This window comes from Psychroserpens sp. BH13MA-6 (assembly GCF_052983595.1).
The window spans coordinates 346,029-403,699 of the sequence record NZ_JBRJGE010000001.1 but is presented as its reverse complement, the minus strand read 5'-3'; the positions used below and the strand labels follow the sequence as shown (position 1 = coordinate 403,699).

At 36.1% G+C, this 57,671-nt stretch carries 46 protein-coding genes (2 of these 46 cut by a window edge); 23 read left to right on the top strand and 23 right to left on the bottom strand.

Annotation, left to right across the window (positions count from 1 at the left end):
- Window positions 1-184, bottom strand: partial view of an NAD(P)/FAD-dependent oxidoreductase gene (locus ACU8DI_RS01775; protein ID WP_447111015.1) — the 5' portion only. The gene continues 1,121 nt to the left of window position 1, outside the view; only the first 184 of its 1,305 coding nucleotides appear in the window; it begins with the start codon at window positions 182-184; its stop codon lies off the left edge, out of view.
- Window positions 185-279: 95 nt separating this feature from the next.
- On the opposite strand from ACU8DI_RS01775, the gene ACU8DI_RS01770 reads away from it, so the two are divergent.
- Both ACU8DI_RS01770 and ACU8DI_RS01765 read left to right on the top strand, forming a co-directional pair.
- Window positions 280-1,284 (top strand): glycoside hydrolase family 113, encoded by a 1,005-nt coding sequence (locus ACU8DI_RS01770; protein WP_447111014.1) that lies wholly within the window; start codon window positions 280-282, stop codon window positions 1,282-1,284.
- Window positions 1,285-1,300: 16 nt separating this feature from the next.
- Entirely contained in the window at window positions 1,301-2,029 is a 729-nt protein-coding gene (locus tag ACU8DI_RS01765; RefSeq protein ID WP_447111013.1) for a metallophosphoesterase family protein, read from the top strand.
- A 15-nt stretch (window positions 2,030-2,044) separates the two neighbouring features.
- Here ACU8DI_RS01765 and ACU8DI_RS01760 read toward each other — a convergent pair whose 3' ends face one another.
- From ACU8DI_RS01760 to ACU8DI_RS01685, 16 genes are all read right to left on the bottom strand, one after another.
- Window positions 2,045-2,734, bottom strand: coding sequence for a TIGR04283 family arsenosugar biosynthesis glycosyltransferase (locus tag ACU8DI_RS01760; RefSeq protein ID WP_447111012.1), 690 nt, complete (start codon window positions 2,732-2,734; stop codon window positions 2,045-2,047).
- 24 nt (window positions 2,735-2,758) lie between these two features.
- The gene (locus ACU8DI_RS01755; protein WP_447111011.1) at window positions 2,759-3,613 is read right to left on the bottom strand and encodes a DUF547 domain-containing protein; all 855 of its coding nucleotides are present in this window, start codon (window positions 3,611-3,613) and stop codon (window positions 2,759-2,761) included.
- A 208-nt stretch (window positions 3,614-3,821) separates the two neighbouring features.
- A complete protein-coding gene (gene arsM, locus ACU8DI_RS01750) occupies window positions 3,822-4,790 on the bottom strand; it encodes an arsenosugar biosynthesis arsenite methyltransferase ArsM (protein WP_447111010.1) in 969 nt (322 codons plus the stop codon).
- A gap of 2 nt (window positions 4,791-4,792) precedes the next feature.
- Entirely contained in the window at window positions 4,793-5,605 is an 813-nt protein-coding gene (locus tag ACU8DI_RS01745; RefSeq protein WP_447111009.1) for a purine-nucleoside phosphorylase, read from the bottom strand.
- On the bottom strand, window positions 5,598-6,227 hold the full coding sequence (locus tag ACU8DI_RS01740) for a TIGR04282 family arsenosugar biosynthesis glycosyltransferase (RefSeq protein ID WP_447111008.1): 630 nt from the start codon (window positions 6,225-6,227) through the stop codon (window positions 5,598-5,600). Before ACU8DI_RS01740 ends, ACU8DI_RS01745 begins: the two co-directional genes overlap by 8 nt.
- On the bottom strand, window positions 6,220-6,714 hold the full coding sequence (locus tag ACU8DI_RS01735) for a rhodanese-like domain-containing protein (RefSeq protein WP_447111007.1): 495 nt from the start codon (window positions 6,712-6,714) through the stop codon (window positions 6,220-6,222). The genes ACU8DI_RS01740 and ACU8DI_RS01735 overlap by 8 nt, the downstream gene beginning before the upstream one ends.
- Window positions 6,715-6,718: 4 nt before the next feature.
- Window positions 6,719-7,546: a metallophosphoesterase family protein gene (locus ACU8DI_RS01730; RefSeq protein WP_447111006.1), complete on the bottom strand. Its 828-nt coding sequence runs from the start codon at window positions 7,544-7,546 to the stop codon at window positions 6,719-6,721.
- On the bottom strand, window positions 7,531-8,865 hold the full coding sequence (locus tag ACU8DI_RS01725; RefSeq protein WP_447111005.1) for a sodium:solute symporter family transporter: 1,335 nt from the start codon (window positions 8,863-8,865) through the stop codon (window positions 7,531-7,533). Before ACU8DI_RS01725 ends, ACU8DI_RS01730 begins: the two co-directional genes overlap by 16 nt.
- Window positions 8,866-8,870: 5 nt before the next feature.
- Window positions 8,871-10,313 carry a SusD/RagB family nutrient-binding outer membrane lipoprotein gene (locus ACU8DI_RS01720; RefSeq protein WP_447111004.1) on the bottom strand — a complete coding sequence of 481 codons (1,443 nt, stop codon included), beginning with the start codon at window positions 10,311-10,313 and terminating at the stop codon, window positions 8,871-8,873.
- A 10-nt stretch (window positions 10,314-10,323) separates the two neighbouring features.
- A complete protein-coding gene (locus ACU8DI_RS01715; RefSeq protein ID WP_447111003.1) occupies window positions 10,324-13,518 on the bottom strand; it encodes a SusC/RagA family TonB-linked outer membrane protein in 3,195 nt (1,064 codons plus the stop codon).
- Window positions 13,519-13,576: 58 nt separating this feature from the next.
- A complete protein-coding gene (locus ACU8DI_RS01710; RefSeq protein ID WP_447111002.1) occupies window positions 13,577-14,290 on the bottom strand; it encodes a TIGR04282 family arsenosugar biosynthesis glycosyltransferase in 714 nt (237 codons plus the stop codon).
- 2 nt (window positions 14,291-14,292) lie between these two features.
- The gene (gene arsS, locus ACU8DI_RS01705) at window positions 14,293-15,357 is read right to left on the bottom strand and encodes an arsenosugar biosynthesis radical SAM (seleno)protein ArsS (protein WP_447111001.1); all 1,065 of its coding nucleotides are present in this window, start codon (window positions 15,355-15,357) and stop codon (window positions 14,293-14,295) included.
- Between the two features lie 6 nt (window positions 15,358-15,363).
- Window positions 15,364-15,699 carry an arsenosugar biosynthesis-associated peroxidase-like protein gene (locus tag ACU8DI_RS01700; RefSeq protein WP_447111000.1) on the bottom strand — a complete coding sequence of 112 codons (336 nt, stop codon included), beginning with the start codon at window positions 15,697-15,699 and terminating at the stop codon, window positions 15,364-15,366.
- A gap of 220 nt (window positions 15,700-15,919) precedes the next feature.
- The gene (locus tag ACU8DI_RS01695; protein ID WP_447110999.1) at window positions 15,920-16,489 is read right to left on the bottom strand and encodes a GNAT family N-acetyltransferase; all 570 of its coding nucleotides are present in this window, start codon (window positions 16,487-16,489) and stop codon (window positions 15,920-15,922) included.
- A 36-nt stretch (window positions 16,490-16,525) separates the two neighbouring features.
- Complete coding sequence (locus tag ACU8DI_RS01690; protein WP_447110998.1) at window positions 16,526-16,999, bottom strand: nucleoside deaminase; 474 nt, start codon at window positions 16,997-16,999, stop codon at window positions 16,526-16,528.
- A 33-nt stretch (window positions 17,000-17,032) separates the two neighbouring features.
- Window positions 17,033-18,487, bottom strand: a complete 1,455-nt coding sequence (locus tag ACU8DI_RS01685; RefSeq protein WP_447110997.1) for a membrane dipeptidase — start codon at window positions 18,485-18,487, stop codon at window positions 17,033-17,035.
- Window positions 18,488-18,587: 100 nt separating this feature from the next.
- On the opposite strand from ACU8DI_RS01685, the gene ACU8DI_RS01680 reads away from it, so the two are divergent.
- The 19 genes from ACU8DI_RS01680 (at window position 18,588) to ACU8DI_RS01590 (ending at window position 48,942) form a co-directional block, all read left to right on the top strand.
- On the top strand, window positions 18,588-19,355 hold the full coding sequence (locus tag ACU8DI_RS01680; protein WP_447110996.1) for a M90 family metallopeptidase: 768 nt from the start codon (window positions 18,588-18,590) through the stop codon (window positions 19,353-19,355).
- A gap of 115 nt (window positions 19,356-19,470) precedes the next feature.
- Window positions 19,471-22,272 (top strand): LuxR C-terminal-related transcriptional regulator, encoded by a 2,802-nt coding sequence (locus ACU8DI_RS01675; protein ID WP_447110995.1) that lies wholly within the window; start codon window positions 19,471-19,473, stop codon window positions 22,270-22,272.
- Window positions 22,273-22,503: 231 nt separating this feature from the next.
- Window positions 22,504-25,539: a SusC/RagA family TonB-linked outer membrane protein gene (locus ACU8DI_RS01670; RefSeq protein ID WP_447110994.1), complete on the top strand. Its 3,036-nt coding sequence runs from the start codon at window positions 22,504-22,506 to the stop codon at window positions 25,537-25,539.
- Window positions 25,540-25,551: 12 nt separating this feature from the next.
- On the top strand, window positions 25,552-27,087 hold the full coding sequence (locus ACU8DI_RS01665; RefSeq protein ID WP_447110993.1) for a RagB/SusD family nutrient uptake outer membrane protein: 1,536 nt from the start codon (window positions 25,552-25,554) through the stop codon (window positions 27,085-27,087).
- Between the two features lie 16 nt (window positions 27,088-27,103).
- Entirely contained in the window at window positions 27,104-28,813 is a 1,710-nt protein-coding gene (locus ACU8DI_RS01660) for a LamG-like jellyroll fold domain-containing protein (RefSeq protein ID WP_447110992.1), read from the top strand.
- Window positions 28,814-28,926: 113 nt separating this feature from the next.
- Complete coding sequence (locus tag ACU8DI_RS01655; RefSeq protein ID WP_447111559.1) at window positions 28,927-30,279, top strand: glucoamylase family protein; 1,353 nt, start codon at window positions 28,927-28,929, stop codon at window positions 30,277-30,279.
- A 7-nt stretch (window positions 30,280-30,286) separates the two neighbouring features.
- Window positions 30,287-31,654, top strand: a complete 1,368-nt coding sequence (locus ACU8DI_RS01650; RefSeq protein ID WP_447110991.1) for a glucoamylase family protein — start codon at window positions 30,287-30,289, stop codon at window positions 31,652-31,654.
- 11 nt (window positions 31,655-31,665) lie between these two features.
- Window positions 31,666-32,445, top strand: coding sequence for a carboxylesterase family protein (locus tag ACU8DI_RS01645; RefSeq protein WP_447110990.1), 780 nt, complete (start codon window positions 31,666-31,668; stop codon window positions 32,443-32,445).
- An 8-nt stretch (window positions 32,446-32,453) separates the two neighbouring features.
- A complete protein-coding gene (gene bglX, locus ACU8DI_RS01640; protein ID WP_447110989.1) occupies window positions 32,454-34,790 on the top strand; it encodes a beta-glucosidase BglX in 2,337 nt (778 codons plus the stop codon).
- An 11-nt stretch (window positions 34,791-34,801) separates the two neighbouring features.
- Window positions 34,802-37,027: a glycoside hydrolase family 3 N-terminal domain-containing protein gene (locus tag ACU8DI_RS01635; protein WP_447110988.1), complete on the top strand. Its 2,226-nt coding sequence runs from the start codon at window positions 34,802-34,804 to the stop codon at window positions 37,025-37,027.
- 9 nt (window positions 37,028-37,036) lie between these two features.
- Entirely contained in the window at window positions 37,037-39,643 is a 2,607-nt protein-coding gene (locus ACU8DI_RS01630) for a glycoside hydrolase family 2 TIM barrel-domain containing protein (RefSeq protein ID WP_447110987.1), read from the top strand.
- Window positions 39,644-40,531, top strand: a complete 888-nt coding sequence (locus ACU8DI_RS01625) for an alpha/beta hydrolase (RefSeq protein WP_447110986.1) — start codon at window positions 39,644-39,646, stop codon at window positions 40,529-40,531.
- Window positions 40,531-42,225, top strand: a complete 1,695-nt coding sequence (locus tag ACU8DI_RS01620; protein ID WP_447110985.1) for a sulfatase family protein — start codon at window positions 40,531-40,533, stop codon at window positions 42,223-42,225. Before ACU8DI_RS01625 ends, ACU8DI_RS01620 begins: the two co-directional genes overlap by 1 nt.
- A 34-nt stretch (window positions 42,226-42,259) precedes the next feature.
- Complete coding sequence (locus ACU8DI_RS01615; protein WP_447110984.1) at window positions 42,260-44,107, top strand: family 43 glycosylhydrolase; 1,848 nt, start codon at window positions 42,260-42,262, stop codon at window positions 44,105-44,107.
- 12 nt (window positions 44,108-44,119) lie between these two features.
- Window positions 44,120-44,941 (top strand): endonuclease/exonuclease/phosphatase family protein, encoded by an 822-nt coding sequence (locus tag ACU8DI_RS01610; RefSeq protein ID WP_447110983.1) that lies wholly within the window; start codon window positions 44,120-44,122, stop codon window positions 44,939-44,941.
- 110 nt (window positions 44,942-45,051) lie between these two features.
- Window positions 45,052-45,777 (top strand): LytR/AlgR family response regulator transcription factor, encoded by a 726-nt coding sequence (locus tag ACU8DI_RS01605; protein WP_447110982.1) that lies wholly within the window; start codon window positions 45,052-45,054, stop codon window positions 45,775-45,777.
- Between the two features lie 217 nt (window positions 45,778-45,994).
- Window positions 45,995-46,156 carry a hypothetical protein gene (locus ACU8DI_RS01600; RefSeq protein WP_447110981.1) on the top strand — a complete coding sequence of 54 codons (162 nt, stop codon included), beginning with the start codon at window positions 45,995-45,997 and terminating at the stop codon, window positions 46,154-46,156.
- 70 nt (window positions 46,157-46,226) lie between these two features.
- Window positions 46,227-48,257, top strand: a complete 2,031-nt coding sequence (locus tag ACU8DI_RS01595) for an ATP-binding protein (protein WP_447110980.1) — start codon at window positions 46,227-46,229, stop codon at window positions 48,255-48,257.
- Window position 48,258: 1 nt separating this feature from the next.
- A complete protein-coding gene (locus ACU8DI_RS01590) occupies window positions 48,259-48,942 on the top strand; it encodes a response regulator (protein ID WP_447110979.1) in 684 nt (227 codons plus the stop codon).
- Window positions 48,943-48,948: 6 nt separating this feature from the next.
- Here the strand turns inward: ACU8DI_RS01590 and ACU8DI_RS01585 are convergent, their stop codons facing one another.
- From ACU8DI_RS01585 to ACU8DI_RS01560, 6 genes are all read right to left on the bottom strand, one after another.
- On the bottom strand, window positions 48,949-51,327 hold the full coding sequence (locus ACU8DI_RS01585) for an outer membrane beta-barrel protein (RefSeq protein WP_447110978.1): 2,379 nt from the start codon (window positions 51,325-51,327) through the stop codon (window positions 48,949-48,951).
- The gene (locus ACU8DI_RS01580) at window positions 51,328-52,836 is read right to left on the bottom strand and encodes a S41 family peptidase (RefSeq protein ID WP_447110977.1); all 1,509 of its coding nucleotides are present in this window, start codon (window positions 52,834-52,836) and stop codon (window positions 51,328-51,330) included.
- Between the two features lie 11 nt (window positions 52,837-52,847).
- Window positions 52,848-53,723, bottom strand: a complete 876-nt coding sequence (locus tag ACU8DI_RS01575) for a hypothetical protein (RefSeq protein WP_447110976.1) — start codon at window positions 53,721-53,723, stop codon at window positions 52,848-52,850.
- A gap of 8 nt (window positions 53,724-53,731) precedes the next feature.
- Complete coding sequence (locus tag ACU8DI_RS01570; RefSeq protein ID WP_447110975.1) at window positions 53,732-54,298, bottom strand: hypothetical protein; 567 nt, start codon at window positions 54,296-54,298, stop codon at window positions 53,732-53,734.
- 70 nt (window positions 54,299-54,368) lie between these two features.
- Entirely contained in the window at window positions 54,369-54,560 is a 192-nt protein-coding gene (locus ACU8DI_RS01565; RefSeq protein WP_447110974.1) for a hypothetical protein, read from the bottom strand.
- Window positions 54,561-54,822: 262 nt separating this feature from the next.
- Entirely contained in the window at window positions 54,823-54,975 is a 153-nt protein-coding gene (locus tag ACU8DI_RS01560; protein WP_447110973.1) for a hypothetical protein, read from the bottom strand.
- 657 nt (window positions 54,976-55,632) lie between these two features.
- On the opposite strand from ACU8DI_RS01560, the gene ACU8DI_RS01555 reads away from it, so the two are divergent.
- On the top strand, window positions 55,633-56,925 hold the full coding sequence (locus ACU8DI_RS01555) for a tyrosine-type recombinase/integrase (RefSeq protein WP_447110972.1): 1,293 nt from the start codon (window positions 55,633-55,635) through the stop codon (window positions 56,923-56,925).
- A 16-nt stretch (window positions 56,926-56,941) separates the two neighbouring features.
- On the top strand, window positions 56,942-57,671 hold the 5' portion of the coding sequence (locus ACU8DI_RS01550) for a hypothetical protein (RefSeq protein ID WP_447110971.1). Its footprint extends 44 nt past the window's final position; 730 of the gene's 774 nt are visible here — the first part of the coding sequence; its start codon is at window positions 56,942-56,944; its stop codon lies off the right edge, out of view.

Sequence of the window (57,671 nt, the reverse complement as noted above, 5' to 3'; positions counted from 1 at the left end):
TCTCGTAAGGTTGTGTGTGCTCAAACTTCATATGACCCATATAAACATACATCAAGGCTGTTCGTGAGAAAAAATAATCCGTTTCGGAGGAAATGATTGTAATTTTTTTATCTGATAATTTTCTGATATGTCTCGATAAGGTGACACCGGAAATGCCATTTCCAATGATAACGATATGTTCCATAGGTGTTGGTTTAGTTAATCTCTAAGTCGAAGGTTTTGTTAAAACCTTAATACAATTGTTCGCTATTGTTTAAATTTAGATATTAATTGACACTTATGAGACGAATATTACAATTTTGTTTTCTCAGTTTATGCTTGTCTTGTGCCATGACCTCGGTGAAAGATGAAAAAATTGATGGTGTTAGCTTTGTGGCTTCTCGAGTAGCTATTGATAGTTCTCATGTACAACCAGTTGTAAGTGTAGGTGCTAACTATGCCGCAATCATGCCTTTCGGTTTTATTAGAGATTTAGAGCATCCCGAAATCATACATAATACGGATAGGCAATGGTTTGGTGAGACAAGCGCAGGAGCAAAGGCTTACATTGAAGAACTCCGGAAATCACAAATAAACATTATGATCAAACCGCAAATTTGGGTGCGGCACGGACAATTTACTGGAGACATCCAAATGCCTGATGAAGCCCATTGGAAAGCGTTGGAGGTGTCTTACAAGCGCTTTATTATGGAGTATGCAAAACTAGCTGAAGATACCAAAGCTGAAATATTCTGTATTGGTACAGAGTTGGAAAAATTTGTTCAGGCGCGTCCAGAGTACTGGAGTGACTTGATCTTGGAAATCAAAGATGTTTACAAAGGAAAGTTGACTTACGCAGCTAATTGGGACGAGTTTAAACGAACACCATTTTGGGGGACTTTGGATTATATTGGTGTTGATGCCTATTTTCCTGTGAGCGATAGTCAAACACCCAGTGTTGAATCCTGTAGATCTGGATGGCAATCCCACAAGGCCATCATAAAATCGATGGCAGACACATATGATAAACCTATTTTATTTACAGAATATGGATACAGAAGTATGGATTATACTGGGAAGGAGCCTTGGGAGAGCGATCATCGCTTGAGTACTTTGAATTTCCAAGGGCAAGCAAATGCTACAAAAGCGCTTTTTGAAGAATTCTGGCATGAAGAGTGGTTTGCTGGTGGTTTTGTTTGGAAGTGGTTTCATAATTACGACAAAGCTGGAGGCATGGACGATAACCAGTTCACACCTCAAAACAAACCTGTAGAAGCCGTTATCAGATCGTATTACACAAAATAAAGATTAACAACTATTTATGAGAACATTTGCTGTTGGAGATATTCATGGAGGACTCAAAGGATTGGAACAATTACTTCATAGAATCCAAGTGTATGATACCGACTGTTTTATTTTTTTAGGCGATTATGTGGATGGCTGGAGCGAATCGGCTCAGGTTATCGAATACCTTATAGAATTTTCCAAGCGATGTGATTGTGTGTTCATTAAAGGAAATCATGATGTTTGGTGTGAATCTTGGTTGCGTAACGGTGAAGGTAACTCCGTGTGGTTGCACCACGGCGGAAAAGAAACCATAGACAGTTATCAAGGATATACTGAAGCTGAAAAAAAAGCGCATCTTCATTTTTTCGAAGACATGCAGTATTATCACATTGATCCTAAAAATCGGCTTTTCCTTCATGCAGGTTTTACGTCCATGCATGGTGTAGAGCGAGAAGTTCATAAAGAGAATTTTTATTTTGATAGAACCCTTTGGGAAATGGCTTTAGCTATGAGCCATCTTTTAAAAAAAGAGGATATTATTTATCCTCAAAGATTGAAGCATTATCAGGAAATCTATATTGGACATACACCCACAATCAATTACAAACAGACCGAACCAATGAACGCTATCAATGTGTGGAATGTGGATACGGGTGCTGCTTTTACAGGTAAATTATCTGCAATAGATATTGATTCCAAAGTCATTATACAAAGTGAGCCACTCATTGAATTATATCCCAATGAAAAAGGACGAAATAGATAACTTTTGAAGACGCTTTCAGCAAAGATGCCGTTTATAATAAGCGAAAAGCTCTTCGGGAGAAGCACCAAACCATTTTTTGACATAAATCGTCCAGTAATGATACTGTAATTTCCAGATACCATGTTTGCGATACATGCGTGCTGAGGTTTGTAATTTTTTATTAATCACCACAAATTCTTGTCGTTTATACAATTGGTTGATAAGGATATTATCTTCATAAATAATATAGTTTTCATCATAACCACCAATGTCTTCAAAGAGCGCTTTTGTGATAAATAAACTTTGATCACCACCTCTACAAGCTCTCCATGAAAATTGTGTCAACCAACCAGCCAGTCTCAGCCACCAATGGTTACTGTCGAATGTTATTCTAAAACAACCAGCATCATGGCCTTTTTCTACTTGATTTATAATACTTTGATCATAACGATTGGGTGGAAAGGAATCTGCGTGTAAAAAATAGAGAATATTTCCGGAGGCATTTTTAGCGCCAACATTCATTTGTTTCGCTCGACCTTTAGGAGCTGATAATACTTTGATTTTTAAACCGGACTGTTCAATAATATCTCTGGTACCATCTGTGCTTCCTCCATCTACCACTATAATTTCTGAAATATGCTTCAGTGAGGCGTTGTCAATTAAATGAAAAAGCAGCTTTTCTATGTTTTCTGCTTCGTTGAGAACTGGAATTATAATGCTTATCATGTCATTATCTACGAAAAATGTGTCTTATTGGTTTTGTTCATTCAGTGCCCAATTGTATTCGATATAGTCAATTTTAGCATCTTTTGATATGTCGATATTCGCATATTTATTGATGTAATCAACAAGGGAACCCTGTGACGTAAAATCGCTTTCGTACCATTTGAAAATTTTTGAAAGTTGAAGCTGGTTTTGCGCAAGCTGGTTTTTATCGTTGTTATTAATAAAATCAACGGTAGCTTTTTCCATGAGCGCTTCAACATTGTTTGCCGTGTAAGCAGTATTTAAAAGTTTCGGACAGGAAACAGAGGCGCAGTTAATCGCAAAATGAATTCTTGGCTCGTTCATTTTTCGTAAAATACCATTTTCAATATCCGCCAGTGAGTAATCTTCATCACCAATTTTTAGACGATTTTTCAACCATGGACTACTAATATCCTTGATACTCTTAGTTGGATAATTATCAATAATTAATTGGATGGTATTGGCGTTATAGACATTGATGAAGTAGGCCAATTGCTCTTGTACACTCCAGTCTTTTGCTGGTACCTTTGTTGCTAAATAGTTAATGTAATCATCAAGTGCTTCACGGTCATTTTTAAAACCTTGATAATCCACATCACCATTTTCAGCGACGTATTTTTTTAATAGCTTATCCCATTCTGAATGATCCACCAGTGGAGTCATGGTCACATAATCTGTTTGTATATTATCTTTTATTTCCGAGGATAGCTTGGTGCTGTCTGCAGTCATGTTATCTACATCAGACACCTGTTGAGAATTATCTTTCGCCACCTCTTTTATGGGAAGTCCCTTCGCGGAAAAGCAACTATATGTGATTAAACTGATGAGGATGACTAATACGACTTTAATATACTGCATGTTTTTGATGTTAATGGTTACCAATATTTACGTTGAATTGCATCTTAAGGTTTTAATCTTTTAAACTTGGGTGTTTTAGTCTCATTCTGAAGGATAAACTAACAAACCACCTACAATCTTCTTAATGCAATAACTTGAAATGTTGCTTTAATCAAAAAAAGACCATTTTTTTACAAAGGCCTTTTTTTGAATTCTTTCGGTATTGAGATTAGCAACAACCGCCTCCATCGTAATGAAAGGTCGATTCACTGATAAAAATATCATCACGACCGAGGCTTTTTAAAGCACCAGCAGTTTTGTCACATACAGCTAAAGGTTGGTTTTTAAGCAACACATGGCCAGCGTTATCATCAAAATAATCTTGTTCGCCATAATAGATTGCGGCTTTACCAGTAAAGACACAAGGGCCGTCGGATGGCATAGGATCTTTAATCGCTGCAACTTCAATAGATTCTATGTAAATGAGCTCGTCTGTTGGATAGTGTTTAGGATCTAAAATACGGTAGGGCTTTCTGGCTCTGATCTCGATAGTACCAAAACCAGCATCGGTGAGCGCTTTCACATATTCTGAAATTGGTAAACTCCCGCTTAAACATAAAGCTCTTAATCGGTCATCATTACGAAGCGTATCATTCATGGGTTGCTCGCAGGTAGGATCACTCATCACCAATCGGCCATGAGGTTTTAAAACACGATACATTTCTGCGATAGCTTTTTTCAAATCTTCTGCTTTGAAAATATTGAACAAACAATTTTGAGCAGCCACATCTATAGTATTGTCCTCCACAGGAAGATTGAGGGCATCCCCTTTTTTCAGTTCTACGAAATCACTTTTAAACCAATCGTTTTGAGCTTCTGCTTCTTTGAAATTTTTACGAGAGGCTTCTAACATTTCGTCTACAACATCTACACCTATCACACCACCTTTCTGACGGTTGAAATATGCAAATTGTAGTAACTCCATACCACCACCAACACCAACATAAAGCATTTTTGGGTTGTTAGTTAAATCTCTGGCATGAACCGTTGACCCACAACCATAATTCATTTCTTGCATGATTCTTGGAATTTTCAATCCTGGCAATTCCCATATAGGATTTGTCGTACAACAGAGACCAACGTCTGGCGTTAAGGCAGCTTCTTTGTATAAGTCGTTGGTAGCATTTAAATAACTCATGGTTATAATGTTTTAATTAATTCTTTAAATAAGGTAATCATATGCGGTTCTGCTTTTGAAGCCATGGCAATAATGTCATCAATATTTACCGGCTTTAAGTTGTCGGGATCACATTCATCGGTTAGCACTGAAATGGCCGCTGCTTTTAAATTTAAATGATTTGCTACGATGATTTCAGGAACGGTACTCATTCCAACAGCATCAGCGCCAATAATTTTGAGCATTCGGTATTCGGCTCTTGTTTCTAATTGCGGACCAACAACACTGGCATAAACGCCTTCATGCAATGTGATATTATTGTTTTTTGCGATTGCTCGGAAGGTATCATTAATAGCGGCATTATAAGGAGCGCTCATATCGGCAAATCGTTCACCAAGTTTAGAGACACCTTTAAATGCCAAAGGAGAACTGCCTTGCAGATTAATATGGTCTTCAATAAGCATCAATTCGCCTTTTTTGAAATTGAGGTTGATAGCTCCAGACGCATTTGATACTAAAAGTGTTGAAATTCCCAAAGCGTGCATCACACGAACAGGATAGGTAACATCTTGCAACGTATAGCCTTCATAAATATGGAATCGCCCTTGCATCACCATGACTTTTTTACCACTTAAAATACCGTACAGGAGTTTACCTTTATGAAATTCAACGGTGGCTGTCGGAAAGTTGGGGATGTGATTATAACTGACTTCTTGAAGGATTTCCATATGCTCGGGTAATTGTCCGAGTCCGGTGCCTAAGATAATCCCTATTTCTGGGTTCTCGAACCCTTTGGATTGCAAATACTCTGCAGTTTCGTTGATAAATTTAAGCATTTAATAGTTTGATTTTTTGTTGTAAATTTTTGTTAGTTCGATAAAAATTTGAAGCTTCTAAATCTTCAAATGTGTCGATGTCGTTCAATGTCTCTAAGGTAGTGAATGATATGTTTTTTTGTTGTAATTCTGATAAGGTTTCTTTCAGTAAATGAGAGGTGCTCCAGGGTTTATTTTCAAACACAGAAGGCGTCATTTTTGAGAGGCCAATAAGGTAATAGCCACCATCTTCTGCAGGACCAAAAACCGTATCATTTGCATTTAGGGCGTCAAGGCCTGATTGTATGTGTTTATCAGTGATATCTGGCAAATCCGAACCAATTAACACAATCTTTTCATAGCCGTCCTTAAATCCTTGAGAAAATGCTTGTTTCATTCGTGCTCCCAAATCAGGACCCTCTTGCACTGTTTTATAATCTCCTGGCCATTTCGTATCCACAATAGCATCGGAAAAATAAATACGCTTGTCGACGGGTAATTTTGAAACTGCAGATTCGGTCATATGAACAAGTTCTTTATATACTGCCAAGGCCGCTTCATTTCCTATGGTTTTGGCAAGACGCGTCTTGACCTTTCCTAATTTCATATTCTTTACGAAGACAATTACTAATGCTTTACTCATAAACTTTTATACCTTTTAATAACCATTTACTCCAAGTGTCAGAAAAAACATGAACACTATCCGTCTTTGTGTTATTGGAATTATAAATATCGAAGCCTTTGTTTTTCCATTGAAATATACCACCATAGAGATTTCTTACATTTGAATAACCAGCTTTTATTAGTTTTTCGGCAATGGTTTCTGAACGAATACCTAGAGAGCAGTATACAACAATAGGTTGATCTCTCTGAGGTATTTTTGATTGTAATCTTTGAATTTCGAAAGTATCATAACCAACATAAATAGCATCTTTTAAATGGCTAACAGCATATTCTTCTGGCGACCTAGCATCTAATAGCACAACCTCAGTTTTAGGCATGGCGAGTTCTTCTACTGAAATATATGGAACGGCGTGAGAATTATGTCGTTTTAATAAGTTGTCAAGGGATTCTTGAGCTTGCAGAGCAAAAGAAACACATGATATTAAAAAAAATAATAAGGTTTTCATACGGTTATAATTTAATTCCAAAGCCTTGTAAACCACTTTCTAAATCCGGTAATATTTCGGTGTTATCCCAGATTCCAGTAAGTATCGTTCGTGCATATTCCTGAGGCAAGTACCCATTATCCATTAGTTTGCTTGTTAATTTATAGTTGTAATCTAAGGTATGATGCTGAAACGTTAAATTTTTAAAAGTGTCGTCTAAAACCGCATACCATACGCTCGTGTTACCGTCATTTGCTGGCATTCCAATCACCCCTGGATTTAACCATAATTTATCTTCGTATTCATGATGAAATGGTAAGCCGCAATGTCCGCCAATAATCACGTTGCTCTTAGTCGCTTCAAAGTTGGGTAACTTTCTATTCCAAGGCGTTGATTTGAAAATATACTCTGAGGTATTAAAATAAGAGCCGTGCAGAATCGTCACACGTTTACCAGCAAATTCGAAAGTAATATAATCTGGTAGAGTGGCCATAAAATCCAACGAATTTTGTGATAATTTACTTTGGGCAAACGGATACCATTGTTGAGAAAATCCGTCACAACGAGAACCTTTTCTAAAATCGCAACCACAATCTTCAGCACCTTCACGCAATTGGATTTCAACATTTCCAGCGATACTTCTTGCCTTCCACAATTGAAACAATTGCACGGTTTCTTCAGGTTGTGCGCAGTAACCTACAATATCTCCTGTGCAGATGCAATTTTCAGGAGGGATATTTTGATGTTCAGCCACTTGTTTCAGTGCTTCTAAAGCTTGTAAATTGCTGTAGACACCACCAAAAATCAGTAACTTTCCTTCCATAGATCCTATGTCTTTTATAATCTTATCCATTTTGGTATGCTATATAATATGATGCAACAAAAAATTCCCCAAACATTCACCCAAAGCAAATCGGCATATTTACCTTCGGTGAAAACTAAAGCCTTCGGGAACATATCAAATACTAAAATAAAGCCGAAAATTAATCCACATATGACACTTAAATAAAAACTGATTTTAGGTACCTTCATATTCCAGAATAGAAAAACAGGTGTCAGGCCAATGACCATAGTGCCAGAAATGGTAGTTGCTGATAAAATTTCAGCATTTAAAAATACTGGGATGGTTCCTAGAATAGCAATAATGGCCATACTACTTCTTCCTAAAGTTAGGGTTTTTCCTAATTTTAAATCGATTGCAATTAATTTTGAAAACGACGAAAAGGTAGAGTCCAATGTTGACGCTGCAGAAGTAATCATGATAAAATTAATGACTAACAATATTATCATACCAAAGGCTTTACCAACTTCAACCGCAGCTTGTCCTTTCATTCCTTGGGTTTGTGCATATACGCCTATGACACTAAAGAGAATGATACATATAGCACCCAAAAGGCTGGCAAGAATAAAACTTTTGCGAGTAATTTTTGGAGAAGAAATAAAGGCTCTGTCCGTTAATACAGGATCGTGAAACGGATAGCTAAACGATTGTATGATCGCCGCAAAAAACAAGTTGAGACCTAACTCAAAACTCCATGTTCCTGAAGCGACAATGTCTTCCGTTGAAAAGTCCTCCATTGAAAACACCTTCCACAAGATCACCAAGAGTAGTATGGCAAATAAGACCATTTGAATAACATCGGTAAATATCGAGCTACTTAAACCGCCTTTTATGGCATAGGCTAAAGTAAGTAGGGTAAAAACAAGAATAGCGAGGTAATAAGTTTGGCTTCCAGTTTCACCAAAATAACTTCCAATAACCATGGTATTACTCCACACTTCATTAAAGAGTCTAATGGCTATCAAAATCGAAAAGATAGCCATGGCACCTTTTCCAAATTTAGAGGTTAAAAACTCGTGAATACTTTTAAAACCACCTTTGGTCCGCATGTAATAAATGAGAATTCCAGCAACAGCAAAGGACACATAATAACCAGCATAGGCCACACCGCCAACAATCCCAAAGTCGAGTCCGAGATTAGCAGCATTGGTAATGCTTTTAGCAAAGATCCACGAGATGATTAAGCTCCCAGTTAGCACTAATGTATTTGGTGCCTTACGGTTGCTTACAGCTTTAAAAAACTGATCTGTTGTTGTTGCTAAAGGCGACAAGAAAAACAGTATCAAACTCGATACGATAATTAATGTCCATTGCCAGTCAATTGTTTCCATACGAATTATTCATTCCACCAAACGGGAACATTAATACTATTGTCATTAGTAGCTGCTGCCGCTTCGCTATAATGCTCTGCATTTAAAGCTTCCTCTTCAGCAGGATAAGGCATTCTCACAGGAATTAGGTCGTTGTTAAAACTTGCTGAAATAGTTCTTAATTCCGGAAATCCGGTTCGGCGATATTCTATCCAACCTTCATAGCCGTTAATGACATTAGCAATCCATTTTTGTGTGACAATCTGTTGAAGAGGTGTCGTTCCGGGCGCATTAAAAGCAGCGTTTCCAGTTAAATAATCTGTTGGTAATTCTGTATTCCAATACTCAAAAGCAAGTGTTACACCAGTTTCGTAAAGGGATTGTGCATTGGCCGTTATTAAATTTCGCGATGCAGCTTCGGCAAGTGCTAATTGAACTTCCCAGGCTGTCATAAAGTTTGCATCTAGTGTGGAAGTATCTTCTCTAAACGATGTCCCAGCTAGCGAGTAGTCGGCCAAAGCCACGGAAGTTTCAGAAGGATCAATACCATTAAGGAGGCCATTGAATTCTCCAGATACTGCATTGGAAAAGGGTCTAAACAATGTTCCAATTCGCGGGTCGTTTAAATCGGTTAAGATATCCTCCATGGTTTCAGATAGCACAAAATTGTTAAAATCCCCAACTCGTAATTGTGCCAAACGAAAACTATTAGGATCGGTATTGGTGAAATTGAAAATCGCATTTTCAGCATTAGAGGTGATGTAATTACCTTCATTAAAAATGGTTTGAAGTTCTGCGGAAACATCAACTTGATTTGAAATGCGGAGTAAGTGTTTAATCTTTAGTGAATTTGCAAAACGAATCCAAGCCTCCAAATCGCCATTAAATAAAATATCGCCTTCTAACGGAATAACATCAGTGTAGGCTTCAATAGCTGCGATACCTTTATTTAAATTATCGAGAATGCCATTCTCATTGAGGTAGATGTCCTCTTGTAAATCATAGGCAGGTGTTACAGTTCCGTTGACGCCATTAAACGCTTCGAAATAGGGCACGTCACCAAACAAGTCGGTCAATCCAGCAGCCATATAGGCTTTTAGTATAAGTGCTGGGCCTTCGTATACGGCAAAGGTCTCAATGGTTCTGGATTGGTTGATGATGATCTCGTTGTCACGAAGATTGGTGTAAAAAATCGGCCATGGATTTCCTCCCAATTGTGGTGATTTGAGTGCATGCCTATCAAATAGATTAAAATCTAAAGCTGTTCTGTGCTGTGACAACAAATCGCCAGCAACAAAGCCTTCATAGCTCATGTTTTCTCCAAAATCATAGATCACTTGGCGCAGTAACAAACTGGGTTGTACAGTGCTTGGCGCGTTGGGGTTGGTATTGATGTATTCAAAATCCTTTGTACAACTCGATGTTGCGAAAAGGCTAAAAATTACAAATAAGGATAGTATGTTTTTCATTTTAATACGTTTAGAAATTAAATCCGGCTTTAAATCCGATACTTCTTGTGGTAGCATAACTCATATCTTCAACACCACTTACAAAACCATTGCCTTGAACAGCAAGTTGCTCTGGATCAAAATGTGGGTTTTCTGTAATCACGAACAAGTTATTGCCAATGAGTGACAAACTTAAATCAGCTCCTTCCTGTAAACCTAAAAATCCTTCTTTAAGCTTAAAATCATATCCAATAGACAACTGGCGAAGCTTTAAGAACGATGCATCATAAATATTGTTTTCTTCATGGTTTCTGTCATAAAACTGTCGGTAATAGCTTTCGGCAGATACGGAAACCGTATTTGGTAGGCCTGTGGTTTGGTTGACCCCTTCAGCAATAATACCATCTTCGGGTCTAAAAGCGGTTTCTGCCAATTGCCCACCAACATTGCCCAGTGCACGAGTCCTGGATACAATTTCTCCTCCTTGTCTCCAGTCGAATAAAAAGCTCAAATTCCAGTTTTTATAGCTAAAGTTATTGTTCCATCCCAGAGTGAAATCTGGATTGTAGTTTCCTAATTTTTGTAGGTTATTATCTGCAATAAATTGTCCGTTATCATCAATCACAAAATCACCATTGTCATTTCTAAGGTACCCTGTTCCGTAAATATCACCAATGCGTCCACCTTCTTCAACTTGAAACCAAACGGTTTGGTTGGCACTATCGTAAATTCTGCTATAGGCCAAGGTTAAACGGCCATCGGCCTGTGGTAAGTCTTTAATTGTAGAACGACTTGTAGCAAAGTTGAACAAGGTATTCCATCTAAAATTCTGATTTCGAACTGGCGTCACACCGAATATGATCTCAACACCTTGTGTATTTACCTTTCCACCGTTTACAACTTGTTGTTCATATCCCGATGAAATAGCTATTGGCAGTGAAATAATTTGATCTTTGGTAGTCGCATTGTAATAGGTGAGATCAAGATTTATACGGTCTTTAAAAAAGCGTAAATCGGTACCAATTTCATACGAAGTGGTTTGTTCTGGTTTTAGATTGGCATTCGGGATAAAGTTCTGGTCGCTAAAAGTTGGCTGACCATTAAATGGTGTTTGCGAAACAAAAGCTCCGGAGGTTTGATAAGCACCGGTATCATTCCCAACTTGAGCAATACTTGCTCTCAATTTGGCAAAAGAAAAGACCTTAGGGAGTTCCGTTGCATTTGATACGATAAAACTAGTGGACACCGATGGATAGAAAAACGAGGTGCCTTCAACCGAAAAGGGTGTGGCTAAAGCGCTCGACCAGTCGTTGCGTCCAGTGAGGTCTAGAAAGAGATAATCTTTATAGCCAAATTTTGCAATTCCGTATAACGAGTTGATACGTTTTCGACTTTCATATTGAAATAATTCAATTGGTGATGCCGCATTGTTGAGGTTAAAAATTCCTGGCTGCGCCAAATTAACTGTTTGTGATTGTTTTGTAGCGGCGTTTTGATCGAGACGATTTCCGCCTAAAGACACATCAAATGAAACGTCCCCGAATGTATTATTGTAATTGATTAAAAAATCGGTATTCACTTCTCTAAATTTCACATCGTGCTCCGCATAAGCGCCATTCTGAAATCGGTTACTACTAAAGTTTCGACGCAGTTGTCTGGTTTCGCTGCTATAATCCATTCCCGAACGAAGTGACACACTTAAATGATCGGTGATATGATGCTGAACCCTGATATTTCCGAAGATACGATCACGTTCAAAGGCATTGCGGTTTTCTAAGAGAATAAAATAGGGATTATCAAAAAATGTATAGTTAAACGAATACTGCTGAAGTCCTTCTAAACCAGGTTGCCAGTAGTCTCTCAAACTGTTGATGTTTAAGGAACGTGGTCCCCATGCCACTAATGAATAATTAACATTTTCGCTTCCATAACCATTTGAAGGTCTGTTGTCGCTACTAGAATTGATATAACTAATTGACGTTTCGATTCGTGTTTTACGAGTAGGTTCAAAATTTAGTTTAGCAGCCACTGTCTGACGGTCTAAATTAACTCCAGGAATAATGGATTCACTTCTTAAATCGGTAAATGATAATCGGTAGTTACCCGTATCAAAGCCGTTGGAAATCGCAATATTATTAATGGTAGTTACACCAGTATTATAAAAGTCTCTTAAGTTATCAGGGTTGGAATTAAAGGGTGTTGCAGTAATTGGCAAACCGGAATACAGTGAGGTATCACCACCACGAACAAAGCTGCCATCGGCTAGTTGCACCGGACTATCAAATTGCGGAATTAAAATTCCAGAGTCTAAGCGTGGTCCCCAAGAGTAAGTGATGTTATCGCTAATACCACCACCTAGTCCATCAACATAGGCAAATTGTCCACCTTGACCTTGACCATATTGATTCTGAAAATCTGGTAATCTAAAAGCAGAATCGACAAAAAGTGAAGTATTAAAGCTAATGCCTAATCCTTTTTGATTGGTGCCATCTTTGGTTTTAATGACGATAACGCCATTGGAAGCACGTGTGCCGTATAAAGCGGCAGCATTGGCTCCCTTTAAGACGGTCACCGATTCTATGTCGTCTGGATTGACTTCCATAGCACCATTTCCAAAATCAATTTCTTGAAAGCCTGCTGCGGCTTCATTGGTAAAATTGAAAACGGTTTCATTATTAATAGGAGTACCATCTACTATAAACAACGGATTGTTATTAGAGAAAGACGACTCACCTCTAATGGTGATTTTTGAAGATGATCCTACGCCTGTTGCGCCCTGAGAAACGGTAACTCCAGCTAGCTTTCCTGCCATATTATCAAGAAAATTAACGGTTTTAACTTCGGTTAAACTTTCAGAATTTAACTCTTGAACAACATAGCCCAATTCTTTCGTTTTTCGTTCAAGGCCTAAAGCGGTAATCACGACTTCATCCAAAGAAGAAGTGTCTTCGGTCATCACGATATCTATTACCGTCTGATCACCTACAACAGCAATTTTTAAATTGTAGCCTAAATAGGAATATCGGATTTGATCTTCTGGCGAAGAGACCTCAATTTCATATTTGCCAAATTCATCAGAAATGGTCCCAGATCCAGAGGTAGATGTAATATTGACATAGGCTAGTGGTTTCCCGTCAATCTCACTAGTTACAGTTCCTGTTACGGTAATTTGTGCATAGCTATAACTTGTAAAAAATAGCAACATGCAAACATACAAATGCTTCATTTAGTGGTTTTAAAATGTTGTTGATTGTATTACAGTTGGGATCTCTAAAGTGGAGAATTTAGTGATCTCTAAACTGTATTCGAGGTGTTGTTAAAGGGACGAATACGGGAGAACCTTTATTAAATAGAAGCTTTTGTAGCGGCGTTTCAAAAATGCTGTTACGTACATTAATGATCTTTTTTTCTACTGAAATATACTGTTGCAGTATGCGTTTTATGTGTTTTGAAAGCTTTTGAAAACTGTCTGAGATGGTCTTCGCATCTGAGACAGTATCAATGTCTGCAAGTAATTCTAAATATGATAAGGCAATAGGTTGCGCTGCCACTAACTTAGACAGGCTTTTTTGCAATCTTGAGGTTTGCCAAGGCAATTTTAAGAAAGTATTGGGATTAAAATAGGTCTTCTGTAAGCCCATCAAATAAAAGCCTCCATCCTTAGATGGTCCTAGAACAATAGCGTTGTTTTCTAATTGGCCTGCAGCCTTTAGAATATGCTGTGACTGTAAATGCGGAGTATCATTTCCAATGGTTATAACATTGTCAAACCCTTTATGATACACTGATTGAATGGCATTTGTAAAACGTTCGCCAAAGGTTGATCCAATTTGATTTTTTTCCGAAAATAAAAAATAAGGTAAGCCAGAACGTTGTGCAATATCAATGGTCCTTGTATTAAGGGCATCGAACAAAACTTCAGCGGCTTTAAACGGTTTTTGGATCGCTTCAAACTCAGCAGAGTGTGCAAAAATTAATATGGCTGTTTTTTTATTCATAGTTATGCAACCACACCTTGACAACTACTTCCAGCTCCTGCGGTACAACCATAACAATGTTGGGAGATCACAATGTTGCGTCCTTCCAAAAGCTCTTGTTTGAACTCTGATATATGTTTGGCCTTGCTATTCACAGGCAGTTCCAGCATCTGGTTAAAATCACAATCGTATAAATAACCATCCCAGCTTACAGACAAAGTGTTAGTACACATGACATTAGCAACGGCTGCTGGGTTATACGCTTCGACTAATTGATACATGTAATCTTCGTAGTTTTCAGAAGCAATTAAATAATCCAAAAAACGTGAAATGGGTAAATTAGTAATGGCAAAAAGATTATGAAACTGAATATCGAAATCTTCCTTCAAAGCTTTCTTGAAGTCTTTTTCCATAGAGGATTGATCACCTGGTAAAAAAGCACCAGATGGATTATAAACCAAGTCTAATTTCAAATGACTATCTGGCATTCCATACCCAACCGCATTTAATTCTTGTAATGCTTTTATAGATTTATCAAAAACGCCATCACCACGCTGCTTATCTGTTTTTCCTCTTGTCCAATGAGGCATCGAACTAACCACATGTACGTTGTGTTTTTTAAAGAAATCAGGTAAGTCATAATATTTTTTATTCGCTCTTATGATGGTAAGGTTAGAACGCACAATAAAATCTTGAATGCCCGCTTTAGCTGCTTCTTCAACAAACCATCTAAAATTAGGATTCATTTCAGGGGCTCCACCTGTTAAATCAAGTGTGTGCGCACCAGACTGTTTAATAACGTCCAAACATTGTTGCATGGTTTCGCGTGTCATGATTTCCTTTCTATCAGGACCAGCGTCTACATGGCAATGTTCACACACCTGATTGCACATATAGCCCACATTAATTTGAAGAATTTCTAGTGTTTTGGCTTTTAAAGGAAACTGATTGGATTCTGAAATTTTATCTTTAAAGGTTGGTAATTCGCCATTTTTGAAGATACCATTCGATAAAATTTCCAGTTGTCTGTTACTTTGAGCTAAATCGCTTTCACGTTTATGTAAAGATTGGGTCTTTAATTTTGTCATGTATTTCTATCCGTCTAATTTATTCACTTTGTTCATCATCTGTACGCCATGTACGAGCGTTGCACCACTTTTTATAGCAGCACCAACATGAATTGCTTCCATCATTTCTTCTTTGGTAACGCCACGTTGTAAGCCATCTTGTGAATAGGCATCAATACAATACGGACATTGCTCAGTGTGTGCTACAGCTAAAGCGATGAGCGATTTTTCTCGTGCTGTAAGAGCGCCTTCTTCGAACACTTTTCCGTAGTATTCAAAAAATTTATTTCCTAATTCCTCACTCCAATCACTGATTTTTGCGAATTTTCTTAAATCGGCTGGGTCGTAATATGTTTTCGACATGTCTTAATTATTCATTGGTTATATATGTACGATAAAATGGGATGTCGAGTTTTTAAGTCGACATTTATTATCAAACTTAACAGAAAAATTATCAGTGAACTAATTTATTTTTAGGAAAGACCTTAAAGATGTCATAGGACCATGATTTGAACAAAAAAATAGCGTTGTTTATGCTTTGTTGAAAGAACTTAATTTTTAGTAGCGTTCGATTTTCGAAACTTTAGTGGAAATCAGACTTTAACAAACAATAGATTTCGCTATCAAGAAATTGGCCATTATAGTAATAGTTCTCTCGAAAATGCGCTTCTAGTCGAAACCCAAACTTTAATAACATCGCTTTGGAGTTTGAATTCATTGGGTTAACATTGGCTTCAAAGCTATGCAATTTCATGTGGTTAAACCCAAAAGATATAATTGTATGAGTAGCCTCAGACATGTAACCCTTGCCCCAATAATCGGGATGTAAAACATATCCGATTTCACCTCTGGCATTTGCTTTATCTATTCGCCATATACCGAAATCACCAATTAATTTACCGGAGTCTTTATCAATAATGGCCCAAGTAATCCCTTTCTTATTTTGGAAATCTGATTGCATTTTTTGAATTCGTTGTTTCGTATCTTGATCAGATTTTGGAATCTCCGAATCCATGTATTTGGCAACACTTTTATGACCTCTTATGTCATACAGTGCTGAAGCGTCTTGCAGCCTATAAGCTCTGTAGCTGAGACGCTTACTTTCCAACTCTGGAAAAGCATCAAATATATCGTCATTAATGATAATGTTCACCGATTTTGGTAATATTTATATTGAAATATGGGTTTATTAGTATTCAATTTTATCTTGCTTTTTAGTCCACTCTTGAAAGGGTTTTAACGCCATTTCTCGCGCCAATTGTTCAAAAGGAATACTTCTTTCTTTATGCGGTAAGGGAATTTCTTTATAGATAAAAGCGTCATCAAAACCAATATTGGCAGCATCCGTTTGATTACTACCATAAAACACTTTGTCTGGTCGTGCCCAATAAATAGCACCTAAACACATTGGGCAAGGCTCACAAGATGTGTATATTTCACAGCCTTCTAGTTGAAACGAATTGAGATTTTTACAGGCATCTCTAATAGCAGTAACTTCAGCATGAGCTGTTGGGTCATTGGTAGAAGTCACCTTGTTATTGCCGCGACCAACTATTTTTCCATCTTTTACAACGACACAGCCAAATGGGCCTCCTTCATTATTGTTCATTCCTCTAAGAGCCGCATTCACAGCTTCTTTCATGAATTGTTTTTTAGTTTCCATGTATAATTCTACTAGATTTTGTTAAACGAAGTTTTAAATAAAATACTGCTTCAAAAATTCATTGGCATTAATATAGAGCAAACGGTCTATTATTTCGTTTGCCGAAATTTGATTTTTTTCTTCTAACTCAGACTTATGCTCTTTGAGATAGTCATTTGCACACTCCACGAGATACGGCGCAATGTCTTTGATGTTTTCGGCAGTCCAAAGGCCTTTGATTGGGTTAACGATACCGTCGAAATCTGACCCAATAGCCACAGTTTCCCAACAAAATAGACCATGCTTATCTAAGAGCTCAGCTACATGTTGAATTTGTCTCCAAATAAGTTCCGATTTATTTTTGTAGCGTCGTTTTTTACTTGGAAAATAAATTCTTGAGCGTCTGATGGCTTTTTTACTAGCAATACGACGCTCATCTAATTGCAGGCCAAAAATACCTTTTGATTTTGCAATACGCAAAATTTCAGAATCGTAAAAATTAATATCGTCTTCCCTGAAAAGATCTGAGAATGGCGTGTCAGATTTGTCGTTTTCAGTAATAGATCGTCTTCCGTTGACGGCACCATGACTTACAATGATTGGAATTTGATCTTGTTGGTACGTTGTTTCTAGAAGTCGATAATAGGAAGCTCTAGAAGCTGTACTCATATGTTTGACATCAATGAGAATGCGTTTATTTGATGTGTTGTCTAAAAGCTTGTCAATAACTTTTAATCCTAGCGTCGTAATACCAGTATCCAAACCTCGGTTTTGATTTTTTTTGATTAACCCAATGCTAATACTTCGAGCATGACCGCAAATTTCATTGTAGAAATGATGAGCCAGTGTGATAAAAAATGGTGGGTGTTCCCAATTTTTTACCGCTTCAATATTGCTCATTACTGTCATTTCATCTGCCGTGTTTCGGTCTTTATGTAGTCCGGTTTCAAAGGCATGAGCACCCTCAATTGTAGGGACTAAGCTTATAATTTTTCTATTAGAAGTTGCGGTGTTCTTATGAGTTGAGATTTCAGAATAACTGCTCACTAAGCGATATGTGTAGGTCATCCCATCCACTACTTGAGCATAATTATGCAACTGCATATAATAATGATACTCATCTTTTAAATCTTGAAAATAACTGTTGTGATTTCTAAGGTTGTCAATGCGTTTTTGACTCACGCCAGCTGCTAAGTTGACGAGTAAATCTGGAATAAACTTCACGCCTAGAATCTTATCTTTAAGAAAATGCTTCTCAAATGGATATAAGGATATAACCACAATATCACAGTTGCTTTTAGCCAAAGCAGTGAGGTCGGTTTGAGTAAATTTTGTCAATGTTAGTAAGCGATTAACTTGCCTTTCAAGAAAATTTGGTGGGCTATAATGCCAAATGGAATTTTTTCTGCCACTATTTAAGTTGTTTTGTTTAGGTGGCTGGTATTTAAAGCTTTTTCCATAGGGCTTTAACGACGGATGACAATGTAGGTCTATGTGTGAATTGCTCATTGATAGTTGGTTATGCTTTTGAAAAGATATTCAATTTTTGTCAGATTTAAAATCTATTCTTTTCAAATTGCTTAGTTTCGTTTTTTCAACTGTTAGCATCATGATCTATTTTATTGTTTTTATACTACTTGCCGTATTTGTAGGCTATGTTTTCTATAAAATGAATTTTAAAACGGTACAAGTATTTCCAGAGCATTGGCATGACATTCTCCAGAAAGAAGTGGTGTTTTATAAAAAACTAGATAAGAAAGAGCAAAAACGATTTCAACAGCGATTGATGAAGTTTTTGAGTGAAGTTTATATTGATAGTGTTGGTTTTGAACTCGAAGAGACAGATAAGATATTAATAGCTTCTAGTGCCGTCATACCTGTATTTGCATTTAAGGAATGGCATTACCCGACGCTGAGCGGTATTTTACTGTATCCCGATAATTTTAACGCTGACTTCGAATTTTCAGACAAGGCGGATTCAAGACAAATATCAGGCGTAGTTGGAAGTGGACGATTGGAACGGCAAATGATACTCTCGAAAAAGGCCCTTTATCATGGCTTTAAGAACAATAATGATGCACGCCACACGGCCATTCATGAATTTGTACATTTGATAGATAAAATGGATGAATCTATTGATGGCATTCCTGAGGTTTTAATGACTAACGCAAATACAATTCCTTGGTTAAAACTGATACATGAAGAAATGGAAGCCATAAATAATGATGCTTCCGATTTGAGAGCTTATGGTGGTACTAAGCAAGCTGAATTTTTTGCAGTCGCTGCAGAATATTTTTTTGAAAAACCAAAACAAATGAAACGAAAGCATCCAGAATTGTATCAAATGTTAGCAGACTGTTTTCGAATTAAAATTTAATTCTACTCCCTAAGTCATAACTTTATTTTTTTATGGTTTGTAATTCTCATTCTTATCATTACTTTTAGAATTCAATAGCGTAGTAGTTGACTTATTGCATGGTTCAATAAACGATATGAACACAATCAAACAATCTTTTCTTATATGTTTTATGATGCTTTTTGCTTCCTTAAATTCATATGGACAATACTCACCTTATTTTAAGAATTTTCAGCTTTCAGAATATAATGCAGGTAATCAGAATTGGGACGTATCCCGAGCGGATGACGGAAAGGTTTATGTCGCCAATGATAAAGGCTTACTAGAATATGATGGTCTTAAGTGGCGTTTTTATGATCTGCCGAATAAAACGACATTAAGATCTGTATTGGCATTAAAGGATAAAGTATATACTGGATCTTATGAGGAATTTGGTTTTTGGAAAACGGGTGAAAAAGGCCAATTGATCTATCATTCTTTAAGTGATAGCATTCAAGATAGCATATCGAAAGATGAAGAAATCTGGCAAATTTTACCATTTAAAGATCAGATTGTTTTTCGATCGTTTCTTAATATCTATATTTTAAAAAGTGATGGTAACATCGTTAAAAAGCGACCAGAATCTGTTATCATTTCCTGTAATGTGGTAAACGACAAGTTGTATGTCTCAACACTGAAAAAGGGCACTTTTGTTTTGGAAGATGATACCTTGCGTCCATTTTTGAATGTTCCAGAGCTATTTGATACAAAAATTGTTTCAATAGCCTCATACCAAGGGAAACTGTTAGTGCTCACCTCATTGAAGGGTAGTTATCTTTATGAGAACAATATTCTGAAGCCTACTGATTTTCAAATAAATGACATTATCAAACAACATCAACTCAATTCGTTTTCTATACTGCCGGATGGTCAAATGGTTTTTGGAACAATTAAGGATGGTGTGTATTTAACCAATGCGGATGGTGATTTGGTATTTCATGTTAATAAAGAAAATGGCTTAGCCAATAATACGGTGTTGAGTCAGTATTTGGACAAAAATAATAAGTTGTGGTTAGGTTTAGATAATGGTTTAGCCTCTGTAGATTTGAGCAGTCACAATTACTTTTTTAATGATGTGTCTGGTAAGTTAGGAGCGGTTTATGACGTGATAAATTTTGAAGATACGATTTATATAGGAAGCAATACAGGACTTTTCTATTTGGACGACAACAATAGACTGCAATTCATAGATGGAACTCAAGGTCAGGTTTGGGATTTAAAGGAAGTCAATGGTGAATTATTTTGTGGACATAATGATGGGACCTTTGTAGTGAGAAATAATAAAGTCACACTCTTGTCTGATAACACAGGTGGATGGGTGCTTAAAAAAGTACCTGAGAAATCAAATATCTATATACAAGGAACCTATGCTGGTTTAGTTCGTTTTAAAAAAGAAAACCAAAGCTGGTCTGTGAAGCATTTAGGTGAAACGACTATGCCGTTACGATTCTTAGTTTTTGAAGATCAATTTACAGCTTGGGCTGCCCATGCTTATAAAGGGCTTTATAAAATAAAATTCGATGACAACTATGATACCATAACCTCCATAAAGAACTATGCGGATAAGGGGATATGGTCTAATTACAATATTAGGGTACGAAAAATTAAGAATGATATCTGTTTTAAAACCAATAGTGGCTGGCAAAAGTATGAGCCATTATTAGATAGTATTGTGCCTTTTGATCTTTTGAATCATAGTATGGGTAAAGACTCATATGTGATTTCTGAAGCTGATGTCAACAAACTGGTTTTAAAAAATGACAATGATATCATCACATTCAAATCGTTTTTAAATGAGACGGATGAATTTTCTTTATCTAATGAAGTCTTTGATAATAGACTGATTGTTGGTTATGAAAATGTCTCTAAAATAAGTGACTCGACCTATGCTTTAAATCTGAACGACGGGTTCATGCTCATCGATCAAAGAGCACCGAGTGAAAAAGGAGTCTACAAACCAATTATTGAACGGTTAGAAGTTAATGGTGATCTTGTCACATACAACGATGGTGAAAATTCAATTGATCTGGATTTTAAAAAGGAAATAACCATGTATGTGTCATCACCTAAATCTGAAAATCACTTTTTTGAATATGCCATTCTGAATTACGATGATAAAAAATGGTATCGATTAGAAAATTACAAGTTGGTGCTTTCAAATCTTAATCATGGTGAATACAACATAGGAATAAGAACAAGAAATAATTTTGGTGAAGTTTCTCCCATCACTGAAATAAACGTCAACAGTTTACCACCATGGTATAAGAATACTATCGGATTTGCATTATACACAGCCTTAGCTTTTATTGCCATGCTTGTTTTCTATAGATTGCACAAGCGCAAAATTAATAAGGAACAAAAGTTACTTCAAATAGCATTTGATAAAGAACAAGAAAAATTGATTAGAGAGAAGACCATTGAAAATGAGAAAAATTTGATTCAACTCAGAAATGAGTCTCTGAGAAATGAGGTGAAATTAAAGAGCAAGCAATTGGCAAATACCGCTATGGCTTTAGTGAAGAAAAATGAAACCTTAATGGAGATTAAGGGTGAACTCACAAATAACAAGAATAACTTCGATAATTATTATTCCTATAAGAAACTTCTTAAGAAGATTAACAATTCTATCGCTCACAAAGATGAATGGGAGATTTTTGAGCATAACTTCAATCAAGTACACGACGAGTTTTTTAAAGGATTGATAGAAAAATATCCAGATCTCACGCCTAAAGACCTAAAAATTTGTGCGTACATCAAAATGAATTTATCCACAAAAGAAATTGCACCCTTAATGAACATTTCTGTAAGAAGTGTAGAAACACATCGTTATAGGTTAAAAAAGAAATTACAGTTAGAAAATGATATTTCTTTGACTACTTATTTGCTAAACTTCAAATAAAAGTATTAATAAATTACGTTTTTTACATTTTTAACTACGTCATTACTACGTCATTTAGGGTTTTGATTAGGGATTTTACTAGGTTATTTGTAGTTTTAGTATACGTCAATTGCTGTTTTTCTATAACGTTTTCGTAAATGACGTATTTAAAATGTAAAAGGATATTTATATAAACTCCAAAAGCATTTTATATTGTAACCAAACTAATCAATTATAAATTTTGAATGCAATATGAAAGCAAAAATTAATGTTTTAGTCTTTTTCCTTTGTTCATTGTTTGCCATGTCACAAGAAGTGACTGTAAGTGGTACTGTCACAGGTGCTGAGGATGGAATTCCATTGCCTGGAGTGAATATTTTAGTGAAGGGGACAACCAAAGGAACAAGCACAGATTTTGATGGTAATTATTCAATTAAAGTGACTCAAGGTAGTGTTTTAGAGTTCTTCTATGTTGGACTAAAAACTCAAACGGTCACAGTAGGGAGTCAAACAACAATTAATGTAGCGATGGAAGAAGATGTTGCCGCATTAGATGAAATTGTGGTGATTGGTTACGGCTCGCAGAAAAAAGCGGATTTAACAGGATCCATATCTACCGTGAAGGCAGAGGAAATTCAAAAAACACCTAATAGTAATGTGATGCAATCTTTACAAGGTAAAGTAGCTGGTGTGCAAATCGTAAGTAATGGATCTCCTGGTGATTCACCAACCGTTCGATTACGTGGTGTTAATTCTTATGCTGGAGGTAACAATCCTTTGTTTGTGGTTGATGGCATGTTTTATGATAACATCGACTTTTTAGATAGTAGCCAAATTGAAACGATTTCAGTCCTCAAGGACGCGTCGTCAATTGCTATTTTTGGACAAAGAGGTGTGAATGGTGTTATCATTATTGAAACTAAGGGCGGAAAGCTTGAAATGAAACCAGTGTTTACTTATAATGGTTATTCAGGATATCAGAATGCTCAAAATGTTGTGAAAATGGCCAATGCTGAGCAATTTGTAACTATGGCTTATGAGTCTGGGTCTGAAGCTGACATAGAATTTGTTGAAAATGCCATTCAACGTTATGGAAGAAGTCGCTTAAACCCTAATATCCCAAATGTGAATACAGACTGGTTTAAGGAAATACTCAGAGTAGCACCTATTTCTAATCATAATATAGGTGTGACTGGTGGTAGTGAGTCTACGAATTATGGTGTTAACGCTAGTTTCTTTACACAAGATGGCTTACTAGACATGAAAAATGAATACGAGCGATTTAATATTCAGTCCAATTTCGAAGTGGAGGTGTCTGATAGATTTAAAATCGGGACGAATGCCATCTTCAGTAATGCTACAAAATACAACCCAGAGAATGGTGCTTGGTTTCAAGCCTACTTTGCGGTTCCAATATTACCGAAGTTTGATACTTTAAATACGGAAGCAACACCGATTCCTTTTTCTGATGCTACTGTTTTAGGTTATAGAGGTCCACAAAACCCATTTCCAGTGATGACCTTTAATGAGAATCAGTTGAAGATTAGAAAAATATTAGCGACGATCTATGCAGAGTATGAGCTGATTTCAGATAAATTACGATTTAAAACCATGTATAGTCATGATTACTCAACCATCGCAGAACGAAATGTGAGATTGCCATATTTTATATCGGAAAATTCTCAAAGAGAAACCTCTTCTATTCGTAGAGCCGATCAGACGTATTCAACCCAGATATGGGATAATACATTTACTTATGATGATCAATTTGGAGATCATAGTGTGACACTTATAGCTGGTTCTTCTTATAGAGACGAGCAAGTCAATCAGTTTTCGGCAACTGGTAATGACATACAAGGTATTGGTTTGGAATCTTCCTGGTATTTGAACTTTGCCGATCCGACGACGTTTGAAAACCAAGTCAATGAAATTGGTGATCGCTTATATTCTTTGGCATTTTTCGGAAGATTAGAGTATAGTTATAAAAGCACTTATTTATTAAATGCTACCTTACGTCATGAAGGCGATGGTCGTTTCCCAAAGAAAATCTGGGAAACATTTCCAGCTGTTGGATTAGGATGGGTTATTTCGAATGAAGGTTTCATGGAAGACAATAATACCTTCGATTTTCTGAAATTACGTGCAAGTTGGGGACAATTAGGTAATGGGTCGTTAACAGGAAGTACTGGTGCCAGAACCGCCTCACAAACCGTAACAGATATTGGTGATGTGCCAACTAATGGTATCTTAACTACGAATTCATTTTTAGATCTAAAGCGAGAGGTTCTTGAAGAAACTAACATTGGAATAAGTTCACGTTTTTTTGATAATCGATTAACTTTAGAAGCGGATTATTACATTCGTGATACTAAAAATTTAGTCCTTCCTAGAGAAGTTCCTATTACTGCGGAAGTGATATTGGATAATATTGGCGAAATGAGAAACCAAGGAATAGAGATTGCTGCTAACTGGAGCCAAACTATTAATGAAGACTGGAGTTTTTCAGTAGGTGGTAATATCGCTACTCTGAAAAATGAAGTAACTCAAATTGATAGTGAACAAGGTTATTTTGATACTGGAAGTGCAGAATTTCGTCAACGACTCATTGTTGGAGAACCCGTAAATGCCTTTTTCGGTTGGGAAGTTGCTGGTGTTTACCAAAATGAAGAACAAGTACTTGCAGACCCTACAGCGCAGTATGAATTAGCAGAGAATAATAATCAGCTGGTGCCAGGTGATTTTATTTATAAAGATCAAAATGGTGATGGTAGAATCGATGCCGATGATAGAGTGGTGATTGGGTCATATTTACCAAATATTACCTACGGAGGAAACTTCAATGTATCTTACAAGAACTTTGATTTGTCGGTAGCAGTGGCTGGTCAGACAGGTAATGAGATATTAAATAGAAAAAGAGGTGAAGTTATTTTTACCAATGATACTAATATAGATGCTGATTTTGCTATCAATAGATGGCATGGTGAAGGAACGACGAATTCTTACCCATCTTCTGCAGGTAGAAGAAGAGCTTGGAACCAAAAAATGAGTACCTTCTTTGTCGAGGATGGTTCTTATTTCCGAATTCAAAATGTACAATTGGCATATACCATACCGGCAAGTTCCTTACTAGGTAAGAATATGCCTGAAACCAGATTAACATTTACTGCTGAAAGACCTTTAACATTATTCAGTTATAATGGCTTTAACCCTGAAGTAGCCAATGGTGTTGATCGTCAAACGTATCCAGTACCAGCTATTTATACGGTTGGAGTGAATATTAAAATTTAAAAAATGCTAAATATGAAAAATTTAAATCAAATGACTAAAAAACTAGCTTTACTGCTGCTCGCCATGACGGTTGTTTTTTCTTGTACAGATAAGTTAGAGGAGAATGATGGCCAGTTGGCAGCAGGTGATCTTGATTTTACCATTTCAGAAGATATGGTACTACCTCTTATTGGCGCTTATTCTGCCGTGTATTCGAGAGGATGGGAAGACCCGTTACTTATCGGTGTACGAGGGGATGATGTTAATGCAGGTGGATTAGGAGATCAACCGCAATTTGCAGATACAGATTTGTTCATTTACGATAATGGCTTTTGGATGTATAATCAAATTTGGGAGAATTTTTATGGTGATGCTGTAAGAATTGTGAGCTCACGCGAAACCATTCAAAATTATAAGGATTTTGCTGCGGATGAATATCTGGATCTTGCCGATCAATATATGGCCGAATGTAAGGTGTTGAATGCGTTTACACATTTTCAAATGTCTAGACTTTGGGGAGATATTTACATTATAAATTCCTCAGATATTTCTTCAGAATTGGAAAACGGCGTTGCTACCAAAATGGAAGTAATGCAATATATCTCAGATTTAATGGATGAAGCTATTCCTGATTTAGCGGATGCAAGACCTAACGAGAGAACAGACGTGCCTGGTGGTGTTACCAAGTATACGGCGTTAGCTCTTAAAGCTTTAGCCAATCTGGAAATGGAAAATTACCAAGGGGTTGCCGATGCCACTGGAGAAATTATTAACAGCAATAAATTTACACTTTATCCAGATTATTACGAACTTTTCAAAAAGCCTGGTGAACGAAGTGACGAGAATTTATTTGAGTTACAATTTTCAGACTACAATACAGAGTCTGGTGCTGTAAATAACCATTTGTACGCACCTTTCGGACCAACAGATTGGACACCAGCCGTATCTACTGCATCTGGAGGATGGGGTTTTTATGAGCCAAGTATGAAATATATTAAGTTTATGTTGGATCGTGGAGAAGAAACACGATTAGTAACTAGTGTGTGTTTTACGCCTAGAGGAATCGATGAAATTATGATGGATCCAGCGTATGCGACATTGCCAAGTTATATATCCAATGAAACTCCTGATGGTGATATTTTTAACGATTATCCAAGAGCGATGTTTGCTAGTGGGAAACATTACTTGCCTTCCAACCAATTAACACCAGGAAGAAATAGCTATGGCTCTAGTAAGAACTTTATCGTTATCCGATATGCTGAAATGTTATTGACTTATGCTGAAGCCCTTACACGAGGAGCTAGCGGAAATGGTATGACTGCAGATCAAGCTGTTAATATGGTGAGAACTAGAGTTGGTATGGCGCCATTATCGGGTGTAACGACCCAAGATGTCATGGATGAGAAATTTGCAGAGCTTGCCATGGAATGGGGTATTCGCTATTTCGACATGATTCGATTAAATGAGTATGATGAGTTGAGTTATGACGGACGAACGTTTACTTCCGAAGACGAACTTCTACCTTATCCACAGGCTCAAGTTGATTTGTTAGGATTAGAAAACAATTAAAAAAAAGACTAAGAATATGAAAACTATAAATACATACTTAATAGCGTTATTGGCATTGATATCAGTGTCCTCTTGTTACGAGGGCATTGATCCAATAACAGAGGTGGATCCTGGAGAAGATGCTGGAGCGCCTATTGTAAATATTATTTATCCAACAGAAGGTACTGAAATTACAGGCTTAGAACTTGTAGTACCAGTGACTTTTGAATTTGAAGTGGAGGATGATATCGAAATTCAATCCATTACCGTTAAATTAGATGGAACACAATTAATTACTTACAATGAATTTTTAGATTATCGTGTCTTTATTGAAGAATATACATATGATAGCTTGATGAGTGGTCAACATGTGTTAGAAATTTCTGCGACCGATATTGCTGGTAATACGACAGCATCAACCGTAAACTTTGAAAAAGCACCTCCATATGAGGCGTTATTCGCTGGAGAAATGTTTTACATGCCTTTTGATGGTACCTATACAGAATTGTTGAGTATTACGGATGCTGATGAAGTAGGATCTCCTGAATTTGCTGGAGAAGCCTTTTTAGGATCAAACGCGTTTAAAGCATCTGAAGACTCGTATCTCACATTCCCTTTTGATCCATCTATGGGAAGTAACTTTACAGGTGCCTTTTGGTACAAAGTTGATGCGTCGCCAGACCGATCTGGTATTTTAACAGTTGGAGACAATGCCGATGATAGATTTCAAGGATTTAGATTATTCAGAGAAGGAAATGCATCGGAGCAAAGAATTAAGCTAAACGTGGGAACTGGTTCTGGCGAAAGCTGGAATGATGGTGGTGTGATTGATGTAGCAGCAGGTGAATGGGTTCATGTGGCCTTTACAATCTCACCTTCTGAAACCGTAATTTATTTTAATGGATTACCAGTAAATACAGCAACACCATCCGGACCTGTTGATTGGACAGGTTGTAATGAGATTGTGATAGGAGCAGGTGGTCCAACATTTGATTATTGGGGACACAACTCAGATAACAGCTCAATGGATGAATTACGTTTATTTAACATCGCAATGTCACAATCTGAAATACAAAACATGATTAATGTGACAAATCCTTATGAGCCAATGTACGATGGAGAAACATTGTACATGCCTTTTGATGGGTCTAATGTTGATTTGTTAAGTCTATCTGAACCAACAGAGATTGGTACACCAGGATTTGCTGGTGAAAGTTATTTAGGTGGTAACGCTTATATGGCAACCGCAGATTCTTATTTAACCTATCCAATTGATGGTTTATTCGGTGATGACCAGTTTAGCGCAACATTTTGGTATAAAGTCAATGCAACTCCTGATAGATCTGGAATTTTAACAGTTGGTGATGATGCTGATGATCGTTTCCAAGGCTTCCGATTGTTTAGAGAAGGAAGCGCTACAGAACAACGTATCAAAGTGAATGTAGGTACAGGTGCTGGAGAAAGCTGGAATGATGGCGGTGTCATAGATGTTACGGCTGGCGAATGGATACATATCGCCTTGACAGTTTCGCCTACCGAAAGCAAAATATACTTTAACGGTGTTGAACAATTAACATCCTCGATGTCTTCCAGTGTAGATTGGACAGGCTGTAATGAAATTGTTATCGGAGCAGGTGGACCTACATTTGATTATTGGGGACATAACTCTGATAGTAGTGCGATGGATGAGCTTCGTTTATTCAATATAGCACTGTCAGAAGCCCAAATACAAGATATGCTTGATTAACAGTTATTCATATATTTATTAGAATTAGTCTCTTGCTTTAGCTGTGTTTATATTTTAAATGCAGCTAAAGTTTTTAAACCCATTACAAAATGAGTAATCCGCTTCAACAAAGGATGCAACTATTCATACTATTACTATGTTTGTTTCTGAGCATATCATCTTGTAAAAATAAATCTGAACCATTGGTTTTGGAAAACAATACTGATCGTAAAGTAAAGCTTACTGATAGTCAGTTACTAGATACCATTCAAAAGCAAACCTTCAATTATTTTTGGGAAGGCGCTGAACCAAACTCTGGATTAGCTCGAGAACGACTCCATATGGATGACGTGTATCCTACCTCTCCAAAAAACACCGTTACTACAGGAGGTAGTGGATTCGGGTTGATGGCAATCCTTGTTGGTGTTGAACGTGGGTTTATTACAAGAGAACAAGCCTTGGATCGCTATTTAAAAATTGTTAATTTTTTAGATAAGGCAGATCGTTTTCATGGTGCTTGGTCTCATTGGATTGATGGAGAGACAGGTAAAGTCTATCCTTTCGGTAAAAAAGATAATGGCGGTGATTTGGTGGAAACTGCTTTTCTTGTTCAAGGACTCCTAACCGTTTCAGAATATTTCAAAAATGGAAATGAGAAGGAACAAGAGCTTGTCGAAAAAATTGATAAACTTTGGAGAGAGGTAGAGTGGAGTTGGTATACAAAAAACAATGAGGACGTTTTATATTGGCATTGGTCTCCTGAATACGAATGGGAGATGGATTTTCCTGTTGGAGGCTATAACGAATGTTTGATAATGTACGTGCTGGCAGCAGCATCACCAACATATCCAATAGATAAAGACGTTTACGAAAAAGGTTGGGCTGGAGATGGCGATATTGTTTCAAAGGAGTCGTTTTATGATCTGCCGTTAGTACTAAATTATTACGAACATAGTGACGCTCCAATCGGACCACTGTTCTGGGCACATTATTCTTACCTTGGACTAAATCCGAATGGTCTCACCGATCAATATGCAGATTATTGGACTTTGACACAGAATCATGCACGGATTCATCATCGATATGCCGTTGATAATCCGAAAAATTTTAAAGGTTATGGCGATAGTCTCTGGGGACTTACCTCTAGTTATTCTATAAAGGGTTATGCTGGTCATAGACCTGGTGCAGATTTAGGTGTGATATCACCCACCGCAGCCTTGTCTTCTTTCCCTTATACACCAAAAGAAAGTATGAAGATGTTGCAATACCTTTATACGAAACAAGATTCGCTAATTGGTAAATATGGACCTTATGATGCTTTTAGCTTAGAGGATAATTGGTATGTATCAAGATATTTGGCTATTGATCAAGGACCAATTCCCGTGATGATTGAAAATTACAGAACAGGACTGCTATGGGATTTGTTTATGAAAAATGAACATGTGAAAACCGGATTGGATAAATTAGGTTTTGACGTAAAAAAATAAAATTACTATGAAAAATATATGTTTAGGATTAATCCTTTGTCTCCTTATAGTGAACTGTGGTTCGGATAATGGGCCAGGCTATCAAGAACCCTATAATCCCAATGGTGATGATGACCCTGTAGTTGTTGATCCTTTAACGGATACAGAAATTATGGATTTGACTCAAGAACGTACCTTTCGGTATTTTTGGGATTACGCTGAAACTAATTCTGGAGCGGCTAAAGAACGTTATCACCCTAACAATCCGTCATTAAATTCAAATGTGGTAACTACGGGAGGTAGTGGGTTTGGTCTAATGGCCATACTCGTTGGTATCGAAAGAAGTTATATCACTAGAGCTGAAGGCGTGCAAAGACTACAAACCATACTTGATTTTTTTGAGAATGCTGATCGCTTTCATGGTGCATGGTCTCATTGGATAGATGGTGGAACTGGTAATGTGATACCTTTCAGTCCTCAAGATAATGGTGGTGATCTTGTTGAAACTGCTTTTTTTGCACAAGGCCTTATTTGTGTGAAGGAATATTTTGAAAATGGCTCACAAGAAGAAATGGATTTAGCCGAACAAGCAGACCTTCTTTGGAAAGGTGTAGAGTGGGATTGGTATACACAAAATCAAAATAAACTATTCTGGCATTGGAGTCCTAACAATGGGTTTGCGATTAATTTGGAACTGAAAGGTTATAATGAAACCTTGATTGCATTTATTTTAGGGGCAGCATCGCCTGATCATGCCATTCCAACTGACGCCTATCATCAAGGATGGGCAAGTAATGGAAATATTGTAACGGCTGAAACCCAATATAATACACCTTTAGTTTTGGATCATGCAGGTTCAGGTACAGGACCTTTGTTTTGGGCACACTATTCGTATTTGGGTTTAGATCCTACTAATCTCAGTGATCAGTATGCCAATTATTGGACCTTGAATAAAAACCACACAGAAATCAATTATGACTATTGTGTTGATAATCCTTTAAATCATTTCCGATATGATACTGACTGTTGGGGATTAACAGCAAGCTATTCTCGAAATGAAGATGGCTCCATTGGATATATGGCGCATAAGCCAGGAGAGGATATTGGGGTTATTTCGCCTACAGCAGCCATTAGTTCGATACCATATACACCACAGAAGTCGTTAGCAGCGATGCACTTTTTCTATAGTAAGAATGATATTTTATTGGGTCCTGCCGGATTTTATGATGCGTTTAGTCCTAAGTACGATTATTGGGTGGCAGAAGCCTATTTAGCTATCGATCAAGGACCACAAATTATCATGATTGAAAATTATAGAAGCGGTCTATTGTGGAATCTATTTATGCAAAATGAGGATGTTCAAAATGGATTGAATGCTCTCGGATTTAATTATTAAAATTATTGGATATGAAATGTAACGTATGGATGCTACTGTTAGTTTTTGGTTTTACCTTAGGTTCAAAAGCGCAGTCTGATTCTTTTTCCAAAGAACAATTGATTGTACAATCAGATACATTAAACTATCGTCTTCTACTTCCGAAGAATTTTGACAAATCAAAAACGTATCCACTGGTCTTGTTTTTGCACGGTGCCGGAGAACGAGGTAGTGATAATCAATCACAGTTAGTACATGGAAGCAAGCTATTTTTAGATGATATGAATAGGGGAGCTTTCCCAGCAATCGTTGTTTTTCCGCAATGTCCTAAAAATGATTATTGGTCGAATGCCACCGTCGATAGAAGTTCCTATCCCATTTCTTTGAAATTTCCACTAAATGATCCTCCAACAACCGCTTTGAATTTAGTAATGCAACTTGTTGATGATTATTTGAACCAGCCATATGTGGATACTAATAAGGTGTTTGTAGGTGGGCTTTCCATGGGTGGTATGGGAACTTTTGAAATATTATACAGGAAGCCAACCACCTTTGCGGCAGCATTTGCCATTTGTGGAGGAGGCAATCCTGAGACTGTTAAAAGTTATGCTACCAACACAGACTTATGGGTGTTCCACGGTGCCAAGGATAATGTTGTAGATCCTCAATTATCAGTTGATATGATCAGTGCATATTTAAAGGCAGGTGGTAAACCAAATTTCACGATATACGCAGATGATAACCACAATAGTTGGGATTCAACATTCGCTGAACCTGAATTACTAACTTGGCTATTTTCAAAATCAAAATAACATTTAAAATGAGAAAACTAACCATACCAATATTACTAGTTGTTGCGCTAATCGTGATGTCTTGCAATTCTGACCAAAAAGACGAGATGTCTGTTTCAGAAACTAAAAAAACGTCTAAAGCATCAACTTCAAATTCCTATGCGAAACAAGTAGATTCCATTTTAGACTTAATGACATTGGAGGAAAAATTAGGGCAACTCAATTTACCTTCATCAGGAGATATTACGACAGGACAAGCACAAAGTTCTGATATTGCAAAAAAGATTGAAGAAGGGAAAGTTGGAGGGCTTTTCAATATTAAAACAGTAGCTAAAATAAAAGCTGTTCAAAAGATAGCCGTTGAAAAAAGTCGGTTAGGAATTCCATTGATTTTTGGTATGGATGTGATTCATGGTTATAAATCCACCTTTCCGATTCCCTTAGGATTGTCGTCTTCATGGGATATGGAGATGATTGAAAAAACAGCGCGCATAGCTGCAATTGAAGCTAGTGCTGATGGGATTAACTGGACCTTTTCTCCAATGGTCGATATTTCAAGAGATCCACGTTGGGGTCGTGTCTCTGAAGGCAATGGTGAAGATCCTTATCTCGGAAGTCAAATATCAAGAGCCATGGTAAGAGGTTATCAGCAAGATGACTTATCAGCAAATAACACTTTGATGTCATGTGTAAAGCATTTTGCACTTTATGGAGCTCCAGAAGCAGGTAGAGACTACAATACGGTAGATATGAGTCGTATCCGAATGTATAACGAATATTTAGCGCCTTATAAAGCAGCCGTGAATGAAGGCGTCGGATCAGTTATGGCATCGTTCAATGAAATTGATGGTATTCCAGCTACTGGAAATAAATGGTTGCTAACAGATCTTCTGAGAGAAGATTGGGGCTTTGATGGCTTTGTTGTTACCGATTATACGGGCATTAATGAAATGATGGCTCATGGTATGGGTGATCTTCAACAAGTATCTGCCATGGCATTAAATGCTGGTGTGGATATGGATATGGTAGGTGAAGGACTGTTAACCACATTGAAAAAATCTCTGGAGGATGGTACCATTACTATGGATGCTGTTGATACCGCTGTGAAACGCATTTTAACTGCGAAATATCAATTGGGTCTTTTTGAAGATCCTTATCGATATTGTGATGAAAATAGAGCAGAATCTGAGGTGTTTACACCAGAACATAAAGCATTCGCTCGAAAAGTAGCTGCTGAATCTATGGTTTTGTTAAAAAATGAAGAACAGTTGTTACCACTAAAAAAATCAGGAACTATTGCTTTAGTAGGTCCGTTAGCGAACACAAGTGTGAATATGGCTGGTACTTGGAGTGTGGCGACAGATCAAGAAAAGTCGAATTCCTTTTTGGATGGCTTAAAGCAAATAGTTGGAGAAAAAGCTAATATATTATATGCCAAAGGGAGTAATTTGGATTATGATTTAGCATTGGAAAAGCGTGCGACCATGTTTGGTAAAGATATTCCACGCGATGGTAGAAGCGACCAACAACTATTGGATGAGGCTTTAGCGATTGCTAAAAAGTCCGATGTCATTTTAGCGGCTATTGGAGAGTCTGCAGAATTCAGTGGAGAAAGTAGTAGTCGTACAGACCTTGGCATTCCTCAAGTTCAAAAGGATTTATTAAATGCCTTGCTCAAAACAGGCAAGCCTGTAGTTTTAGTGTTATTTACGGGTAGACCCTTAGTGTTGGTTGAAGAAAACGAGAACGTACCAGCTATTTTGAATGTTTGGTTCCCAGGGAGTGAAGCAGGTTTAGCCATTTCAGATGTCCTGTTTGGAGATGTCAACCCGTCAGGAAAATTAACGGCCACATTTCCTAGAAATGTCGGACAAGTTCCAATCTTCTATAATCATAAAAATACAGGGCGACCCATTGGTAATTCTGAAGGGAAATTTGAAAAATTTAAAAGTAACTATTTAGATGTCAGGAACGAGCCTCTATACCCATTTGGCTATGGCTTGAGCTACACGACTTTTGACTATAGTAATCTTACATTGAGCACTACTAATATGAACATGGATGGTGAAATTAAGGTGTCTGTGGATGTCACGAACTCTGGAAACTATGATGGGAAAGAAGTCGTGCAATTATATATAAGAGACCTAGTGGGCTCGGTTACGAGACCTGTGCGTGAACTTAAGGGATTTCAAAAAGTTGACATCAAAAAAGGAGAAACAAAAACCATTGATTTCAAATTGACAACTGAAGATTTAAAGTTTTATAATTCAAGCCTAGATTTTGTTGCAGAACCAGGAACATTTCAAGTGTTTGTAGGATCAGATTCTAATGCGCCATTGACTAAGGAGTTTAAATTTAGCAAATAATAATTAGTGACGTGAAAACTAGATCAGTATTTTTTTATATCAGTTTTGCTTTAGTCACAGTATTTGGCTTTGCACAAAACTATGAAGCCAAGGTAGATTCTCTAATGAACCTTATGACCCTTCAAGAAAAAATAGGGCAAACGGTGATGTATAGTGGTCATTGGGATCAAACAGGTCCTATTATTGGTACAGATAACGGTAAATATATCCGTGAAGGCCATATGGGTGCTATGTTAAATGCGATGTCGGTTAAAGGCACTCGCGATTTACAAAAACTAGCTATGGAAGAGTCACGTTTAGGAATTCCATTATTGTTTGGTTATGATGTGATTCACGGCCACCGAACCATTTTCCCCATTAACTTAGGGTTATCGGCTAGTTGGGATTTGAGAATGATTGAGGAAAGTGCTCGGATTGCTGCTGAAGAAGCCTCCGCAGAAGGCATTCATTGGACGTTTGCTCCTATGGTGGATATTTCAAGAGAACCACGTTGGGGACGAATTTCCGAAGGTGCTGGTGAGGATGTGTATTTAGGAAGTGAGATCGCGAAAGCCTATGTTAAAGGTTTCCAAGGTGAAGACTTATCACAACCAAATACCATATTGGCTTGTGCGAAACATTATGTCGCTTACGGAGCGCCTCAAGCCGGACGTGACTATCATACAGTCAATATGGGTGAAGGTGAATTGCGAAATGTCTATTTGCCTCCATTTAAAGCGACGGTCGATGCAGGTGTTGAAACCTTTATGTCGGCTTTCAATGAACTTAATGGCATACCTACATCAGGCAATCAATTTACCCTTCGTGATATCCTAAGAGGAGAATGGGGTTTTGAAGGCTTTGTTGTTTCCGATTATACCTCAATCAATGAAATGATACCACACGGCTTTGCTAAGGATAGTATTGATGCAGCGAGATTAGGGATGAATGCAGGTGTAGATATGGATATGATGGGTCATGTCTATCGATTGCACCTTGAACAATTAGTTGAGGAGGGAAAGGTCTCTGAAGCCTACATAAACGATGCTTGCCGACGTATATTATTAGCGAAATTTAAGTTAGGTTTATTTGATGATCCCTATCGCTATATTAATAAGGAACGTGAAAACACTACAAAATACAAACCTGAATTTTTACAAAAAGCAAGAGACATAGCTGCAGCCTCCTCAGTACTGCTACAAAATAAAAAACAAGCATTACCTCTGTCGAAAAATACGAAAAGCATTGCATTTATTGGACCTTTGGTGAAAGATGAATATGACATCATAGGTAATTGGGCTGCTAAAGGTGATCGAAATGGAAAAGCGGTGAGCGTTTTTGAAGGTATTTCAGAATATTTGAACCCTGAGCAAATATTATATGCGAAAGGCTGTGATATTCTTGATACTGACGATTCTGGTTTTGCTGAAGCTATTTCAGTCTCAAAAAAAGCAGACGCAATTGTACTGGTGATGGGTGAAGGACACCACATGAGTGGTGAAGCTGCTTCAAGAACCAGTTTAAAAATTCCTGGTGTGCAACCTGAATTAATTGCTAAAATACGGGAGGCAAACCCTAATAAAAAAATCACTTTAGTTTTAATGAATGGTCGCCCTTTAAACCTTTCTTCTGAAGTTGCTTTAGTGGATGCGATACTCGAAGTCTGGTTTCCAGGGACTATGGGAGGTGCAGGAACGGCTGATGTCTTATTTGGAGTTTATAATCCATCAGGCAAATTAACCGTGACTTTTCCTCGAAATGTAGGTCAAGTACCTATTTATTACAATATGAAGAATACGGGAAGACCCATTCCTGATTCCAATCCAAAGGAAGATTATAAAAGTAACTATATAGATGTACCGAACACACCATTGTTTTATTTTGGTCACGGTCTGAGTTATACCACTTTTGAGTATTCAGATTTAAAATTATCTTCAGAAAGTATCGGTTTTTCAGAAACCTTAACGGCTTCTGTCAACATTACTAATTCAGGTAATTACGACGGTTATGAAGTAGTACAATTGTACATTCATGATAAAGTGGCTAGTGTTACTAGACCTGTGAAAGAATTAAAAGGGTTTCAGAAAATATTTTTGAAAAAGGGTGAAACTAAGGAAGTTGTCTTTACGATTTCTGCTGCCGATTTAAAATTCTATAATCATAAAATGATATATGGTGTTGAACCAGGTGTTTTTGAGATAGCCATTACACCAAGTTCTGATTTTAAATTTAAAAACACCTTTACCTTAAAAGATTAATAGCTAACTATGCCACACCTGATGAATAAATTGATTGGTCTTTCCTTGTTTGTCTGTGTGGCTTTTTCTCTTCAAATTTTCTCACAGCAAAAAACCATTAATTCTGGTTGGCAATATTCTGAAGATAAAACGAATTGGGAATCAGTAAATATTCCGCATTCTTGGAATAAGCTAGACGCATTTGATGATCAACCAGGTTATCGTCGAGGCTTAGGGTACTACAAAAAAATGATTTTCATTCAGGATGAGCAGAAAAATCATGTACATTATCTAAAATTCAATGCAGTCAATCAAGAAGCGACAGTTCGTGTTAACGGACAGATAGTAGGTAATCATAAAGGTGGCTATACCGCATTTAATTTTGAGCTTACCAACTTTTTGAAATTTGGTAGTTACAATTTGATTGAAGTGACGGTAGATAATTCTCACAATCTCGATATTCCGCCATTGGATGCCGATTTCACCTTCTATGGTGGGATATATCGCGATGTCGAATTAATAGCTTTACCAAAACAGCATTTTAGCTTGGATGATTATGCTTCTGAAGGTTTCTATGTCAATTATCTGGATATATCTGATAGAAGCGCGAACATTGAAGTGGAAGCTATTTTGAAAAATGTAGCATTAGTCCATACTCCAACAAATTTAAACCTCGTCTTATTAGATCACAAAGGTGATGTTGTTACATCAAGAACAGAAACTCTTGAATTGCCCGCTGAGGAAACAACCACTTTCAAAGTAAAATTACCGCAAATTGAGAATCCGAAACTTTGGTCTCCAGAAACACCAAATTTGTACCAATTGGAATTAACACTTACCACAGAAGACGGACATGTTTTAGATGCAAAATCAACTAATATTGGATTCCGTTGGGCTTTTGTTGATCCTGAAAAAGGCTTCTTTTTAAATGGTAAACCTATCAAATTAATAGGTGTTAATAGACATCAAGACTTTCAAGGTTATGCTAACGCTGTACCAACTGCACTTCAAAAAAAAGATATGGAACTCATTAAGAATATGGGTGCCAATATTATAAGATTCGCTCATTATCCGCATGCTCGAGAACTTTATGATTTGTGTGATAAACTAGGTATTATCGTATGGACTGAAATTCCAATCGTAAATAAGGTAACAGACTCTAAGGCTTATTTTGAAACCTGTATGACCATGCAAAAAGAGCATATCAAACAACATTATAATTATCCTTCTGTAATCATGTTTGGTTATATGAACGAGATTTTCCTAAGGATGGCCTTTGACAAGTCTTCTGAAGCAGCTAAGACCAAGTTAAAAGCTACTACATTAGAACTAGCGAACCAACTTGAGGATGTAACTCGGCAATTAGCACCAAACCATATCACAGTCATGGCTTGTCATTTAAATGAGGTTTACAATGAAACAGGTATTGCAGATCTTCCAATGCTTCTCGGTTGGAACCTTTATTTTGGTTGGTATGATGCTGAAATCTCAGATTTAGGAACATTTCTAGACGATCAACATCAACGTTTTCCAAAGAGATCTTTATTGTTGTCGGAATATGGTCCAGGAGCAGATGTTCGAATTTTTACCAGAACTCCGAAAAAATTTGATTTTTCAACGGATTATCAGTTCAAATTACATCAATCGTATTTTCAACAGATTACAGACCGACCATTTATGACTGGTATGACCGCTTGGAACTTTGCCGATTTTGGTTCTGAATTTCGTGGTGATGCAATTCCGCATGTCAATCAAAAAGGATTGGTTCGCTATGATCGCACACCCAAAGATATCTATTATTGGTACAAATCGGTTTTAGTAAAAGATGAGAAATTTATACACCTAGCAGTAAATCATTTAAATGGTATGACTTTATTAGGAAACGATAGTTTCCCTGTTAAAATGATATCTAATTTAAATGAAGCGCAGGTCTTCCTTAACGGACAGTTATTAGAAAAAGTAGTGTTCAACAATGGCGTAGCAGAAGTAGATGTTCCTTTTGTGAATGGTAAGAATATCTTACATATTGAAAGTGGCGTTTATTCCGTTGAAAAAAGTCTAGAAATTTCAAGATTGGAGCAATTACATTTTAAAGACTTCAAGCAATTGGGTATTAATGTGGGTGCTCATTTTTATTTTAAAGACCCAGAACGTCAAACCACTTTTGTTCCAGATCAAGCTTATGAAAAGGGATGGTTTGGCTATGAAAACGGAACACCTTTTGGAATGACAAAAGCCAAAAATCAAGGAATTCCGCATAATATTAAAAATACAACTTCGGAACCGTTGTTTCAAACCATGTTAGAAGGGGTGACTCGTTATAAGGTAGATCTACCAGCTGGCTATTATAAGGTGTCATTGTTTTTTGTGGAACCTCAAATAAAACCCACTGAAAATATTTATAATTTATCGAAAGACGAAGTAGACCATACCAAAACGCAACGTATTTTTAATGTGCTACTGAACGAAAGCATCGTTGAAGAACAATTCAATTTGGCAAGAGCATATCCAGAAAAGTATGGCGTCACACTTACGTCAAATATACGAGTTAACGATGACGAAGGACTCACGATATCCTTAAATCCAATTGTAGGACCACCAGTATTGAGTGGTATTTTAATAGAAAAAATAAATTAGATGAAACAAATTTTAATAGTGATAACATTCATGATGACTTCCTTTTTATGGTCACAGGAGAAAGCAACCTACACCTATGCTATCAAAGGGAATGACACTTTGAAGTTAGATGTTTATACGCCCAAAAAACTTAAGAATGCTGAAAGACTACCAGTGTTATTGTGGATGCATGGCGGAGGCTTTTCAGTCGGAAGCAGGGATTATATAGACGATGAAAAATTAGTTCAGTATGTAGCGAAAGAACAGAATTATATTGGAATATCTATATCTTATAGATTATTGCGAAAAGGAACAAAGACAGGGTTTGGTTGTGATTGCACCAAAGATGAAAAACTAGAGACTTTTAAACAGGCCGTCATAGATTATATGGATGCTGCTAAGTATGTTGTAGCGAATGCTGAATCACTTCAGATTGATACCACAAAGATTATTGCTGGTGGAAGCAGTGCAGGTGCTGAAGGCATATTGAATGCCGTTTTTCTACGCGAGTATTTTGTAAGCAATGCTGAAGACTATAAGGATGTCTCGTTTGCTGGAGTATTCTCATGCGCAGGTGCAGTAGTGGATGCGAGTTATATTTCAGAAGAAAACGCAGTGCCTTCTGTTCTTTACCACGGAACTAAAGATCAACTAGTGCCATTTGGGAATGCACCACATCATTATTGTGAGCCTACAAGAGATGGTTTTATATTCTTGGATGGATCAGAGATCATTGCTCAAAAGTTAGAGGCTTATGAAACTGCTTTTTATTTCAATATTGTAAAGGAAGCCAGACATGAAATTTCGGCCATTCCTTTTTCGGATTTGGATAAAGTATTTCAGTTTTTTGATCGAACGGTGCTTCATGATGAGGTCATTCAAACAAGAATAATAAAAACGAAAAAGTAATGAGGTATTTTATAGTTATAGGGTTAAGTCTTTTAGTACTCCTGTCATGTAAAAAGGAGGCAAAGCCATCAGAAGTGGCGACCGTCACAAAACGTCCTAATATCATTTACATCATGGCCGATGACCATGCAGAGCAAGCGATTAGTGCTTATGGTCATCCTATCAGCCAATTAGCGCCAACACCAAATATCGATCGGATTGCCAAGGAAGGCGCTTTGTTCAAAAACAATTTTTGTACCAACTCTATTTGCGGTCCTAGTCGAGCGGTTGTATTAACAGGGAAATTTAGTCATGTCAATGGTTTTCGAATGAATGGTAATCGTTTTGATGGGAGTCAGCAAACCTTTCCGAAGCTACTCCAAAAAGCAGGTTATCAAACGGCTATGATTGGAAAATGGCATTTACATGGTAACCCTGAAGGCTTTGATTATTGGAATATTTTGCAAGATCAAGGGAATTATTATAATCCAGATTTTATTTCTTTAAATCCTGAGACTAAGAGTGCTGATACCACTAGAATTGAAGGATATGCTACCGATATCATTACAGAAGAAGGGCTTTCCTATCTCAAAAGTGTCAAAGATTCTGATAAGCCGTTTATGCTCATGTTGCAGCATAAAGCACCTCACAGAAATTGGATGCCAGCATTGCGTCATGCCAATAGATTTGATTCTATTAATTTCCCCTTACCGGATACTTACTTTACAAATCACGATGGTTCTTTAGGGTCTAAAGAGCAATTACAAACCATTTACAAAGACATGTATGAAGGACATGATCTAAAAATGACGAAAGAGAAAGGAAGGCCGGAATTAGCTTGGAACCCATGGAAAACGGATTTTGAGAGAATGACACCAGAACAACGTGCGGCTTGGGATGCAGCTTATAAAGCTAAAAATGATGCATTTCACGAGGCGAATTTGTCAGGGAAAGCTTTAGCAGAATGGAAAGGACAACGATATCTTCAAGAGTATTTGGCGACTATTGTTTCGGTAGATGAAGGTGTTGGTAGAGTTTTAGATTATTTAGAAGCCAATGGTTTAGCCGAAAATACGATAGTTGTGTATACGACAGATCAAGGATTTTATTTAGGTGAAAAGGGCTGGTTTGATAAACGTTATATGTACGAGGAATCTTTAGCCATGCCGTTGTTGGTGAAATATCCGCAAGCCATAAAACCAGGAACCGTGATTGAAGATTTAACCCAAAACCTCGATTTTGCCGAAACGTTTTTGGATTATGCTCAGGTAGAAATACCTCAAGATATGCAAGGGAAATCACTGCGACCATTACTAGAAAGTACTTCTAAGAAGAACGAAAATTTTAGGGATGCTGTCTATTATCATTACTATGACTATCCTGCATTTCATATGGTAAAAAAGCATTATGGTATCAGAACCAAACGCTATAAATTGATGCATTTTTATGATGATATTGATGCATGGGAGTTGTATGATTTAGAGGAAGATCCGAAGGAAATCCATAATCAAATCGATAATCCTGAGTATGATGACATCGAAACACAATTGAGAGCAGATTTGATGGCGTTGCAAAAACAGTATGACGTCACCAACCAAGAATTTGAACAAGCGCCTAAAGACAAAGTTGAGCGTGCTTATAAACAATTTGAACGCTTACGAGGACATTCAGGAACATCTTATGACCCACAAACTGATAAAGACACAAAATTATAAGCTAAAAATCGTTGGAAAAATAAAATTCGAAAAGATGAAAAAACTATTACTAAGTCTGGCAATACTATCAGTTTTAGCTTGTGATAAAGACCAAAAGCAACAGACAGATGTACCTAAAACTTCAACGGAAAATACCGTTGAAAAGGTGTATAATGAAACGTATTGTAATCCATTAGACATCGATTACACTTACATGGTGTATAATTCTAGCAGAAATCAATCCTATCGTTCTGGTGCAGATCCTGCGGTAATCGAGTTTAAAGGTGAATACTATATGTTTGTCACACGATCGTTTGGTTATTGGCATTCTAAAGATTTAGTGAATTGGGATTTTATCAAACCCCAACAATGGTTTTTTGAGGGAAGTAATGCACCTACCGCTTTCAATTATAAAGACTCTTTAGTGTACTTTGCTGGTGATCCAGCTGGTTATGGTAGTATTCTCTACACCGATGACCCTAAAAAAGGGACTTGGAAGCCAACAGCGTCTATCTCAACAAATATTCAGGATTCGGAATTATTCATTGATGATGACGGACAAACGTATTTGTATTGGGGATCTTCTAATTTACATCCTTTACGTGTAAAAATGTTGAATAAAGACGACCGCTTTTTAGAGACAGGTGTTAAAAAGGAATTAATAAACCTTAATGAGGAAACTCATGGGTGGGAGCGTTTTGGGGAAAATAATTTTCATCCAACTTTAAAAGAGGGCTATATGGAAGGTGCTTCTATGACAAAACATAACGGCAAATATTATTTGCAATATGCAGCACCTGGTACGCAGTTTAACGTATATGCCGATGGTGTTTATATTGGGGACTCGCCTCTTGGTCCCTTCACCTATATGAAGAACAATCCTATGAGTTTCAAACCTGGCGGATTTACAAATGGTGCTGGTCACGGAATTACAGTGCAACAAACCAATGGACAATATTGGCATTTTGCCACGATGGCACTGGCATCCAATGCCCAATGGGAACGGCGTTTATGTATGTTTCCTACGTATTTTGATGATGATGGCTTAATGTATAGCAACACCGCCTATGGTGATTATCCGCGTTTTGGTCCTAGTCATTCTACAAAAGCTGGCGAACATAACGGTTGGATGTTATTATCATACAAAGGTGATGTTACAGTCTCAAGCTCCTTAAAACAAGTGATGAAATTTACATCTAATAATGATGAAGTGGAAGTCAATGAATTGCCACTTGAAAAAAATTCAGAAGGTCTTATTACCTCCAAGGTTCTTACCGATGAAAATCCAAAAACGTTTTGGGTAGCAGAAGCCAATAATAATGAACAATGGATGACCATTGAAATGCAAAATTCGGGAAAAATTCATGCATTTCAACTGAATTTTCACGATTATGAATCTGGTATTTATACACGTACTGAAGGATTGAAGCATCAATTTACAATTGAAGTTTCAGCAGATGGGAAGAATTGGCAAACTATTGTAGATAGAAGTGACAGCGAAATTGATGCACCAAATGCTTACATTGTTTTAGATCAACCTATCGAAGCCAAGTTTGTACGGTACAATAACATCAAGGTGCCTGGAGCTAATTTTGCGATGTCTGAGTTTCGGGTATTCGGTTTAGGATTAGGAAACCCTCCAAGTATGGTAAAAGGGTTTCAAGTAGATCGTCAAACTGATCGTCGTGACGCTTCTTTCTCTTGGGAACCAGTAGAAGGTGCTCAAGGTTATAACATTCGTTGGGGAATTGCGGCAGATAAGCTCTATCAATCATGGTTAGTCTATGATAAAAATGAACACTTTATGCGTTGTTTAGATCGAGACACGCCTTATTATTTTACTATTGAAGCCTTTAATGCCAATGGCATTTCTGAAAAAAGTGATATCTTATTCATTAAATAAGACAGACATATTATGAAACTATTAATAGCAGTTTGCTTTTTTGTGTCGACTATAAGTATGGCACAGACATACAAAATAATGTCTTACAACATCAAATTAGATTACCCAAAGAAAGGTGAAAATAGTTGGACAAACAGAAAGAATTTCCTAACAAACCAAATTAAATTTCATGAACCTGATGTTTTAGGTGTTCAGGAGGCAATGCCGAATCAAATGACAGATTTGGATAGCCTTTTGGTGACGTATAGTTTTGTAGGAGTTGGTCGTGATGATGGCAACGATGAAGGTGAGTATTCCGCTTTGTTTTATAAAACTGAGAAGTTTGAAATAGTCACCTCAGGGACGTTCTGGCTTTCTGAAACACCAGAGCTAGTGTCCATGGGTTGGGATGCTGTTTGCCATAGAATTTGTACATATGCCTTGTTGAAAGATCGTAAAACCAACAAAAGGTTTTGGGTTTTTAATACCCATTTTGATCATGTTGGGACAGAGGCTAGAAAAGAAAGTGCTCAATTAATACTTGAGAAGATCAACGCCATGAATAATCAAGATGATCCTATTATACTGACTGGCGACTTTAACATGGAACCAACACATGAGAGTATCAATAGCTTAAAAAACAAGTTGCATGACTCTAAAGAAATAGCAACAATCCAGTTTGGACCTGAAGGGACTTTCAATGGATTTCATTTTGATCAGCCTGTTTCTCGTCGCATTGATTACATTTTTGTGAGTGACGATGTAACGGTAGATAAGTATGCGGTTTTGAGTGATAATTGGAATTTAAAGTATCCATCAGACCATTTTCCTGTCATTGTCGCTTTGAAGTTTTAATTGGCTTTATTTTTTATGAACCTTTTGAATTAGTAAGGACAATCCTTATTTTTTCTATTTGAATGACCTACTTTTTTTTTAAAGAAGATAAATACCTTTGAAAAAAAAGGTTGAGAAATTGTCTGATCATAGAGAACGATGCAAAAACGATTAAGTCTATCAAGGCTACCTTATTGGACTTTCCAGAATTCACCTATGTTATTATCAGTCCGAAATATGAAGATGCTTTAAATGAAATCCTAAGAGCAAACTATGATCTGGTATTTTTGACTATTGATAATGATGCTGTGTTTTTAACAGATTTAGCCAACAATCTTCGGCAGTATAGTTCTAAAATGCCTGAATTGGTTGCCATGTCAACTTCTAAAAATTTGGCTTATGAAGCTTTCCAAAATGACTTTTTTGATTACCTGTTAAAACCGATGACAGAATTAAACATTAGAAAGTGTTTGTTAAAGTATCAAAAAAGATTTCCTAGTGCAGAGGAGCATACAATTTGCCTCAAATCCTACAAAGATTACCAGTATTTAGATACCAAGGAGATTTTGTTTTTAAAGGCAGATAATAATGCTACGGATTTTTACATGAGTGATGGTTCGGTGGTTTGTGCGTTCAAGACGCTTAAGACTTTTGAAAATTTGTTACCCAAAAATTTCATGAGAATCCATAAAAGTTATATCATAAATAGGAACTGTATTAATCGCATTCAATACGGCAAAAACATCTGTTTTACGAAAGACAACGAACATAAAATACCATTCACTAAAACGTTTATTGATAATATTGATGCCATTAATGGATTGCTTTCTAAGAATACCATTGTTACGCTTAATTGATTTGCCTATCAGAAATATTGGTTTTACTAGTAGACTAAGGTGTTTTACTAAAATCACCTTACGTTCACCCTTACAAACTTAAAATATGTATAATTTTATTCTTGAATATTCGTCAGTGGATAACTTTTTATTCGCTGTTCATTGTGCACAATTTTAATCCCTGACTGTTAAAATACAGTTCAGCAAATCTATTTGTATAAACTTAAAATTATGTATTATGAAAAATGTGAAAACTCTTTTTAGCCTGTTATTAGCTGTATTTTTAATGACTTCTTGCACAAATACAGATCTTGATGAAGATTACGAGCCTACGAATGTTGAGAATGTTCAAGCAACTGGTGATGAACAAGATGTCGATGATGGTACAGGTAAAGACTAAGATAATTATAAGCCTTTGACTTTTTTGTCAAGGGCTTTTTTTAAATTTGTGCAATTAAAACCAATTCTAGGTGTATCAATTACAATGGTATCAGTTTTTGCTGCTTTATGTCCTTCTGTTTGTTCAATCATGCCATCATGACAAGGATATTCAAGTAGAAACAAATCAGCCTAAAATTGATAGTATTCAATATTGGATCAACGCTTCAAAAGACCGCTCTTTAACCCCAGAACAAAAACATTTACAAATTGACAAAGCTTATAAGGCTTTAGCAAATACTGATGATTCATTAAAGCATGCTTTTTTGAGTGATATCGCTTATTGTTATTTTAAGTTTAAGGATACAACAAAATTTAAAAAGGTTAATCAAGAAGCTTTAGAGATTGCACAGGCCCTAAAAGACACTTTATCTATAGCTGATATTCATTGGAGTTATGCCGATTTTTATAATAAAAATGAAAAGTATTCAAATGCTTTTTATCATTATAATACCGCCTATAATTATTTTAGTAAAAAAGGCGTCGATTATGAGACTGGAAGGATGTTATACGCTATGTCTTATATCAAAGGTCGTTTTAAGGATTACTCAGGTAGTGAAGTTTTGAACATTAAGGCTATTGATAAATTTAAACGGATAAAGAACTACAAATATCTTTATATATCCTATAATCATTTGGCTGTGCTACAAAATGATATTGATGAATATGATAGATCACTCCTTTATCATGAAATGGCTATGGAGTATCTAGACAAGTTAGACGATAAGTCGAGTTTTATTAGCACGAGTTTAAATAATATTGGTTCGGTATACTTACAAAAAAAGAACTATCAAAAAGCCTTGGTTTATTTTCAACAGGCACTCAAGGAAACCCAATCTCTAGAGGACAAAGCTCGAATTATAGATAACATCGCCTATGTCGAATTATTAAGTGAGAAAGATCCTGATCTGACCTTTGTTGAAAATCAGATGCTGAGAGCACTTCATATAAGAGATAGCCTAGATAATAAGTCGGGCGTTGTAGTCAGCCAGAAACATTTAGGCGAGTATTATTTAAAAACAGGGGACACTGCAAAAGCTCATGTCTTTATTCATAATGCCAATAAAACAGCTAAGAGTATTAAGAATAGTCGAGATTACTTATCCACTTTACAATTACTTGCCAAAGTTGATCAACGAAAATCACAACTGTATCTGAATGAATATATTAGATACAATGATAGTTTAAAAAAGGTGGAGTGGCAACTTCAAAATAAATTTACAAGAATTGCTTATGAGACAGACGAATATATAGAAGAAACCAAACGCTTGTCTCAACAAAGAATATGGATCAGTGTGGCAGCACTTGGGTCTATTTTGATTTTGACGCTACTGTTCTATATAAGGGTTCAGAAATCAAAAAATGAAAGGCTCATCATGGAAGGTGAACAGCAAAAGGCGAATGAACAAGTTTATTTACTTTCCTTACGGCAGCAATCAAAATTAGAAGAGGAACGTATAAAAGAAAGAAATCGAATTTCAGAGGAGTTACATGACGGAATTCTCGGTCGATTATTTGGCGCTCGAATGGGCTTAGGGTTTTTGGAATTGAAGGGAAATGATGAAGCATTGCAAAGGCATGAAACGCTAATGGCGGAACTACAGGATATTGAGAAGGAGATAAGAGAGGTTTCTCACAGACTGCATAATAATTCAAAAACATCACAAATAAATTTCGAGTCCATTCTTAATAAATTATTGCAAAATAAAAGTAAAATTGGTGATTTTTCCTTTACCTTAAGAATTGATGATAATTTTTCCTGGGAGCATATGAGCGATTTTGTTAAAGTTAACCTATATCGTATCATTCAAGAATCGTTACAAAATATTATAAGGCATGCAAAAGCGACGCATGTAAATATTCAGTTTTGGAATGAAAATGATCAAATAAAGTTGATTATAGAAGATGATGGAATAGGGTTTAATAACAAGAAAGTGAAAAAAGGAATAGGCTTAAAGAATATACAATCGCGAGTTCATAAATTAAATGGGCAACTTCATGTGAAGTCCATTCCAGACAAGGGTACAAAAATTAGCATTGAACTACCAATTAAACCTATATAGTATGAAAAAATCAGAATATAATGTGGTCATTATTGATGATCACCCACTCATATCAGAAGCATATAAGAGTGCACTTGATTTAGTTTCTACAAATAATAGTAATGTTAACTTTAATATTACGGTCGTTGAAAATTGTGACGACGCCAATCAACTAATCATTGATTCAGTGTCCCAAAAAAAGATCTTTGACCTGGTTTTTTTAGATATTCGTTTACCTCCATCCAAAGACGGAAAGTTACTTTCAGGTGAAGACTTAGGTTTGAAAATTAATCATTTAATGCCTGATTCAAAAATTATTATTGCTACCACTTTGAACGATAACTATCGAATACATGCACTATTAAAAAACATCAATCCAGATGGGTTTTTAACTAAAAACGACATGACACCCAAAGAGTTGGTTTTAGCTATTGAAACCATCTTGAATGATCCACCATATTACAGTAAAACCATCGTAAAATTATTACGTCATGAGGTGTCAAACGATTTTATCTTAGACGACATTGATCGAAGGATTCTTTATGAATTGTCAATGGGCTCGCGTATGAAGGACTTGCCAAATATTGTCCACTTATCCATTGCAGGTATCGAAAAACGTAAAAGACATCTTAAGCAAATATTTGATGCTATTGGTCCAGAAGATAAAGAACTTATAAGTAAAGCAAGAGATAAGGGTTTTATATAATAGATTTTATTGTAATATCCCTTTTTCTCGTTGCTGTTTTTCAGTATTTCTGAACCTGCTTTTAGAACTAAATCTTAAAAAGAGACTCAGAAAAACACGTCTTTGATTTGGGTTATATTCGCTTCTGTAATTAAAATTTGTACCGCTAATTGTTTGATTTCTTCTTCCAGTATTAAATGGATCTATAACCGAAAGTACTAGGTTTCCTTTGTTTTTGAGAATACGTCTACTCAAACCGAATTTGAAGTACTGGTTGGATGCTTCACGCATTTGAAAGTTTACTTTCCTTGGCGCATTATAAAACCAACTTAATTCTAATTTATAAGAATCTAATCTAACAATGTTAATGAAAGAAGTATTGAGTGCATAGAACTCATCAGAGTCCCTGTCATTATTTGAAATTGCTCCATATTTACCATTGACCTTAATAATGGTATTCAGCCATCTTGGTTTATTTAGACTGTATGAAAAATCTAAGCCGTATGTTCTAGCTCTACCAATATTCTCAGGCATGGAGACAGTAATATTCGTGTCTTCATCAAAAATAGATATATATTGAATGACGTCTTTAGTGAAGTTCGAATACAGAGTCGTTGTTAATGTCGAATTTTCAAACTCCTTGAAATATTCTAGTTCCAAACTATGTGTTAACTGAGGGTCTAATTCTGGATTTCCAACACTAACACGCTGTAGGTCTGTACTGGTATTGAAACTGTTAAGATAGCTCAAACGAGGTTGACTCAAAATACTGTAATAATTAAAACTAATTTCGGAATTCTCACCATATTCATAACTTAAATTCATAACCGGCAATAGGTTCAAAAAGTGTCTTTTCGTTTGTTCATTCGTGAGACGATCTTCTAGAATACGATCCGTATTTTTTAACCTTAAGCCAAAACTGTAATATAAGCCTTTGTATTCATTAGAATAGTCGACAAAACCTGTATTATCGTATTGGGTATATTTAATATCATTTTCTAAAGATAAAGTCGTCATGCCAGTAGCTTCAAAAAATTGATTTTGTTTAACTACATCACGATCGAGTCGGTAGCCAATGGTTAAATAAGCATCATTTTTAAGCGTTTGATCATAACGTAATTTCACCTCCATTTCATCTCCTTTGTAAGAATCATTCGTGTTGGTACTATTGGATTCTGACTGGTTGGAGGAGTCTTCAGTAAACATTTCTCGTTTATCCTTGTCTTCATACTCATATTCGAATTCGGCTTTAAAAAGGTCCTTATCTTCATGAAGCTTTAATTCATACTCAATCTCTTTTATGAATGACAAGTTCGTTAGATAATTATTACTGATTTGATCAATACTTTCAGTAAGTATCATATTTTCTTCAATCATTCTTACACCACTATAGCCAACATTATTTTTATCAGTGTATAATGAGGCACTACCAACTAATTCACTTTGTTCGTTCGGTAAATATTCATATTGCACTTCTCCGAAGTGATTGGTTCTATTAATAAGATTATTGCTTTTTTCAGTTTCTAAATAGTCGACACCATTAATTGTGTTTTCAAGGAATTCGTTGGTATTACTTTTAATATCAATCTCCCTCTTTACACCGTATAGCCCGTAACCATTAAATTTTTCCTTATTGACGGCCAAATGAACACCTCCTTTTAAGGTGGTGGGTGCGCCTGCTGCTAAATTAACACCACCAATTAACCCTTTACGCTTTCTATCGGTAATAATATTAATTACCGGTTCTGTCTCGCCATCTCTTGCAGATGGACTTCTAATAATTTCAATTTTCTTAACCATATCACTCGGCAACATTTGAAGAGCATCCGACTTAGATAAATTTGAGGTTCTACCGTTGATTTTTATGATAGGAGTCCTACCTCTTAATTGAACCTTGCCTTCTATGTCTACCGATACAGAAGGAATATAACTTAGTAAATTTGACATGGATCCAGCAACGTCTTTTAAACTATTACCAATATGAAAAATCTTTTTTCCTCGACCATTTTCTATTCTATAGTCCTTAGCAATAATCATTACCTCCTCTAACTCTGTAAATGTTAAAGGTTCTAATGCTATCTGTGCTTCCATCTTTTGATCGTTATCAAATTCAGAATAATTGATAGGCACTATTTGAGATTCAAAACCATCAGAAGTATAGGAAATATGGTAGTTGCCTTTGTTAAAACTGATATCATAGGAACCGTCCGACGCTGTTTTAGTACTGGAAATAATAACGTCGCCTTTTAAGTCTAAAATAAGAACAGAAGCACCATCAATTGGCATGTCATTATGCTTGTTGGAAACACTACCTGAGATGGTAAATACATTTGATTGAGCATAGGAACTCATTGTAAATACTAAAGTGATAAAGAGTTTTAGGGCGTATGATGTATTGTGACTCATTTATTTTTCTGTTGAAAATACATTATTGATGATATTTAGTAGCGTTTTTAATTGATAGTCTTCCTGTCCCATAATTTGTTCTATCGATCTCGAGATTTCAATATCTGGTGCAGTACCAATACCATCAAAAATATTTCCGTTTTTTTGATAAGATAACATGTGCGAAAAGCTAAATTGAATATCAGAGTTTTTCAGTTCATACGATTTGGATAAACCACTTGAACCATCAGTATTTACACCAGCTATCGTGATATTTTTTAAATCTTTAAATGACGATGCAAATACACTAGCCGCACTAAAGGTCATTTCATTAGTTAGAATGTAAATGGGTTTGTCGTAAGTAAAAGCATTGGCGTCTTCATCAGCATTTAGAACCATGTAATAATACTCACTATACAGGTCGTTAGACAAATCAACAGTAGGTTCGAATGTAGCCATAAATTCATCAATCGCTTGCTGCGCTTGCGGTTCCTTGAAATCAGCATATGGATATAAACGTCTTGAGTTGAGACTTTTTTTAGTAGCATCTGAAACGTCACCTCTATACCTTGCCAGGTTGGCTATTTTAAAGTCTTCTGGTCCTAAAAAATAATTGGAAAAAAAATCGATTAAATCCCTGTTGCCACCACCATTATTTCTGATATCTATAATAAGGGCATTGGTGTTTTTTACCGAATCCATTTTTTGTTTGAGCCAATTGAAATAGGCGGTATTTTCCGAATAGTTATACATTTCAGGAATCTTTATATAAGCAATTTGATCTTCATACTGTCGAAATAATAGTTGGTTGAGATTGTCATCTTTCTCATTGAAAAATAAATAACTGTCAACATCGCGCCATTTGCTTTTTGAATCCGTCAGTTTAATAACGACAGTGGTATCTGACTTAAAATCACGACTCCTTAAGGTGACATTCAATTCATCGCCTACACTTAGATCGCTTTTCATTTTATAGAATTCGTTTAGTTTTTCCACACCCAGTGCCAATTTAGACAACTTGGGAGCATAATCGTTCGCAGCGTCATATTGGGCAATGAATGCCTTAATATTTTGACGATTAATATGTGTTAAATAAGGGAAATTCTCGAGGTATGGTGAAAAGGTTATTTTTGGTTGTTTCGCTAGCACTACAACTAGGCTATCTTTAAATGGTGCTAACGCAAAGGGTAAATAATATTTTATAACACTGCCGCAATCACCTATATAATTAGCACGCGCGTGACGATCACCTAATTCTTTAAGCATATGTTTCACGGAGCTTTCAAATTTATAGCTGTCAACGACCTTCTTTTTATCAAGTGCATTCACAATGGAATCCATGGTCTTAACAACTCTTTTGTTATTGATATTCATATAAGGAGATTGCGCTAGCAACAGCTCTTTTACCTGTTCAATTTCATGATGAACTGTACTGCTAGTTAGCTGACAAGGGTTTGCTTTTGGTTGACAACCCATAAGTAAAAGGAAACTCATGGTTATGAAAGCAAAAGCACTAATTTTTTTTTGCATAGAGGTTAGTTCTAAAGGGAGTTTTGAAAATAAAAGATTAATTCTTGCCAAGGAACCATGATAAACTGTAGAAGGATAAATGTGAAAATATAATATTTTCTAAATTTTTCTCTAGCTTGAGCGATGCCTAATATTAATAAAATGGAACTAAATCCAATGACCGGAAAAATAAAATACGTACCAATGCAAAAGATGATTAATGCAATATCCTTAACGATACTTTCTCTTTTACTGAAAAGAAACAACGAGGCGACTAAGGCTTCAAATATTAAACCAAATATTTGAAATCCATAAAGTAAGCTTCCCATGTAACTCGAGGAAGTCAACGTTACAGAGCTATTGTTAATAGGTAACATATTTAAGATGGTTGTAGAGTTACGATTATTGAGAAGCTCTTGGTAAGGTGTATCAATAATAAAATGTGTAATTAACATGAATCGACCGTCAAACAGAAAACAGCCATGCAGGAAACCAGGTGCGGTGAATTCATTTATGACTTTTTGAAACACCGCAAAAAGCATAACGAGTCCTATGAGTAATTTTGAATTAGCTCTGAGATAACCAATATCTTTCTTGGTCCAGAGGTAAACCGTGAGTAATAAAACCCAATATACAAACAAGATTTTGTGATTATCAATATTATAAAATTGAAGACTATTAAAAAATAGTAAGAGCATCGCAATGAGGAGCCAGAGAAATTTATTCGAGGTATACTTATTAAAAGCTAGCATAAGCACACAAATAATTCGCATAAAGATATCGAGACCCCAACCCGTACTACCATCTAAAACTAGCAGGATTAATGAAAACTTGAGAATGAGCTCTTCCGATGACGAATTTGGCGCTACATTGAATTTTGTGATAAATGAAAGAATACTGTTTGCCATATAAATAATTAATTAGCGTTTTTTACAACGTGGAGTTCATCAATGAATTCTTTTTTAAATAAAAGGCCTTCTTCATAAAAATCGGTTTCGTATAAGGTGATTTTGACACGTTCAATGGTAACTGCGTTTTCTGATTGAGCAATTGCTTCGCTTTGAAAATACTTTGGGATATACATCATGTCATAAAATGATGGATTTTTTTCAATGATTGCTGCACTTTTTTGATCGAGATTTTTAGGAATTTCTAATTTCTTTGGCGTGAGATAGGAGTTGACTATCAAATACCCGAGTTTTTCAAGTTTTTCTTTCTTTGGAAAATTCTTAGTTGAGGTGAGGAAGTTTCTAGAGATTGGTACATCAAATTTACTGCTGGCGACATTGATGAGTAATGAATCACCTCTTGATGTATAGCCAATGGCTGTAATATTAGCTCGTTTATTGGTGGAGAACATTCCAAATCCGCCGCCTTTCCAAGGTGTTAATCTATCAAATTGGGAATGATATAATTGAATGATAGCTACAGCGATCAATACAATACAAATCAAATACTTTTCTGCTATTTTTAAAAATGTCATCGTTTGGATGGTTTTAATTATAAATAGCTGTAAATTTTAAAGTAAATACAGCTATTTATTTGTTACCTTTTTATGGTAAGTCAGCTTCAATTCTGGCTTCTGTAGCCTCATAGCCTTCTTCACGTTTTTCTGCAGGCGGACGAACTAATTCGTCGGAGTTGCTAACAGATGATACTGTAACTACATCAGCTAGTTTCGTACTCTCCATCTCTGTTAGAGAGACTGAACCAGCAAAAATCAATGCCATTAAACCGTAAAACAAAATTTTTGTTTTCATAATGTTAAAATTTAAGATATACCTACTTTCAGTTGTTTACTGTCGCTGTTTCGGCTTGTCCGACTTTTTTATGGTCAAAGAATTTTCAGTGGAAAAGATGATTAGAATAATGCGAATCGCTAAATAAATAGCTGTAGAAGTAATATTATCTACAGCTATCTATACATTCATTTATTAATGTGGTAAGCAATGGTTTAAATTACTTTATAAACACATTATTGTTCATCTTCTTTTGATGAAAAACTTACTAGTTATGTGTAATGACGTCTGGTAAGTCAGCTTCTGCTTGAGCTTCTTGAGCTTCATAGCCTTCTTCACGTTTTTCTGCTGGACTACGAACTTCATCAGAAGTACCTGCAGAAGCAACAGTTACTGCATCTGCAAGTTTAGTGTTGTCCATTTCTGTTAAGGAAATTGATCCTGCGAAAATCAACGCGAATGCGCTGTAAAATAAAATTTTTGATTGCATAATACTTGAATTTATAATAGAGCTTACTTTCAGATATTTTGAGTCGCTGTTTCAGCTAGTCCGACCTTCTCTTTCGAAAGAAATTAAATAATAATCCTAGCCGAATACTGTATGGAATCTTAGTGTGTAAGATATCAATGACAACTTCAGTCGTGATTGTTATAGGATAAAACTAGATATTTAAGATGCTGAAGTAGGTCATGGAGCCATTAAAATAAGTAAGGCTTAACCTTACTATTTCTTAAATAGTTATTGTACTTCAAAAAAATACGAACGCTTAAAATACTGACAATCAAAATATAACACCTATAAAAGTAGTTTGAAGTCTAAAGGGAGTTTGATAAAACAGGACAAGTTTAAAACCAAAAAACCCGATTCATTGAATCGGGTTTTTGATGGTGGTGCCTCCAGTACCACTTTTTACTTTAAGCCATTTTAATCTATTTTAACTTAAAACATATGAATCTCTCATTATACAAGGTTTTATTTGGGTTTTTAAATAATTTATATACTTTTGAAATAACAACAAATAAACATTATGTTGTCCCTTTTGTTGTCCCTTTTAATGTTTAACCTTTATATAAGTAAATGACTAAAGTAGTAAATTCCACTTCAGGCACGATTAAGTACAGACTAAAAGATACTAAGGCTAAAAATGAAACTTCAATTGTGTTGGATTATAGTTTTGGTAGAAATAATAGAATTAAATTTTCAACTGGGTATAAGGTTAATCCAAAAAACTGGGATAAGGCTAACCAACGAATAAGAGCAGTCTCAACAATTAAAAATAGAGAGATAGTTAATAATGACTTAATGCAATTTTCTTCGGAGTTCACCAAAGCAATTTCTGAACTTGAAGAAGCGCAAAAAAATGAAAAGGTTATCCTAAAGTTACTTTTGCAAAAGATTATTCGAGGGGAAGAAATTATTCAAAAAGAAATAAAGACTTTCTTCCAATACGCAGATGATTTTATTATTCGCAAGGAAAATCAATCAAAAAATATAGTCAACGTGAAACTGAGTCCAATTACGGTAAGGTCTTACAAGCAAACTGTAAATAGACTTAAAGATTTTGATAAACAACTAAAGTATAATCTTGATTTTAGTAATATAGACCTTAAATTTTACTACACCTTTATTCAGTACTTAGAGCAAAATAATTATTCTACCAATACCATTGGAAAACATATCAAAAATCTTAAAACCATATTGAATGCAGCAACGGAAGATGGTTTTAATTCCAATCTTAAATATAAGCATAGGGACTTTAAAGCTGTTTCTAAAGAATCTGTATCTATTTATTTGACGGAGTCTGAAATTGACGCACTCTATAACGCAGATTTGTCAAAAACAAAAGATTGGGAATTGGCAAGAGATATATTTTTGGTGGGTTACTATACTGGTCAACGTGTTTCGGATTATAATGATATATCTAAAGACCAGATTAAAACATTTAATGGTACCAAAGTTATAGAGTTTAGGCAGAAAAAAACGAACAAAAAACTTTTTGTACCCTTGCATCCACGACTGAAAGAAATGTTCAACAAACGCCACAATGGCAACCCACCACGTAAACTAAATGCGCCAGATATAAATGAATATATTAAAGAAGCTGGGCGCATTGCAAAAATTGATGCAGAAATTATAATAGAGAAGGTTGTTAACGGTAAAACAAAGGCTGTCAAGGTGCCAAAATATAGTCTTATAATGTCGCATACAGCTAGACGCTCATTTTGTACCAATGCCTATTTGGCTAAGATGCCAGTAATTGATATAATGGCAATAAGCGGTCACTCAACGGAGCGTGAATTTTATAAATACATAAAAGTAACCCCACAAGAAAGAGCAATTAAGATAGCTAACAGTAAATTTTTTAAATAGACTTCAACTAATACTTATGGATTTTAAAAGTGCATTCGTTATATCTGACGAGAATGATGACAGCAACTCTGGTGCTAATTGTCCAAACTCAACACATGGTTTAAATAACTATAACCATTATGAGCCAAAATTACCCAAGGATTTTTATTTAAATTACTTTATCCACGATTTGCTTTTTGTTGTGGACATTATGGAGCTTCAAGACTTTCTTACATATCATTTGGATAATGTTGAAAACCCTCTAGTTTTTTGTAAACTATTAGATCTGAAAGTTATTCCAACTATGAAATCTGTTGTTGAAAATGCTGAGGTTAATTGGAATGGAAGAAATAGTGATGAGATTGAACTGGAAGATGGATTTTATGAGCTGAATAATATTGTTACGAGATTTGGTTACGCATATAGGGATATGTGTCATAAAGCAGGTCTTTATCAACCAAGACAAGAATTGGTGAAAAAAATTGAAGAAGCGGAATTATTTTTAAAAAATAATTATTCTGCCCAATCTAACTTTAACAGATTAAGATGGGATGGTGAAAACTCTCACTTATCCTATATAATAAGTGAATTAGTTAATCAAGGGTTTATCGAACCGCCAAGACAAAACAGTGGCGAGATTAATTACTCGGAACTCTGTCGGCAAATCAAAACCTCTTTTAACTTGACGAAAGACTTTAATATAGGCGCACAGCGAAAGTTTGCAAGTCCAGATAATGAAAAATACCAGGGTTTAGATTATAAGTTTA

Bases quoted from the DNA above. Each gene is read 5' to 3' on its own strand.
- ACU8DI_RS01690 (WP_447110998.1), bottom strand. From the start codon at position 16,999: ATGGAAACTAAAAAACAATTCATGAAAGAAGCTGTGAATGCGGCTCTT.
- ACU8DI_RS01590 (WP_447110979.1), top strand. From the start codon at position 48,259: ATGAAAAAATCAGAATATAATGTGGTCATTATTGATGATCACCCACTC.
- ACU8DI_RS01685 (WP_447110997.1), bottom strand. From the start codon at position 18,487: ATGAGCAATTCACACATAGACCTACATTGTCATCCGTCGTTAAAGCCC.
- ACU8DI_RS01650 (WP_447110991.1), top strand. From the start codon at position 30,287: ATGAAAAATATATGTTTAGGATTAATCCTTTGTCTCCTTATAGTGAAC.
- ACU8DI_RS01715 (WP_447111003.1), bottom strand. From the start codon at position 13,518: ATGAAGCATTTGTATGTTTGCATGTTGCTATTTTTTACAAGTTATAGC.
- ACU8DI_RS01570 (WP_447110975.1), bottom strand. From the start codon at position 54,298: ATGACATTTTTAAAAATAGCAGAAAAGTATTTGATTTGTATTGTATTG.
- ACU8DI_RS01660 (WP_447110992.1), top strand. From the start codon at position 27,104: ATGAAAACTATAAATACATACTTAATAGCGTTATTGGCATTGATATCA.
- arsS (WP_447111001.1), bottom strand. From the start codon at position 15,357: ATGACAAAATTAAAGACCCAATCTTTACATAAACGTGAAAGCGATTTA.
- ACU8DI_RS01745 (WP_447111009.1), bottom strand. From the start codon at position 5,605: ATGCTTAAATTTATCAACGAAACTGCAGAGTATTTGCAATCCAAAGGG.
- arsM (WP_447111010.1), bottom strand. From the start codon at position 4,790: ATGAGTTATTTAAATGCTACCAACGACTTATACAAAGAAGCTGCCTTA.
- ACU8DI_RS01675 (WP_447110995.1), top strand. From the start codon at position 19,471: ATGAACACAATCAAACAATCTTTTCTTATATGTTTTATGATGCTTTTT.
- bglX (WP_447110989.1), top strand. From the start codon at position 32,454: ATGAGAAAACTAACCATACCAATATTACTAGTTGTTGCGCTAATCGTG.
- ACU8DI_RS01665 (WP_447110993.1), top strand. From the start codon at position 25,552: ATGAAAAATTTAAATCAAATGACTAAAAAACTAGCTTTACTGCTGCTC.
- ACU8DI_RS01680 (WP_447110996.1), top strand. From the start codon at position 18,588: ATGATCTATTTTATTGTTTTTATACTACTTGCCGTATTTGTAGGCTAT.
- ACU8DI_RS01670 (WP_447110994.1), top strand. From the start codon at position 22,504: ATGAAAGCAAAAATTAATGTTTTAGTCTTTTTCCTTTGTTCATTGTTT.
- ACU8DI_RS01645 (WP_447110990.1), top strand. From the start codon at position 31,666: ATGAAATGTAACGTATGGATGCTACTGTTAGTTTTTGGTTTTACCTTA.
- ACU8DI_RS01625 (WP_447110986.1), top strand. From the start codon at position 39,644: ATGAAACAAATTTTAATAGTGATAACATTCATGATGACTTCCTTTTTA.
- ACU8DI_RS01630 (WP_447110987.1), top strand. From the start codon at position 37,037: ATGCCACACCTGATGAATAAATTGATTGGTCTTTCCTTGTTTGTCTGT.
- ACU8DI_RS01620 (WP_447110985.1), top strand. From the start codon at position 40,531: ATGAGGTATTTTATAGTTATAGGGTTAAGTCTTTTAGTACTCCTGTCA.
- ACU8DI_RS01655 (WP_447111559.1), top strand. From the start codon at position 28,927: ATGCAACTATTCATACTATTACTATGTTTGTTTCTGAGCATATCATCT.
- ACU8DI_RS01765 (WP_447111013.1), top strand. From the start codon at position 1,301: ATGAGAACATTTGCTGTTGGAGATATTCATGGAGGACTCAAAGGATTG.
- ACU8DI_RS01710 (WP_447111002.1), bottom strand. From the start codon at position 14,290: ATGAATAAAAAAACAGCCATATTAATTTTTGCACACTCTGCTGAGTTT.
- ACU8DI_RS01770 (WP_447111014.1), top strand. From the start codon at position 280: ATGAGACGAATATTACAATTTTGTTTTCTCAGTTTATGCTTGTCTTGT.
- ACU8DI_RS01615 (WP_447110984.1), top strand. From the start codon at position 42,260: ATGAAAAAACTATTACTAAGTCTGGCAATACTATCAGTTTTAGCTTGT.
- ACU8DI_RS01585 (WP_447110978.1), bottom strand. From the start codon at position 51,327: ATGAGTCACAATACATCATACGCCCTAAAACTCTTTATCACTTTAGTA.
- ACU8DI_RS01555 (WP_447110972.1), top strand. From the start codon at position 55,633: ATGACTAAAGTAGTAAATTCCACTTCAGGCACGATTAAGTACAGACTA.
- ACU8DI_RS01560 (WP_447110973.1), bottom strand. From the start codon at position 54,975: ATGGACAACACTAAACTTGCAGATGCAGTAACTGTTGCTTCTGCAGGT.
- ACU8DI_RS01720 (WP_447111004.1), bottom strand. From the start codon at position 10,313: ATGAAAAACATACTATCCTTATTTGTAATTTTTAGCCTTTTCGCAACA.
- ACU8DI_RS01730 (WP_447111006.1), bottom strand. From the start codon at position 7,546: ATGGATAAGATTATAAAAGACATAGGATCTATGGAAGGAAAGTTACTG.
- ACU8DI_RS01610 (WP_447110983.1), top strand. From the start codon at position 44,120: ATGAAACTATTAATAGCAGTTTGCTTTTTTGTGTCGACTATAAGTATG.
- ACU8DI_RS01600 (WP_447110981.1), top strand. From the start codon at position 45,995: ATGAAAAATGTGAAAACTCTTTTTAGCCTGTTATTAGCTGTATTTTTA.
- ACU8DI_RS01725 (WP_447111005.1), bottom strand. From the start codon at position 8,865: ATGGAAACAATTGACTGGCAATGGACATTAATTATCGTATCGAGTTTG.
- ACU8DI_RS01740 (WP_447111008.1), bottom strand. From the start codon at position 6,227: ATGAGTAAAGCATTAGTAATTGTCTTCGTAAAGAATATGAAATTAGGA.
- ACU8DI_RS01575 (WP_447110976.1), bottom strand. From the start codon at position 53,723: ATGGCAAACAGTATTCTTTCATTTATCACAAAATTCAATGTAGCGCCA.
- ACU8DI_RS01755 (WP_447111011.1), bottom strand. From the start codon at position 3,613: ATGCAGTATATTAAAGTCGTATTAGTCATCCTCATCAGTTTAATCACA.
- ACU8DI_RS01700 (WP_447111000.1), bottom strand. From the start codon at position 15,699: ATGTCGAAAACATATTACGACCCAGCCGATTTAAGAAAATTCGCAAAA.
- ACU8DI_RS01735 (WP_447111007.1), bottom strand. From the start codon at position 6,714: ATGAAAACCTTATTATTTTTTTTAATATCATGTGTTTCTTTTGCTCTG.
- ACU8DI_RS01760 (WP_447111012.1), bottom strand. From the start codon at position 2,734: ATGATAAGCATTATAATTCCAGTTCTCAACGAAGCAGAAAACATAGAA.
- ACU8DI_RS01580 (WP_447110977.1), bottom strand. From the start codon at position 52,836: ATGCAAAAAAAAATTAGTGCTTTTGCTTTCATAACCATGAGTTTCCTT.